Raw genomic sequence first — 57671 nt, forward strand, 5'->3', positions numbered from 1 at the left:
TAAGGACGCCAAGCCTGGTGACAAGGTCACTGTTGTTGTCAAGGACAAGGACGGCAAGGTAATCGATACGGTCACGGTGACTGTTGAGAAGCCTGAGGCTCCTGCGGAACAGCCCGCGCCCGGAGGCAACGACAACGGCACTGCTCAGCCGAAGCCTGGCACTTCGAACGGCAACGGCCCTGTGAAGAGGGTGCCGCTGCCCAGGACTGGTGCTGAGGTTGCAGGTGTAACCGGAGCTGCAGCTGCTCTCATCGCAGCAGGCCTCGGCCTCGTGTTCTCGCGCCGCCGCCGCGAAGGCGAAGAGAACTGATCGCCTAACCGGTCATAGACCGGCATAACTAGTGAGGGTGAGATCGCATCGCGATCTCACCCTCACTAATCATTAACACGAAGAAAACCGACCACCCATAGCCACCGCCGACACACACCGGTTAACCGGAGAGCGCAGCCCAGTCAGGGCCTGAAGCTACGGGCAGCGACCAGGAGCATTCCCTAGGACATCGCCACTACCGGGGCCATTAACGACACGAGGATGCACCCACGAACGCAGCTGAATTGAAGAAAGCGTCGGACCCTCGCGGGGCGATGCGCACCGAGGTGGGCGCCGAGGCCCGGCCCGGCCCCTCGTCGAGACCGAGCGGCACCTCCTAGAATGGTCGTTGACCAGTCAATCTTGCGAGGAGGAAAAGCATGAATGCACCAAGTGTGCTGTTTGTGTGCGTGAAAAATGGCGGCAAAAGCCAAATGGCGGCAGCACTCATGCGTCACCATGCACACGGTGCGATCGAGGTGCATTCAGCGGGCACGAAGCCGGGAACGGCGCTCAATGAAGCTTCTCGCGCGAGCGTGGCAACCGTCGGAGGAAATTTTGACGGGGAATTCCCGAAGCCGATCGACCCACGCATCCTGCGCGCCGCAAACCGCACCATCATTGTGGGTGGAGACGCGCACGTCGAACCGATCGAGGGAATGCGCGGCACGATTGAAAAATGGGATATCGACGAACCATCCCTGCGCGGAATCGAGGGGGAGGAACGCATGGCCCTCATCCGCGACGATATTGATCGACGCGTTCGGGCTCTGCTTGCAGAGCTGACCGCAAGCGCCGAGTAAGCGAAAGGAATAATTGTGCAGGATAGCGCCGCACCCCGACTGTCCATCCTTGACCGCCTTTTGCCGCTTTTCATACTTGCGGCGATGGTCGTGGGAATTGTGCTGAGCGTATGGGTTCCGCAAACCGCGGAAGTGCTCAACCACGTAAAAATTAGCGACATTTCGCTGCCGATCGCTCTCGGCCTCCTCGTCATGATGTACCCGCCTCTTGCGAAGGTGCGGTTTGAAAAAGCGAGACAAATCGTGCGCGACAGGCGGCTCATGATCCTCTCGCTGCTCCTCAACTGGGTGGTGGGCCCACTCGTGATGTTCGCACTAGCGTGGGTGTTCCTACCGAATGAACCAGAGCTTCGAACGGGCCTTGTGATCGTGGGTCTCGCGCGCTGTATTGCAATGGTGCTGGTGTGGAGCGATCTTTCGTGCGCGGACCGTGAAGCTACGGCCGTGCTCGTAGCGATCAATTCCGTGTTCCAGCTCGTCATGTTCTCGGTTCTCGGCTGGTTTTACCTGCAGGTCCTGCCCGGGTGGTTGGGGCTAGATACCGCCAGTGTGCACTTCTCCTTCGCGGCGATCGCGAAAAGCGTGCTCATTTTCCTCGGCATCCCGCTCGCCCTCGGCGTGCTTTCACGCATCCTCGGTGAGCGATACAAAGGCCGGGAATGGTTCGAGCACTCCTTCCTCCCGAAGGTCTCGCCACTCGCAATGATCGGGTTGCTCTACACGATCGTCGTGCTGTTTTGCCTCCAGGGCCGGCAGATCCTGCAGCACCCCTGGAGCGTCGCAAGTGTTGCCCTGCCACTGCTCGCCTATTTCGTGCTCATGTTTGGAATCTCGCTTATTGCCGCCCGCGCATCGGGCATGAACTATGCGCAGAGTGCCTCCACGGCTTTCACCGCCGCCGGAAACAATTTTGAGCTCGCGATCGCCGTGACAATCGGAACCTTCGGCGCGACCTCTTCGCAGGCACTCGCGGGCACGATCGGTCCGATGGTGGAGATTCCCGTGCTGGTCGCGCTCGTGTACGTGATGCGCGCTGTGGGGCCTCGCCTTTTCCCTGGGGATCCGACGCTACCCCCCCGTCTCGCACGTCGGTCGGGCTTGAGTGCTCGGAGGAGCCTGTTGCCGCGGCGCGGTTAGTGGGTGGAGTTGGCCTGGATTTCCCGCAAGCTGTGCATGAGGGAGCGTTGGTCGATCCCGAACGTGTCGTGAATTGCGCGGTAGTGGGTGTAGATCTCGTTGTAGGCCTCGTGGGCGGTGGGGCTCGGCCGGTAAACGGTTGCGATCGCTGACTCGGCTTTGCTGGCGCTGTCCCAGGTCAGTTCACCTGCGGCGATCGCGCCGTGGAGGGCCGCGCCCAGGGCGGAGGTGTTCGCGGAGGAAGACACCTCGACCGGCATTCCGATGACGTCGGCCAGGATCTGCATGAGCAGGGGGCTCTTGGCGGGGATTCCGCCGCACACGATGAAGCGGTTGATCGGAACCTCGGCCTCTTCGAATGCTTCGAGGATGATCCGTTGCCCGAAGGCCGCACCTTCGAGGAGCGCGCGGTAAATGTGGTAGTCGCGCGTGTCGAGGGTGAGTCCGACGATAGCCCCGGAGAGGTTCGAGTCAATGAGCGTGGAGCGGTTGCCGTTCATCCAATCCAGGACGATGAGGCCAGAGCCGCCGGGCTGCAGGGCTTGGGCTTTCGACTCAAGGACTTCGAAGGTGGAGGTCGCTGAAATGGAGGCGAGGTCGGCGATGTCGGCGGAGGTCATGTTGCGGGCGAACCACCCGAAGGTGTCCCCGAAGCCCGCTTGGCCCGCTTCGTAGGCCCAGTGGTTGGGCAGGATGCCGTTTTTGACGACTCCCTGGATTCCGCGTGGGGTGCGGTGTTCTTTGGAAACGACGAGGTTGCACACGCTTGTGCCCATGACGGCGACCATGGTTCCGGGCTGCGCGGCGCCAGCACCGAGGAAGGCGGCATGCGCATCGATGTTGCCGGCGGCGACGGTGACATGAGTGTCGAGCCCGAGCCGCGTGGCCCACTCAGAGGTGAGCGTCCCGGCGCTTTCGCCCGGGGTGAGGAATTCGTGTCCCAGTTTGTCGAGGACGCCCGCGAAGCCGGGTTCGAGCGCATTGAGGAACTCGGGGGAGGGGTAGCCCCCTGCTTCTTCGCGGTAGTTGCCTTTGAAGCCTGCGACGGATGCTCCGCGCACCTCCGTGCCCACGAGCGTCGAGACGATCCAATCCTCTTGCTCGATGATGCGTGAGGTAGCGTCGTACACCTCTCGATCGTCGCGGAGGGTTTGCAGGGCTTTCGGAAGCACCCATTCGGATGAAAGGCGCCCTCCGTATTGCGGCAGGAAGAGGCCGCCTTCGGCTTCGGCGGCGCGGTTGATTTCTTCGGCGTGGCTTTGCGCGGCGTGATGCTTCCACAGCCTCGCGTAGGCCAGCGGGTGTTTCTTCCAGCGTGGGGAGCGCGGGAGCGGAACGAGATCGTCGTCTGTCAGCACGATCGTGCAGGCGGTGGTGTCAACACCGAGACCAACGATCTGCTCAGGATCCACCCCGCTTCGGTCGACAACGGCGCGCACGACCTTCTCGAGGGCGACGAGGTAATCGTCGGGATCCTGCAGTGCGGTGTTGGGGGCGAGCTTTTCCCCCGAGGCGGCGAGCGTTTCGGTCATCACGCCGTGTTCGTAGAGGTGGGTCGCGGTTTCGATTTCCGCGCGATCGGCAAGCCGCACCAAGACTGAGCGGGCGGATTCTGTTCCGAAGTCGACGCCAATCGCGTATGTGCTGCTTTCTGCCATGTCACTCCTCTTCGAGCGGGTGGGTGCGAGGGCCTCGGGCGGGTGGCCCGCTGCCCCAGCGTGACGTATGCTCAAATGAGCGCCCTCGGCTGCTCACATGAGCACATTAGCCTTTGGTGTGACCCATGTCAATCACGGTAAAGTGCGGGGAGCAGGCCAGGCGCCTGACGAGACCAGGACATTTGAGGAGAAAGGCACCGATGGATGCCGAATTGCCCGAGCCGCAATTGATTGCGTCTCTCGCGCGCCGCCACTACCTCGAAGACGTCTCCAAGGTGCAGCTCGCCAAAGAGTTCGGCATCTCGCGGTTTCGCATCGCGCGGCTCCTGGCCAAGGGCCGCGAAGAAGGCATCATTCGCCTTGAAATCATCGACCCGTCCACTGATCTGCCCATGCTCTCCGAGCCCCTCGCGAGCCACCTCGGCCTCCGCTACGTGCGAGTGATCGGCTCCAACGGCACAGACACCGACGTGCGCACGCAGCTCGGATCAATGGGAGCGCAACTGCTCGGCGAACTCGTGAAACCCGGGGATAACCTGGGCCTCGGGTGGGGGCGGACGGTGGCCGAGGTCGCGAAGAACCTCCGACACCTTCCCCCCATCACCGTCATCCAGATCTCTGGCGCCCTAGCGGCCGCACATGCGTCTTCGCCGATCGACAACATACGCGAGGCTGTTCTCAGCGCCAACGGCTACATCCACGACCTCCCGGTCCCCTTCTACGTGCGCTCGCCCGAAATGCGCCGCCAGCTCTTCGAAACCCACTCCTATGTGCGAGGGCAATTCGAACACCTTGACACGGCCCTCGTGTCGATCGGCTCATGGGAACACAAGGAGACGCAGCTCTATCGCGAATTCCCGCCCTCGGTGAGGGCGCGGCTCGATCAGGTCAAGCCCGCCGGCGAACTCGCAGGCATCTGGTTTGACGAGACCGGCAGGGTCCTCGCTCCCGAAGTCACCAGAATGTGCATGACTCTCGAAACTCACCACTTGAGCCAAACCCCCCGCGTCATTGCGGTCGCCGCGGGGGTGAAGAAAGTGTCGGCCATTCTCGGCGCGGCTCGCACCGGACTCATCACGGGCCTTGTCACCGACCGCGACACGGCCGAGGCTCTTCTCGAAGCACATTAGGGCGAGCGTGGCTGCCCGGTAACGTAGATGTAGACACTATCGTTACCGCGCCCTGGAGCTGCCATGCCGAAGCCTCTCGTTCTTTCCGATATCCGCAATCGTGCAGGGGCGTTTGTGGCGGAATGGCGCGATGCGGAGGGTTATGAGAAGGGCGAGGCTCAGGAGTTTGTGCGCGGACTTCTTCGATGCTTCGGTATTAGTGGCCGTACGGCTGCCGTGTACGAGAAGCGCGCGCGGCGCTCATCAACGGGGAAGCACGGGTTTATCGACGCGCTAATTTCGGGCACCGTCGTCATCGAAATGAAAAGTGCGGGTCGAGACCTTGTTGCGGCTGAGCAGCAGGCTCTCGACTACATCGAGTCCCTCACGGAGCATGAACGCCCCGACTACATCCTCACGAGCGACTTCAAGCGCTTTCGCCTCTTGAGCCTTGTCGCGGAAGCGGGGGGGGAGCGACACGCTCGAGTTCCTTCTCGAGGAGCTGCCCGCGCATGTTGAGGACCTTATGTTCCTTGCGGGGTATCGCCGCGCGAAGTTCGGCTCGAAGGAGCAGGAGCAAGCGTCCATTCAGGCGGCGAACCTCATGGCGGGCCTTTATGAACACCTTGAGAAAACGGGGTATGACGAGCACCAAGCGAGCGTGTTCCTCATTCGCACACTGTTCTGCCTTTACGCCGACGATTCTGGACTGTGGGAGCGCGATCTGTTCTCGCGGTATCTCGAGGAGCGCACGAGCGAGGATGGAAGCGATTTGGGCTCCCAGCTCGCGACGCTGTACCAGGCGCTCAACAAGCCCGAGGATAAGCGTTACGCGAAAAACGACGAGCTTTTGCAGGCGTTCCCTTATGTGAACGGGAGCGTGTTCGGGGAGCCGACGGATATCCCGTATTTCGATCGAGAATCTCGCGAATTGCTCATCCAGGCTTCGTACTTCAATTGGTCGAGTATCAGCCCCGCGATTTTCGGCAGTCTCTTCCAGGCGGTGAAAGACAAGAAAGCGCGCCGCGAGCTTGGCGAGCATTACACGACCGAAACGAACATTCTGAAGCTCATTCGCCCGCTGTTTCTTGATGAGCTCGATGAGCGGTTCACGAAGGCGTATAACAAGAAGGGCGAGCTGAATAAACTCCTTGAGCACTTGGGGGAGCTGCAGTTCCTTGATCCGGCGCGCGGCTGTGGAAACTTCCTTATCATCGCCTACCGCGAGCTGCGCGCCCTCGAGCTGAAGATACACGAGCGGCTCCAGGAATTAAACAGTGGCGGCGTTCAGCTGGACCTCATGGCCGAGGACCTTGTGCACGTGCGCCTTCGCCAGTTCCACGGCATCGAGATCGAGGACTGGCCCGCGACAATTGCCCGCACCGCGATGTTCCTCGTGGAGCATCAGGCAAACCAAGCCATGAACCTCACTCTCGGCTATTCGAAGCCGATGCTTCCCCTCCAGGATTCCGCGCAAATCACCGTGGGCAACGCGTTGCGCCTCGACTGGCGCGAGCTCGTGCCCGCGGGCCCGAATACGCTCATCATGGGCAATCCGCCGTTCATTGGGCAATACACGAAGGCGGCAGATCAAACGGAGGATATGAAGCTCGTGTGGGGCGAGCTTTACGACGGTTACCTCGACTACGTGACTGCGTGGTTCAAAAAGGCGAGCGATTTCTTCCGTCCCGTCACCGGCGGCCGCTTCGCGTTCGTGTCCACGAACTCGATTGCGCAAGGACAACCCGTTCCCGCGCTATTCGGCCCCCTTTTCGACGCCGGCTGGCGCCTCCGCTTCGCTCACCAAACCTTCGCGTGGCAGAGCGAAGTACCGGGAAGCGCCGCCGTTCACTGTGTCATTACCGGTTACGACAAGCACGAACGCAGCTCCCCGCAGCTGTTCACGTACAACAATGTCAAAGGCGAACCGCAGCAGCTTCCCGCAAAGCAGATCAATGCGTATCTCGTGGATGGGCCGAATGTGCTTGTGCGGAAGCGTTCGCGAGCCTTGAGCCCTCAGCTTCCTAAAATTGCGTTTGGCACCAAGCCGGCCGACGGCGGCAACCTTATCGTTGAGCTCGCCGAGCACGCCGCAGTCGTGGCAGATCCCACCGCAGCAAAATATCTGCGGGAATTTCGTCAAGGTCGCGAAGTCGTTCGAGGACTTGATCGTTGGTGCCTGTGGATGGCAGATGAAGATTTCGAGCCGAGCGACATCCAACGTTCGCCGATACTGAAGGAACGGGTTGAAGCCTGCCGAGCATGGCGGTCACAGCAATCTACGGGCGGCGACGCCTATAAGCTCCGAGATACGCCCCATTTGTTCCGAGGGAACAAACATCGACCACTCGTCCCGTACGTGGGGATCCCCGCGGTGGTTTCGGAAACCAGAAGCTTTTACACCGTGCAACATCTCCCGGAGACAGTTATAGCCGGGAACCAACTTTTTACTGCCGAGGACCCCGACGGTTTCCTCTTCGGAGTGATCTCCTCCTCGATGTTCATTACCTGGCAGCGTGCAGTAGGTGGCCAGCTTAAATCAGACTTACGGTTCTCGAATACGCTCGTGTGGAACAACCTCCCGCTTCCCACCGTCGATCAGGAGCTGCGCGACAAGGTCATCGAGGCAGGCAAGGGCGTGATCGCGGCGCGCGAGCTGCACCCCGAGCGCTCCCTTGCCGAGCACTACAACCCCCTCGCGATGAGCCCCGAGCTTCTCAGGGCGCACGCCGCGCTCGACCGTGTTGTGGACAAAGCCTTCGGCGCGAAGAAGCCGCTTCACTCGAACGAGGAGCGCCTCGCCCTCCTCTTCGAGCGCTACGCCGAGATGACCGCCGCTGAAAACGAAGGCTCGCGGCGGTAGTGCTTTTGCGGGCGTCAAAGCGCGACTTTGGCGGTCGCGGCGGCTTCTGCCGATCGACCCTGCATGGCTAACATCGACTAAAGGCGATATTATCGATCTATGGCGATGTATATGGGTGAAGAAACCTCCCTCGAAGAACGTGAGAACTGGGTGACTCTCTTTAAGAGTCTCGCCGATAGTCATCGGCTTCAGATCATCCAGCATTTGCTGTTAGGCGAACACCGCGTGACGGACCTCGTCGAGCACGTGGGTCTTGCGCAATCGACAGTGTCAACGCACGTGGCCTCGCTACGAAAAAGTGGGCTCCTCGCAAGCCACAAGCATGGCCGCGCGACGTACTACACCTTGGCGCATCCCGAGGAAACGAAGACGCTTCTCGCGGCGGCAAAGGCCTTCTTCGACGGCACCGAAAAACTGAGGCAAACCTCGCAGCCGGAGAGCACGAGCCATGACTAAACCATCCGTGTCGCGCAGGCGCAAGCACTCTCACGAGGCACACGACCACAGCATCTCTGCCGACGCCGACCGCACGACTCTGTGGGTGGCCTTGATTGTGCTGAGCGTCTTTATGGTCGCCGAAGTCATCGTCAGCCTTCTGACTGGCTCCCTCGCACTGCTGTCGGATGCCGGGCACATGCTGTCGGACGTCGGAGCGATCGGGCTAGCGCTATGGACCATTCGCCTCGCCGCTCGGCCTGCCCAAGGGGCGTGGACCTGGGGCCTCAAACGCGTGGAAACCATCTCCGCCGCGGTCAACGGCATTACGCTCCTGATCGTGGCTGGAGTCATCGCTGTGGAGGCAGTCCGGCGTCTGTTCGAACCGCCCGAGGTCGACGGTGGCCCTGTGCTCATCGTTGCCCTGGTCGGGGTGGTCGTGAACATCGTCGTCGCGTGGTTGGTTGCTCGCGCCAATCGCTCAAGCCTCAATATCGAAGGTGCCTACCAACACATTCTTACCGACCTCTACGGCTTCCTCGGAACCATTGTTGCCGCGCTCATCATCATGGTGACCGGGTGGACTTTTGCCGATGTCATTGCGTCCCTTCTGGTGTGTGCCCTCATGGTGCACGCAGCGTGGAATCTCTTGCGCGCCGTCGGCCGAATTCTGCTCGAAGCAGCCCCGGAAGGAATTGACCTCGAGGCAGTCACCACCCACTTTCTTGAACTTCCCCACGTGCAGCGCGTGCATGACCTGCATGTGTGGAGCGTCGCGAGCGACCTGCCGGCACTATCAGCCCACATTGTTGTCGACGACGAGTGCTTTACCGACGGACATATTCCCGAATTACTCGGCCAAGTGCAGCACTGCGTCGCGGGACATTTCGACGTCGAACACTCCACCTTCCAGTTCGAGCCGCCTCATCACGGGCCAAAAGAACTCTCCGTTCACCCTTGAGCCGGCAAGGAGCACTGCTCCGGCACGCTCCCGAGCAACGGAAGGGGTGCCTGCAAGCAAAGTTCCTCCTTGGCGAATGAGATGAGCGTGAACTTGAGTGCCTGGGCTCTATAGATAATCGCGAAAGTCCGCCAGTTCCTGGCCGACGCGAGAGATGTACGTCGGCAGCGCCATGCCTGTCATTGACGAGTAGTGAGTGATCCGAGCGACCTGAGTGCCATCTCCGCAACACTCCCGAAGTGCACCGAGGGATGCGGGATCATGAAGTGCTCTGAAGGCCTCTGCACCAAGACCAATGATGAGTGGGTCGTGGCTACCGAGGGTTTGGAGTTCCTTGCACAGACCCTCGATCTGCTGGCGCACGAAGCGTGGATCCCGTAGAAGCTTGTTGATGGGCATCGACTTGCTGCTTCGGAACGGCGCGAGCGTACCGTTTCGCATTTTCACGAGATCGGTAATGTACGCGCCCTCGAGTCCATTGCCTTTGCATGCCTCACGTAGACGCTTATCGCTTGTGCGACCACACTCTTCATGAAAACTGGCGAAGCTTAAGCGATCAGTGACGGCGGTGATGCCCGCCGCTCTCTCGGCAAAGTTGAGGGCGACGAGTACAAGATCTGTGCGTAGCGAGGGGAGCTCGGTATCCAAGTGGTGTTGGCTCCGCACGCCTGCGAAAGTTCGAACGACGGAATCGAGTATTAGCTGCGGAGCCCGGATGGGGTCGGGGTGCCAAGTCGATTCATTCCACACGGCCCAACTCCGGCAGAGACCGTAGCGCGTGCGCATTAAGTCGAAGATTTGGTAATCCACTGACGAATCCCTCGAGATTAGTTCTTCAGTTAGTTGGCTCTGAGGGTAGCGTTGGAGAAAACCAGCCCAATTTCGTAAGGACCATCTCTATGGCTACCGATCGCATCCCCACCATTGACGAGTTCCGCCCAGTTGTACTGACCGTTCTTGCTGATGGTGAAGACCGTCGATTCGGTGAGCTCTGCGAACTAGTTGCCGACTTCGTTGGACTGAGCACTCAGGCGCGAAGCGAAAAAGTTGATTCTGGCGATTCTCGATACAAGAACCGCATCGGCTGGGCGTGCTCAGCCATGACTAAGGCCGGGCTTCTCGAACGCCCGAAGCGAGGAACCTATCGCATCACCCCCAACGGGCTGACGGTTGCCAGCCGCAAGCTTGCGACCTACACGGAGAAAGACCTTGCGGAGTGGGAGGCGTGGCGGGAATACCAGGATGAGGTCGCTGCGCGCAGGTCTGTTGATGAATCCTCTGCTGTTCCGGTGTCCGAGATCGAACAGGATGCTGATCCTGTCGAGGCCATCGCTGCGCGCACGCGTGACTTCAATGCGCAAGTCGAAACCGACCTTCGCAAGCGCTTGCAGGAAAACTCGCCAGAGTTCTTCGAAAAAGCCGTCATCGACTTGTTGTGGGCGATGGGCTACGGCGGCGATTATGGCGAGAAGCAGCATGTTGGGCGCTCGGGCGATGGCGGGATTGATGGCATCATCCACCAGGATGCACTCGGCCTCACGAACGTGTATATCCAGGCGAAACGCTATGCCGACACCAACAGGGTGGGAGAACCCGAGATCCGTAACTTCATCGGCTCTCTCGATGCGCAGGGCGCAAACCTCGGTGTATTCATCACGACCTCAACATTTCTAGACCGAGCGAAAGTTACCGCTGCCGGTTACCGTCACGGGCGGATCGTGCTGATCGACGGCTTGCGCCTCACGAAGCTGATGCTCGCCTACGGCGTCGGCGTCGAGAAGGCCCACGAGTTCACGCTCTATTCCGTGGACGAGGACTACTTCGAAGAGGACATGCAGTAAGAAATGGCCCGCAGCGTGCCACACGCCGCGGGCCATTGCGAACTTACGCTCTTACTTGTTGAACGTAATTTGAGTGAACTTCTCCGTCTGCTCGCGGATGCCCGTTTCGGTGGGGAACCGCTCGATGGAGGAAGCGCCGTAGAAGCCGACGATGCCGTCGGTGTTATCGAGAATGTATTGAGCATCCTCGGGATTGGCGATCGGGCCGCCGTGGCAGAGGCACAGGATGTCCGGGTTCACGCTTCGTGCAGCGTCGGCAAGTTCCTGGACCTTTGTCGCTGCCTCTTCGAGGCTGAGCGCGGTCTGCGCCCCGATCGTGCCGGAGGTCGTGAGGCCCATGTGGGGCACGAGAATATCGGCGCCTGCGGCGGCCATTTCTTTCGCCTGTTCGATGTCGAAGACGTAGGGCGAGGTGAGGAGATCAAGCTCATTCGCCATGCGAATCATGTCGATCTCGGGGCCAAAGCCCATGCCGGTTTCCTCGAGATTCGCGCGGAAAACACCGTCGATGAGGCCAACCGTCGGAAAATTCTGTACGCCCGCGAAACCGATCTCTTTGACCTGCTTCAAGAAATGCGGCATTACGCGGAACGGATCCGTGCCGTTCACTCCCGCGAGCACAGGGGTGTGCTTCACAACCGGGAGCACCTCGTTTGCCATCTCCATGACGATGCCGTTCGCGTCGCCATAGGCGAGAAGGCCCGAAAGGGAACCGCGGCCCGCCATGCGGAAACGTCCCGAGTTGTAAATGACGAGAAGATCAATCCCGCCGGCTTCCGCCGACTTCGCTGAAATGCCGGTACCAGCACCGCCGCCGATGATGGGTTTTCCGCTTGAGACTTTCGCGCGCAGCTGCTCAAGAATTTCCTTGCGGGACATGTCAGTTCTCCTTCTTTCCCGATTGGTTGCGGATAAGTTCGTGGAGGCGTTCGGCCATCGCGCGGCCGAAGCCCTCGTCATTGATGGCACAGCCTTGCTCGTGCACGGCAACGGGGCTGCCTTCGAGGCTCTGCTTCACGGCGTCAAAAAGGGCGGCATCTGCCTCGGGGTCATAAAAGGGACCGCCCTCAACATCGATGCCGCTCAAGCCTTTCGTGGGAATAAACAGCTCGCTAGGCCCCGTTGCGGCAGCGAGCTTTGTTCCAATGCGCCGACCGAGCTCTTCCGTTTCACTGCGGGACGTGCGCATAAGAGTCACCGTAGGGTTGTGCACGACGAACGTGCGCCCATCGAACTTACTCGAGACCGTGTCCTTCGGCCCAAAGTTCACCATGTCGAGAGCGCCAAGGCTCACCACCTGAGGCGTGCCCATCCGCCCCGCCATCTCAAGTCGCTCAGGGCCAGCGCTGAGCACCCCGCCCACGAGATCATCGGCAAGCTCTGTTGTCGTCAGGTCACAAACACCGGCAAGCAACCCAGACTCAATAAGCTTCTCCATCGCACGGCCGCCCGCTCCTGTCGCATGGAAGACGAGCACCTCATACCCCAGCTCAGTGAGGGTCTTGCGGGCTTCATCCGCGGCCGGCGTCGTGAGTCCAAACATCGAAAGCCCCACGAGTGGGCGGTGCTCGCCGGAGGTGCTCGTGAGGCGAGCTTCGTAAGCCTTCGCCATTCCTGCGATGCCCGCCGCGGCGTTACCGAGCACCATCGCCGAAATCCGATTCACCCCCGCGACATCCACGACCGAATACATGATGGTCGTGTCAGTTTCGCCGACATACGGAGAAACGTCGCCCGAGGCCATGGTCGACACAAGCAACTTCGGAAAGCCCACCGGCACCGCCTGCATCGCGGGTGCCGCCACAGACGAACCGCCCGAGCCGCCGACAGCAAGAATGCCGTGAATACGCCCCTCTTCCGCGAGCTTCTGCACGATCTTTGCGGCGCCGCGGCCCATGACAGCCATCATTTCGCCGCGGTCGCGGCGCTCCCGAAGTTTCGCGGCATCCTCGCCGGCAGCGTCGATAACCTCGTCGGAAGAAACATCCGCGAAATCGGCCGTGGAAAATGAGCCGACATCGACGGCGAGTACTCCCACCCCAAGTTCCGCAAGGTGCTCCTTCAACCAGGCATAATCCTCGGCCTTCGTGTCGAGCGTTCCTACTAAAGCGATGGTCGTCATCAGGCACTCCTTCGTCTTCGACTCACTCCACGCTACGCCTCGGGCTTGTGTGCAGAGTAAAAAGGGAGTGGCTTCTTTGAACAAGAGGTTTAGCCGTGATCGTAAAGGTTGCCGAAGCGAGGTTGCAGGTGATACCGAAGTGAGAGAAGCGGAAAGCCATCATCACGAGGTTCCGGCCTAGCTCGAACCTTCGCACCGGTTCTGAGAGGCGGCATGCCGCGGCGTCTCTTCATCGACCTCATGCGGCTTCGAAAGACTCCGCATTGCGTCGTGCGGGATCACCAAGAGCTTCTTTCCTGATTAGAAAGTTGACGACCAGGGAGCTTCGCGGGGCGGAGTCGCTACCATCCCCGCTCCTTGCCTCAGGCCGCGAGCAATGGTCGTAAAAGATTCGAAATCTGCTCGTTGATGGGCGTGCTCGAATGGAGATCCAAGCGGTCAATGATGGCCTGACGAACGTCGGGCGCCAGCACTTCCAGGAACGCGCCGGGTCCAAGTCTTTCTGGTCCAAGTTCTTCGGGCGAGAAGCCAGCTTCGGCTTTAGCTTGGAGTTCGGCGATTCCCTCGGGTGTAAATCCGGGTACAGTGTCAACGACTTCGTAGCTCATCGCTTCCTCCTTGGCATGTGCACCTTTCGAACCGGCATTGCGTGAATCACCATCCAGCGGCCTCTTCGATCGCGAATGGCAATGAGTTCGAGCATCCGGGCCGACCGATCGAAACCGAGACAAAGAACCTTACGAGGATCTTCGTCGAGGACCCACTCCCGGGTTCTTGCGGCGAACGCACATGAGACGTCTTCAGGTGTGCATCCATGTTTGAGAGCAGAGGTGTGGATGCGCGGCTCGAACACGGGGCTCCCTTCCCGCTAAGGCCACGTGAACGGCCTCAACTTCAGCTTAGGTTCGAGGGAAGCGACTGGCAACCATCCCCCAGCCGATATCTCAATCATCTTGTGCAGGCAGAGAGGTATCAATGCACAGGTGGAAAATGTGGAAAACGTTGGTGGGAGAATTGCGGGAGAGTCACGTGCATGTCGAGGCATCCGGTTAAGGCCCGGCAAGCGTCGGAAACAAAACTGCGAACGACATGGTTGCCTGCCCACCCAACTGGACCACCATCCAGCGGCCGCGGAAACGCTGTGCGCCCGCGCCGTGACGGAGCACTCAGGTTTGTTATCTGTTCGTGATGTTAACTGGGTCCCGCAAGGGGAGCTCGAACAGCTTGTAGGCCACGAACTTGACGATTCGGGAGAGCTACATGTTTTACGACATCGACGACAAGGCCGTGCGCGGCACGATTTCGAATACCAGGGGAACCGTCCCCGCGATCGAATCATCCAACAGAGATCTCAAGAACGGCGCGTCGGACTTGGGGGGATCGCTGCTGCACAGCAAACAAACGTCGGCTGCGCTTACGGGGGACGTTGCGTCAGCTTTCGAATCGGCGGGTCAGGCGCTCGTGGAAATGGTGAACAACAACATCGATTCCACGGACGATGCAGTGCAGAAGTACACCCAGGGCGATCAGCTCATGTGCACGGCGGCTAATGCTGGTAACCAGCAGGCCCATGTGAGCGATATGCCCGGCATGCAGTGAAAATGATCGACGAGTGAGGAACTGCAATGACTTTTGACGTACCAGAAATCGAAGACCCGTCGATTGTGACCAGTGGTGCCTCGGAGATCCGCACCGCTGGCGAGAATGTCCAACAGAAGATGAGGGACACCTCGAATGCATGGCAGCCCATCAGCGGGCAGTACCACGCTCCGGAGGATGGTCAGGTGCACCGCGCCATGAGGACCCCCGAAGAAATGGCTGACGAAATTATGAAGTCGGCCGGCAAGGTTGCCGACGGTTTGGATACCTACGCGGACAAACTGGGGCCGCTCAGGACGCGAAAGACTGACCTCGAAAACGAGATCAAGGAGTACGAAGCGGCGAAGGCGCTAGCGGACCCCACTGACGCTGCTGCTCAGGCCTCGCTTGCCGCGTGGGAGCTGAGATTGCAGAATAAGTGCACCCAGCTGCGGATTGACCGTGATGCGGCGGATTCGGCGTGCGCGAACTCGATCAGAAACACGACGGAGAGCACCGGCGCCGTGATCGGGAAAAAGCTCCTGGGGGCCATCACCCGCGGGAACAATGTTGAAGGTGCCATGGGGGCGCTGCTCCAGTTCGGTAAGCTCGGCACTGACCTCGTCAAGTACTACAGCACGTACTTTTTCTATACGAACGGCAGCATCAAGATCCGGCAGGGGTGGGCACCCAAGCTTCTGCAAGATATCGCCAAGAAGGGCAAGTTCGGCAAGGGGCTCGTTAAGGGCCTGACCGGCTGGGATGCGGATGCCGTTACCAATGGTGGTCAGTTCCTCGCGAAGAACTCGCCGATGAACCCCCTGGCCAAGCCCAATTCGTTCGGTGGCGCGCTCCAGGCGGTCATTGGCCGCAGCATGCTCAAGCTTGAAGGCAAGCATTCGCGAGTGCCGCACGCTCACAGCCAGGGGCTGACGAAAGCCAAGTGGGGCAAGGTCGCTACGGGCGCGAAATGGGTATCCCGGGCAGGCACAGGAATCTCGGCTGCGACTACCGCGGTGGACTCGTGGCAAACCGACTCAAAGGTTCACCCGAACATGGGCAACGTGGAAAAGGGCGCGCGCGCAGGCGTGTCTGCTGCCGGCGCTACGGCAGGCGGCTGGGCCGGCGGCAAGGCCGGTGCGGCCATGGGCGCTGCGATCGGCTCCTTCGGCGGCCCGGTTGGTACCGTGGTGGGCGGTGTTGCCGGCGGCATCATCGGCGGCGTCGCTGGCGGAGCGGCAGGTGGTTGGCTTGCGAACAAGGTGAAGGATCCCATTGGCAATCTCTTCGACTGACGCGCAAAAAACGCCGAGCTACGGCGGTGTGCATAGTTCGCATACGTCGAAAACGAGGATGTGAGGAGAGGCAATGCCCGATTCGGGTAAAGCAGTACCCGCAGAGATGACGACCTATACGCACCCGGACATGGTCCTCGATGTGTTCGCACCTCGCGGGTGGGAAGAAGACACGTCGGGAGCTGACCGAGGCATCTTCATTTACCTTTCGGATGAAATCTGGAACGAGCAGTTCCGCCCGAACATCGTGCTCATCCAGAGGAAGGCCGAGGCGGGCATCGAGACCCTGGAAGGGCTCGCGGCGATCCAGGACGAGGTCGAGGACTCCTACGCGGATACGCTCGACGAATACCGGCTCATGCATCTTGATGCGGACACCGTCGGCGTTCAGGGGGTGCCGGGACTGCAACGCATTGCGTCGTACACCAACCCCGACGGCATCCCGCTGGTGATGTTCCAGTGGACCGCGGTGCACAACGGCGTCCACGTTGACCTCACCATCACGTACCCCACCGAGCTGCTGGGCGAGAGAGCGCAGCTGATCTTGAACATGGGGCACAGCCTGCTGTGGAAGGAGTCGGCACAGTGACTGAGCAGATCAACACGGGTAGCGACGGCACCGCGGTGGAACTCGGCTTCGAGAGCTTCATGATGCTGCTCGAAAAGGGAATCCCGAACGAGGGCCTTCGAGTCGTGGACGTGAACGACCAGGTCGTGGCAAGTGACGGTCGTGTTGCCGACGGCACCGAGGGCATCTGGCGCACCCTCAAGGACTATCGCTACCAGCTCACGATCACGTCGGTTGCCGGCAACGGAGCGGAAGACAACCGCTTCCTGTGGCTCGGGCCGGACGGCTGCGTGAGCGCCCAGACCGTTCTCACGGGTGAGGTTTCTGCTGCGCCGAGTTTCGTGCTCAAGTCGCATCAGCTCTCGAGCAGGTATGCCGTGCTGTTTGATCTCTCGGATCTCACGCCCGTCGCCGACAAAGACTTCACGTCGAATGACTCGGTGAAGATCGACGCGGAAACGTGGGAGAACCTCGTTCTCGAGCCCGGGGAGGAAGACAAACTCCATAAGGCCCAGCAGGATGTCGCCGCGGCCGTGCGCGACGTGTCACCGGGCGTGGCCGGCGACGTGACCCAGGGCCTTTACGAGCAGGTCGTTGTGGCCTCGGAGAAGCACACCGAGAATGGCCCGAAGCCGATCGCAACCGCGTGGGTGTCGACCCCGCACGGGTACCTGTCCTTCTACTCCGAGGCGCGCAAGATCTTCGGTAGCTCCCACTACCTTCAGCCAACCGATGCGTGGGTGCTGTACATGATGGCCGCCCATCAGCTCCCCTCCCAGCAGCAGATCTCCGCGTGGTGAGGCGTACCGCCGCTCGGCGGTGGCGAAAGAGGAGGATGGACGCATGAAGATTCTTCTGTGGTCCCTCATCTTCGTCGTGACCGCAGCGATCTTTGCGTTCTACATGTTCCACGTTCGGTATCAGAAGAACGCCGAGTGGTACGACGACTACCGCGAGATTCCGAACCTGTGGATCCTGCCCTATTGCACGCCGGTTTTTAGCGTCGGCGCGCTGCTCATTCTCCACGAGGAACTGGGGTTTCCTGGCGGGGCGTTCGTGGCTGAGCCGCTGCGGATCCTCGGGATCATCACCGTGGTCATGATCCCCATAGGCATTCTCGGCGCCGTCGGGGTGCCGCTTCCCTGGCCGTTCGCGCCGCGCTGGGTTGTCGAGCGCCGCAAGAAGGATCGCGCCGCACGAAAGCGCACAACCCCCGGCGCATAGATCCCTCGGGCCGGGCCCCGCGCACGTAGCGCCTTGGTGTTTTGTCCACTCCTGGGCGTCGTTCGGGTGGCGGCGAGGCGCCGGTAGCTGTACTGTAAATGAGAACAGTTACCATTCGAGGAGGGGTTCATGCGGATTCTCCGCTCCACCGGCGCCACGCTCGCGGCTCTCACGCTCGCCCTCGCACCCGCCTTCGCGGGGCCCGACGGCGACCGTACGGTCCAGACGAACGCGCACATCGACGCGCCCAAGGTCTTTTGGGACAAAGACGCCAAGACATTCCAGATCAACTCCCAATCCAACGGGAAAACGCTCCCGCTGGACAAGACCACCAACTGGGTTGGACGTGGCTACCAGGAGGACGGCACGCAAAGCTACATCTTTGACGTGACGAAGGATCCGCGCCTCGCCTTCCTTGGGAAGGAAGGCGACCACCTCTACATGGCGCCCCACAGCCCCGGTCCGGGCAATACCCCGATCTGGTCCGGTTTCGGCGCCGACACGGCAGTGCCCATCGAACAATTCCAGGACGAGAACTTCACCATCGAGCTGACGGGCTTCAACGGCCCCGGCGAGATGAACATGTTCAACTACTCGAGCTACGGCAACCTGCCGGTCACGCACCTGTTCTCCTCGCACGACAAGGTCTCACGTGCCGTGTGGCTCGACCCGGGCACGCACACCCACAACTTCACGACGTTCACCAAGCCCGGCCGGTACGAGCTCACTTACCAGGCGAGCGCACGCAAGTCCGACGGCACCTTCACCGCCTCGAAGCCCACAACGCTCGTGTGGCGCGTGGGCGGCACCAACCCCGCTGACGAAAAGCTCGGCGACGTCAAGACGGCCTACGACAAAGCCGCTGGAGTGACTGGCGAATCCGCTCCGACCTTCACCATCGCTCCGCACACGGGCAAGAAGAAGGACGGCGACGATCGCCTCACCGACCTCACCTTCGATGCCGGCAACGCCGAAGAAGAAGGCACCGTCGTGTTCTACATCGACGGCTACCACCTCGCCGAAGTGCCCGTGAAGGGCGGCAAGGCCACGTGGAGCGAGATGATCGGCTCGCAGAAGTCGACCTTCCAGGCCGTGTTCGTGCCCACGAAGGGCGCTGCTCGCTGGATCAGCGCGCCGCTCACCTCGAGCACTGGCCAAGCAGCCACGTCGACGAAGGACGCGGGCGACTTCCCCACGGAAACCCCCGACTCTGCCGCAACCGGCTTCCCCAAGGGAGAGGTAAAGGTCAGCTCACGCGACGTTTCGGTGAGCGCGAAGGCCGGCGACAAAGACACCCTGATGAAGCTCTCCACGAAACCTGCCGACGACTCCCTCACCTATCACGTCTCGGGCGGGTTCTACGAAAAGGGCTCCCAGTACGCGACGTGTGACGTCGATGCCGTCAGCGGCCCGGGCCGCCGAAGCTTCGATATCGACCGCGAAGCGTGCATGGGCGACAAGTATGACCTCCGCCTGACCCTCGAGCCGCTTCCGCGTGCCGCAATCGGCAACACCGAAGTCGCGGACTTCGGCCCGGTGACCGCCAAAGGTAAGGAAATCTCGACCCAGTTCTCCGAGAACGGCGCAACGGGCACCCCGGACGCGCCGGAAGGCGGGGATGCGTCGGACCCGGGCGCCGGAGATGAAGGGGCCGACGGTTCCCTCCTCAACACCCCCGTGACCATCAACAACGGGCACGTTGACCTGCGCGTCATGGACGGCGACGGAAGCTTCTCCGTCGCCCTCGGCGACGACTCGCGCCAGCACGCGAAGAAGTCCGTGCTTCGCACGATCGACTCGACAACGCTCGAGGTCACGAAGCTCGCGAAGGCCAAGCGTGAAGGTAACGTGCTTGCCGATAAGAGCTACGACGTGCTCGGCCCGAAGGGCAGCGAGCTGTATGTTCTGCCGCAGTCCCAGCAGCAGGGCCGGGTGTGGCCGGGCTTCTCGAGTGAAGAACTCGATCGCGACAAATACCCCGAGGGTGCAACGATGACGCTCACCCCCGTCAGCGCCCCCGAAGGCGGTAAGTGGTTCGCGTACACCGAGAACTTCGGCACCATCAAGCAGATGTACGCCACGAGCGAGAAGGCTTCCGACATCCCGCTTCCGCCCGGCACCCACATGCACACCGCGTGGGCCTTCACGAAGCCGGGTACGTACACGATCGACGTCACGGCGCACGCTAAGCAGGCGAGTAACGGCGAGCGCAGCGCCGGTGACGGCGAGGCTACCGCCAAGACTCAGCGCCTCACCTTCGTTGTGGGCGAGCAGCCGGGCGGCGACCAGGGCGGCGCCGAGGGCCAGGATCCGTCGGGCGAAAACCCGGCCCAGCCGGGCAACCCCGCTGGCGATGCCGGTGACACCGATGGGACCGGAGCCGAAGGCGATCCCGCGGGCGCCGGCGCCTCTGATGCCGGTGGCAGTGCACCCGCAGCTTCCGACGCCGGCGGTGCATCTGATGCAGGCGGCGACGATCTACTGGGCGACCTCCCGCGCACAGGCGCGAGCGTTGGCCTGACCGTTGCTGCCGCGAGCGCGCTCGCGGCCGGCGGTGCGGCGCTCACAAGGCGTCGCAAGAACAGCTAAACGCTCACAGCTACAGAAAGGGCCCGCGCTTCTCCAGGGAGGCGCGGGCCCTTCATGCTGCCTCTTCCCGTCCCACATCATGAAGAAAAGTGGGCTTTGGTGCTGCGCCGAGCCGGGAGTGCCGCCGAATCTTCATAAAGAGTGACGGCTTTTCGGGGAGGCGCGGGCCCTTCATACTGCTTCTTCCCGTCTCACATCGTGCGTACTGCTTCTCCCGGTCCCACATCCTCTCCCCGTCTCACATCATGAAGAAAAGTGGGGTTTGGCGCTGTGCCGGGCCGGGAGTACCGCCGAATCTTCATAAACAGTGACGGCTTTTGGGGGAGTCGAGGAGGTAGCGGTGTTTCGGGGGGGGCGGGCCCTTCATGCGCCTCTTCCCGTCTCAGATCATGAAGAAAAGTGGGGTTTGGCGCTGTGTCGGGCTGGGAGCGCCGGCGAATCTTCATAAAGAGTGACGGTGTTTGGGGGAGTCGAGGAGGGGGCGGTGTTTGGGAGAGTAGAGGGGGCGGTGTTTGGGGGAGTTGGAAGGTGACGGCAGTTGGGGGAGTTGAGGAGGGGCGGTGTTTGGGGGAGTCGAGGAGGGGCGATGTTTCGGGGAAACGAGAAGGTGGCGCCACCTGGAGAAGTCCAGAAGGTGGCGCCACCTGGGGCATCGAGGAGAGGGCCGCCGCTAGACGAGCGTCAGACAAGCGTCCGCTTCGTTAGTCGCAGCTGCACGTCGGCGCATTCCGCGACCCGCTTCGAGTGGGTCACGACGATCACGCACTTACCGGCTTTCGCCGCGCCCCGCAGAATCTCGATCACCTCTTCCGCCGTGTCCTCGTCGAGGTTGCCCGTCGGCTCGTCCGCGAGAACCACCGGCGCCTTCGACACGAGCGCACGCGCGATCGCAACGCGCTGCTGCTGCCCACCCGAAAGGCGAAGCACATTGCGGGTCGCCTGGTCCTTCGTGAGACCGAGGTTCTCGAGGCTTTCGACGCCTGCCTTCTTATCCACGAGACGAAGGTTTTCGAGCGGAGTGAGGTAGTCAATCAGGTTGTAGTTCTGAAACACCAGAGAGATCTGCTCGCGGCGATGCTTCGAATACCCCGTCTGTGCGATATCGGTTCCGTTGAATCGCACCGTGCCTCCGGTGGGTGCTTCAAGGCCCGCAAGGAGGCTCAACAGAGTGGATTTGCCCGCACCGGAGGCGCCGACAATCGCGTAGAGCTTCCCGAGCTCGAAGGTTGTCGAGACGTCCTCGAGAACCCGGCCGCGAGACTGTTCGTAGGTGTAGCTGACGTGATCGAGGTGAAGAATGCTCATGATGTGCTCCTAGCTCATAGAGGCGAGAATTGACTTCGGGCTGCGCCGAAAAACAGGAATAAGAACCGCTGCGACAGCGATGGCGACGATGAGGGCGCCCACGCCAAGCGCAGCCAGGGCCGCGAGTGGACTCGCGGAAGGGGAGAGGGCTTCGAGAACCGGATCGTGAGAACGGGCCAGGAGAGCCTCGCTCACGACGTTCGTCGCGAGGAACCCCAGCCCGAGTGCGAGCACCGCCGCGACGGCTACGAGCGCGCAAATCTCCGTGAGGAACTGACGAAGGATGCTCCCCTTCGACCTGCCAAGGGAGAGCAGAATCCCGATCTCGTGAAGGCGGCCGCGCGCCCAAAACGCGAGCACGAGCACGAGCACCGCAATGCTCACTGCGCTCAGTCCAAGAACGAGCCATGTGAGAAGGCGTTCCACGCCTGCGATCGAGGCAAGAACGGTACGAAACTGCGCCGAATTATCCTCGAGGCTCAGGTCAGGGCGAGCCTTATGCGCCTTCGCGAGCACGGCAGGAAGCGCCTCAGCGCTCGCGGTGCTGTATCGCGCGAGGGTCAACGACGCCGGATCGGTTAGGGGCGACATGTCTTCGGCCGCGGCGAAAATACGGTTCTCGGCCGCGCCCGCAGGGAGGCCGGACGGATTCTCCGCGCGCCCGCTAAAGATGCCGGTCACGACGAGTCGCACGAGCTTGCCGTCACGCACGAGCGTGATCGCGCTTCCCACCGACAGGTGGTTCTTCGCGGCAAAGTCCTTGTGCACGAGGGCGCCGTGCGACGAAGACGTCAGGTGCTCGCCCTGCTCAAGCGTGAAAAGCTTGCCTTGAAACAGCGGATTCAACTGCGAATTAGTCGTCGCCGTTGCCGTCATGTCATTCGCGAACTCCGGGTCAAGCTGCACCGCCCCGGCCGCCGTGACGGGACGGTGACCTTTTGGTTTCACGAGAAGATCCGTCTCGTACGTACTTGAGGTCACGCCGGGAAGCTTCGCGAGAGCGTCGGCATCGGTGCGGGCGAGGCTGGCGTCGGAATTCTGCGCCGTGAAACCAGCCCCGACGTTCCGATCGATCGCGCCGCTAATATCGCCCATCGTGGCACGCACACCCGATTGCGCCACGAGCCCCGTGAAAATCAAGGTCATGAGCAGGAGAAGAATGATGCTGCGTGCGGGGCGCCTGCGCAGTGAAAGCACGGCGAGGCGCGCCGAAGAAAGGCCTCTCATTTGAGTGCCACCAGAAGCTTCTTCGGGGCCGTGCGAAGCATCGGGAGTGCGGCGAGCAGCACGCACACGATAATGACGACGGCCGCCGCGATCGCGACGTATGCAACATCCTGATTGCCGAGGCTTACGTGCAATGAATCGAGAGTTTTAAGCGCGCTCGACGATTCGAGATCGGCGCCGGCCTGCTGCCCGGGAGCAAAACCATTCTTCGCAGAAGAATTGACGCTTCCCAGCACCGAAGAGCCAATAGATTGCGCGATAAACGTGCTCACGAGATACGAGATCGCAATCGCTGGAATGGCGATGAGCCCAAGCTCCATCCAGTACTGGCGCAGCATTCCACCCTTGGTGGTGCCCACCGAAAGGAGCACACCCGTTTCCTTCTTGCGTTCACCGAGCCACAGGAACAGCATGAGGCTCAAAAGCGCGATGGCCAGGACGAACGTTGCGATTTTCGCGCCGTTCATGATCGAGCGAACGCCATCAACCGCACCGGTGATGCCCGCGAGATACTGCGTCGACGGGGCAAGCTGATAGTTGCGCCAGTCGATGCCGAGACGGCTCGCTTCCTCCGCGACCGCCTTGAGCTCAGCGCCCTTCTTCACGAAGAAATTAGCGTCCTGATAAATCTCGGTCTTCGCCGTCCATCCATAGAGCTCGCGCGTCGTGTCAAGATCCGTGAATAGCGTATTGGCGAAAAGCTCGCTGCGCTGGGCAACGGGCCTCGGGTTATCTCCCGAAAAAAGGCCGACGATTTCCGTTTTGACCTCGGTCGTTGACTTGTTCTGGTTATCCACATCGAATTGGTTGCCCTTCACGGTGATCTCATCGCCCACCTTGAGGCCATTTGCTTTCGCGAGATCCTCGTGAATGAGGGCCTTGTGCGAGTCCCCACTTTGCAGGTGGCGGCCTTGCGTGAGGGTGAGCGCCCCACCGCGGAAGCTATTTTCCAGCTCAGAGCCGTTCACGCCCCACACGTTGGCGGCGTTGCCGAACTGCTTTTCCTTTTGCTCGTCGTACTCGTTGTGGTCGAGCTTCTTGACGTTTGCGCCCACAAGATCCGCCGTGACGTTCTGGCGCGCGACGTAGCTGTCGACGTTCTTGAGCTTCGCGATCTTCTCGATATCCGCACCCTTCACGGTGCCTGCGCCGCGGGGTGTTCCCTGATTGAACTGCGGGTTGTTTTGCAGAACGAAGCCCGCGCCCGTGCGCCGATCAACCTGTGCTCCCGCCGCATCGGCAGCGCGCGTCACCGAACCGGTCACCATGAGCGCCGACATCATCGCCGCGAAAATTCCCAAAATAATGAACGACTTGACGCGTTGACGTGAAACGTAGCGCCAGGCCCGGCCGAAAGACGACACGGAACGATCCTTTCCAGAAGGCAACATTAGGTGTTTGAGCCGCCGCATAACAGCGTGCGGCAACGACGAAAGAACCTAACGAAGCAGTCTGGAATGGTTCCCAGCTTGGGGTGGGAAACCCCGGTGAAAGTGGCATCCCCTCGGGGAAAACTCCGGGATTGAAACGGGTAAAAAGTCCCGAAATCTGCCCTTTTTCTGCGAGAACTCGGGCGATCCCGGATCAATCCCCTAAAACGCCGCGGGAGAGTGAGGTGTGACTAGTCGAGGAAGCCGCGAAGAAGCGCCTCGGTTCCCGCGAGATGTTCCTCCATCTCGACCGAGGCCACATCCGGCCGTCCGCGAAGAATGGCCTGGACGATCCTTTGATGCTGCTCGCACGAATGCTCAATATTGGGCTGGAGCAGGGGGATCTGGTCAAGAAGCTCGTTGACCCGCATGCGGATATCGGCGAGAACCGGAACGAGGGAGGGAGCGTCAACGAGTTCCCCCATGAGCAGGTGCAGGCGCGTGTCGTACTTGCGGTAGTCAGCCAGGTCGGCACCCTGGCATTCCTCGTGGGCGCGCCACAGCCGTTCGCGGCTTTCGCGTGAAAGCTCTTGGCGGGCGAGCCTGCGCACGATCCCTACTTCGACAACCGCCCGAAGGGCGAGAGTGTCGATGATGGATGCGACTCTGCTCGAGGTTTCCGAAAGCGCACTCGAGGTGGGAAGCGGATTCTTTGCGAACGTCCCGCCGTAGCGGCCCCGTTTCGCTTCGAGGTAACCCGCCTCAACGAGAGCCGAGATGGCCTCGCGAACGGTGTCGCGCGAAACCCCGAGCATCGAGGCGAGCTCGCGCTCCGGAGGAAGCTTTTCCCCCGGAGCAACGAGCCCAAGTTTGAGCGATTGAACAAGCCTGTGCACGGTCCCCTCGAAAGCGTTCGAGGCCGCTCCTGGCTTCAACAGAACCCAGGAGTTCAGCACGGGGGCGGGATCAGGCAGCTCAGTCATCGCTCAACATCTTGTCACAAGCGTCGCGACTCAGAGCGGCGTGACGTAGGCGGCGCTGAGGCCACCGTCGACGAGGAACGTGGACGCCGTGATGAAGGAAGCGTCGTCACTCGCCAGGAACGCGACGGCGGCCGCAAGCTCCTTCGCGTCACCGAATCGCCCAACCGGAACGTGCACGAGTCGACGCTGCGCACGCTCCGGATCCTTGGCGAAAAGCTCCTGAAGAAGAGGAGTGGCCACGGGCCCCGGGCACAGGGCGTTGACGCGAATGCCCTGACGGGCGAACTGCACGCCGAGCTCGCGCGTCATCGCGAGCACCCCACCCTTGGAGGCCGTGTAGGAAATCTGCGAGGTCGCCGAGCCCATCACCGCCACGAAGCTAGCCGTGTTGATGATCGAACCGGACTGCTGCTTCGTCATGTGGCGAAGCGCTGCGCGCGAGCACAGGTAAACCGATTTCAGGTTGACGTCCTGCACCTTCTCCCACGCGGGAAGCTCGGTTGTTTCAATCGAATCGTCATCCGCGGGCGAAATCCCGGCGTTGTTGAAGGCAATATCGACCGAGCCGTACACGCGAGCTGCTTCGTCGAACAGGTGGTTGACCTGCTCTTCGCTCGTGACGTTCGTTTCGACGAAGAGGCCGCCGACCTCCTTGGCAGCCGCCTCGCCGTTTGTCGCATCGAGATCGCCGATGACGACCGTGGCGCCTTCGGCCGCGAATCGGCGGGCGGTCGCAAGCCCGATGCCGGAGCTGCCGCCCGTAATCACGGCAACCTTGCCCTTCAGTCGTTGGGTGAGATCAATCTTGTCGATAGTCGTCTCTGACATGTCAAAACCTTTCTACAAGGGGTGGATGGTGGCTAGTCCTGCGCGAAAAAGACATTCTTGGTTTCGGTGAAGGCCAGGGGGGCGTCGGGCCCCTGTTCCCTGCCTAGACCGGACTGCTTGAACCCGCCGAACGGCGTGGAGTACCGCACCGACGAGTGGGAGTTGACGGAGAGGTTTCCCGCCTCGACCCCGCGCGACACGCGAAGCGCGCGGCCGATGTCGCGAGTCCAGATCGACCCCGAAAGCCCGTACTCGGTGTCGTTTGCGAGGGCGAGCGCATCGGCCTCGTCCTCGAACGGCAGCACGGTGACGACGGGGCCGAAAATCTCCTCGTGAACCGTCCGGTGCGTGCGCTCGGGCGTGAGCACGGTGGGCGGGAACCAGAAGCCGGGGCCCGACGGTGCACTCCCTCTAAAGGCGACAAGCGATTCGTCGTCCACGTATCCGGTGACCTTGTCGAGGTGGGCTTTCGCCACGAGCGGCCCCATTTCGGTGTCGTCCTTCGCGGGGTCACCAACCCGGAACTCCTTGACGGCGGGCTCGAAGAGCTCCATGAACTTCTCGTACACGGACTTTTCGACGAGGATCCGTGAGCGCGAGCAGCAATCCTGCCCGGCGTTGTCGAAAACCCCCGCGGGAGCTGCGGCGGCTGCCTTCTCGAGATCGGAATCGGCAAACACGATGTTCGCGTTCTTTCCGCCGAGTTCGAGCGTGAGGGTCTTGACCTGTTCGGCGCAGCCACGCATGATCGTCTTTCCCGTTGCCGTTGAGCCGGTGAACACGACTTTTCGCACGTCGGGATGCGTGACGAACCGGTTGCCGACGACCGATCCTTTGCCGGGAAGAACCGTGAGAAGGTCCTCGGGGAGGCCGGCCTCGAGGGCGAGCTCGGCAATGCGGATCGCCGTGAGCGGTGTCCATTCGGCGGGCTTGAGAACCACGGCGCAGCCAGCCGCGAGCGCAGGTGCGAAGCCCCACGCGGCGATTGGCATGGGGAAGTTCCACGGGGTGATGATGCCGACGACGCCTACCGCCTCATGGAAGGTCACGTTCACGCCGCCCTCGACGGGAATCTGCTCGCCGATGAGCCTCTCGGGAGCTGCCGCGTAATACTCGAGGACATTCGCAACGTTTTGCGCTTCCCACCGAGCTTGCCCAATGGGGTGGCCGGCATTGGCAACCTCGATCTGGGCGAGCTCCTCGTTGTGCTCGGCGACGATGTGGGCAAAACTCCGCAGAACCTGCGCTCGCGAGGCTGGAGCGGTGGCCGCCCAGCGCTTTTGTGCAACGACGGCCTTGGCGATGGCGTCGTCAGTCGCCTCGACGTCGACGAGCTCGATGCTGCGAATGAACTCCTCGGTCGCGGGGTTGATGATGTCGAACGTAGTCATGGGCGCTCCTTAGAGGTATGGGGCGTGGCATTGACGAGGGCTTCGAAGAGTCTGCGGTCGTCGCTTTGCTGTTCGGGATGCCATTGGACGGCAAGGAAGAAGCCCCGTGCTGAAGGGGACTCGAGGGCCTGGATGGTGCCGTCGGACGTGCGGGCGGTGACCGTGAGATCGCTGCCAACCTTCGCGACCGCCTGATGGTGGTACACGGGGATGTCGTGCGCGCTGCTGCCGAGGATGCTCGCGAGCGTCGAGCCATCGGCGATCTCGATGTCCACCGAGCCGAACACGCCCGGGGCGGGCTGATATTGATCCGAGCCCACGACGTCGGGTAGGTGCTGGATTAGCGTGCCCGAGTGGACGGTGTTGACGATCTGCATGCCTCGACAGATCGCGAGCACGGGCAGCCCGGCGCTGCGTGCCGCCTCGTACAGAGCGATTTCCCACTCGTCGCGATCATCGCGCGGCGCCCCGGTCCTCTCGTGCGGCTGCTCGCCATACCGGGCCGGGTTGACGTCGGCCCCGCCCGCGAGGATGAGCCCGTCTAGGCGGGCGAGGACCTGGGCAGCGCGTTCATGTTCCGACGGTTGCGGGGGCAACAGGACGGGCACGCCTCCAGCATCGAGGACCGCCTGAAGGTAGGCCTCGTGCAGGAAGGATGCGCGCGTATCCCATACCCCGCACGTGGCAGATTCGAGGTATGTCGAGATACCGATGATGGGTGCGCTAGCCACGTTCGAAGCCCCTCACGCGCTCCCAATCCGTGACGGCGGCATCGAACGCCTCGAGTTCGACCCGGGCAGCCCGCGTGTAGTGCTCGACGACGTCTTCGCCGAAGGCGGCATGGGCAATCTCGGAGTTTTCGAACAGGTCGGCGGCTTCGCGGAGCGTCGTCGGCACCCTCGGCTTGTCACTTTCGTAGCCGTTGCCCACGAGCTCCTCCTCGAGGGAGAGCTCGTTGTCGATGCCGTGGAGACCCGCGGCGATCATCGCGGCCATTGCGAGATATTGATTGACGTCGCCGCCGGGAATGCGGTTCTCGAAGCGCAGCGATTTGCCGTGGCCCACGACTCGGAAGGCGCACGAGCGGTTGTCGAGGCCCCACGCGAGTGTGGTTGGTGCGAATGTGCCGGGCTGATAGCGCTTATAGGAGTTGATGTTGGGGGCGAACATGAGGGCAAGTTCGCGCGCTGCGGCGATCTGCCCCGCGAGGAACTGATCCATAATGACGCTGCGCCCGCCTTCGCGGGATTCATCGGCGAACACGGGGTTGTCGTCCTTGTCGCGCAGGCTCATGTGAATGTGGCACGAGTTGCCTTCGCGCTGGTTGAACTTCGCCATGAAGGTGATGGACTTGCCGTGCCTTTCGGCGATTTCCTTGGCGCCCGTGCGGTAGAGGCTGTGGTTGTCGCACGTGGTAAGCACGTCGTCGTAAAGGAAAGCGATCTCTTGCTGGCCGGGGTTGCATTCGCCTTTGACGCCCTCGCAGTACATGCCGGCGGCATCCATGGAGTTGCGGATGTCGCGAAGAAGCGGTTCGAGGCGCGTGGAGGCCTGGATGTCGTAGTCGGTGTTGTAGTCGCTTGCGGGGGTGAGGTCGTTGTAGCCCTTGGCCCACGCTTCACGGTAGGTGTCGTCGAAAATCAGGAATTCGAGTTCCGTCGCGCCCATGCATGTCCAGCCGCGCTCCTCGAGGCGAGCGCGCTGTTTCTTGAGGACACTGCGCGGGGCGGGGGCGACTTCCTCGCCCGAGGTCGTGAGGAGGTCCGCGGTGACCTGTGCGGAGCCCTCGATCCACGGGACCTGGCGCAGCGTGGCCAAGTCTGGCTTCATGACCATGTCGCCGTAGCCGCTCTTCCAGCTGGAGATCTTGTAGCCGTCCACCGTGTTGTTGTCGATGTCGACGGCGAGGAGGTAGTTGCAGCACTCGGCTCCGTGTTCGGCGACGGAGTCGAGAAAGAGGCGAGCGGAGATGCGCTTGCCTACGAGTCGGCCTTGCATGTCCGTGAATCCGAGAATCACGGTGTCGATATCGCCGGCGTGGATGCGGTTGGTGAGTTCTGAGAACGTCAGCATTCCTTCGTTGCCTGACATGGAAGCTCCTCATTGTGCTTCGGTGTGGCCTGGCGGGGCCCTTACGTGGCGATGCAAGCCATTGACTAAACATCGGTCTGGCAACCATTAGACCACATGATGTGAGCTATGCAACCCGAAAGTCTGGCAAAGTGCTGGGTGTTCTGGGTTGATTGTCTACAACTCACGCCAATAAATTTCTACAAAAGCGTGGAAATCCAACCATTAGCCGGGTAGTGTGGGGCAGCACACACGAGTCAACGTGGTCTCGTCACTACGGAAGGTATGCAATGGCTGATCAAAGCGATCGTCAATCTCCTCAACGCACGGCAGCATCACCCGCCTCACCCTCCACGCAATCGGGGGAAGTCACCAAGGTCGGTGGCGTCACCTATCGAACGGCGGATACCGAATACTTTGAAAAACGTCAGCTCAAGCGCGCGGCCGGCATTTTCGGGCTCTGGGGCCTCGCGGTCGGCGCGGTCGTGTCCGGCAACTTTTCCGGCTGGAACTTCGGCGTGGATTTCGCGGGCTTCGGCGGGATGCTCATCGCCTACGCGATTCTCATCGTCATGTACTACGGCCTCATCTTCTCGATCAACGAAATGGCCGCCGCCATGCCCCACACCGGAGGTGCGTACTCGTTCGCGAGAGCGGCGATGGGGCCCTACGCGGGCTTCGTGACGGGCCTTGCCGAAACAATCGAGTACGTCGCAACAACCGCCGTGATCGTCTACTTCTCCTCGGGCTACGCCGACGCGGTCGTATCGCAACTCCTCGGTGTTGACCTGCCAAAACCCGTGTGGTGGCTCATCCTTTACACGATCTTCGTGGCGCTGAACTCCTCGGGCGCAGCGGTATCGTTCAGGTTCGCCATCCTGGTGTCGATCATTTCGATCGTGATCCTGCTCGTCTTTAGTGCGATGGCGCTGTTCTCCGGCGCTTTCTCATGGGATTCACTCTTCAACATCGTTCCCGACGCAGGCGCTTCAGCCTTCTTGCCTCACGGTTTCCTCCCGATCCTGTTCGCGCTGCCCTTTGCCATGTGGTTCTTCCTCGGCATCGAGGAGCTGCCGCTCGCAGCCGAAGAGGCCCACAACCCCGTCCGCGACATTCCCAAGGCGGCACTGTGGGCGCGCTTCACACTCGTCGTTACCGGTCTTCTCGTGCTCGTTCTGAACACCGGCGTGCTCGGCGCGGAAACGACCGCCGGGGCAAGCGAGCCACTCCTCGACGGCTTCCGCGCGATCGTCGGCGACGGCCTCGCTGCCGTCCTCGCACTCTTCGCTCTCGTGGGCCTGCTTGCCTCACTTCAAGGCATCATGTTCGCCTACGGGCGCAACATGTATTCGCTCTCGCGAGCGGGCTACTACCCGAAGTTCCTCTCGCTCACGGGGCGCACGCAGACGCCGTGGGTTGCCCTTATCGCCGGTGCCGCCATCGGTTTTTGCGCCCTTGTGGGCGTCGATCTTGCCGGTGGTGAGGGCGGAATCGCCGGAGCAGTTGTCCTCAACATCGCTGCCTGGGGTGCCGTCGTCGCCTACCTCATGCAAATGGTGTCGTTCCTCGTGCTGCGCAAGCGATTCCCGAACGCGAAGCGTCCCTACAAATCGCCGTGGGGAAACTTTGGAGCGATCATCGCCGCCGTCATCTCCGCGCTCATCTTCCTGGGCTTCCTCCTCAACCCCGACTACCTGCCCGCGATCATCGCGATCATCGTGATCTACGCGGTCATGCTCATCACCTTCTGGCTGTGGGGCCGCCACCGGCTCATTATGAGTCCCGAAGAGGAGTACGCGCTCTCGGGAGGCCTCGACGTCGTGAACCTCGACGACCTCGTGGATGACGGTGAACGTGACGACCGGCCCGGTGAGAGCGAGGTAGCACCCGCTCGAGAGTAGGCCTCAACGGGCGTTCCTCATTCTTGCCTCACGGCCGTCTCTCATTCTTTGCTCATACGAAACGGTCCGGGGAAGCCCTGCGGCTTCCCCGGACCATCCACGAGGTTCACGCGCGGTTAGAACCCGGTGCGCGTGACCTTCGGGTAGTACTTCCGGAACTTCTGCACCTGGCGGAGACCCGAAGCGAGAGCGAAGCCCTTCATCCACGCACCCTCCGGGGCGTAGCGGTAGGGATTGTCCACGCCGTGGGCACGAACGGCGGAATCGAGCTGAGCGCGCAGTTCGGGTTCGGTGACGTAGTGCTTCACGAGGCGCGTGGGGAGGATCGAGTAGAGGTGCTGCTCCTCGGCGCGCACACGCTCAAGGGGGGCGCCGTCGATGAGGTCCGCGACAATGTGCTCGGGGTAGGAGCCGCCTGCCGCGGTGACGTAGTGGTTGTTGCGTCCGAGCCGCGGATTGAGTTCGAGGAAGTAGGCCGTTCCGTTACGCGGGTCGGCCTTGAGATCAACGTTGGCGAAGCCGACGTAGTCCACGTGGTCGAGGAGTTTTTCGAACTGTGCGACGATCGCCCGGTGAGGACCGGTGAGCATCGCTGCGGGGCGCCCGAGCGCATCGGGTGTGTGCTCGCCTAGCAGCACCTGCGCAGCGCATGTGAGCGTCACTTCGCCCGAGCGCGAGCGGTAGCCGGTGATGGAGTATTCGGACGTGTCGTCACCCTCGATGAGCTCCTGGAAAAGGAACCGCCCTGTGAAGCCAGCGTCCCCGAGCTTTGCCACGAGTTCCTTGTATTCGGCCTGCGACTTGAGCACGAATACTTTGCGCTTGCCGGTGAACTTGACGCGCGAATAATCGGCGGTGTTCGCGGGTTTGCCGATGATCGGGTAGGCCCACGGAAGCTGCTCGGGCGCGTCAAAATCGGCCCCGCCGTACCGGGAGAAGTCCACGACGGCCGTGGGAATCGTCGGAATGTCGAGCTCGTTGCACGCTTCTTGGAAGTGAGCCTTGTCGGCCAGCTTCGCGAGGGAAGCGGAATCAATTTGCGCGAGAAGGTAGTGCACCTCGAGCTCGGCCCGGTACGTATCGATGAAGGAAATGAACGAATCGGCATTCGCGAGCAAGAGCGTCGGTCGCTTGACGGGTTTGTCTTTCGCAAGCTGAACGAGCGCGTCCTTGAGGTCGCGTTCGCTTGCCTCAGCACCGAGAGCGACGTGAGCGCTTGTGACAGTGCGTTCGTTCATCGCGATGGGGGTGCGCATCACGGTGAGTGAACGCATGCCGTAGGCCTTGTGAAAGGCAATCGAGACGTTGAGCGAGTTGAGACCCGCGCCGAGGATCACGACATCGAACTCCGTGCCGCCTTTGCTGATCCCCGTTGTGGGGCCGGGCTGGGAGACAGTGAGGTTCGAGATGGCCACGTGAAACGCCTTTCGCTGGGAAACATCCGGCGCTTGAGTTTATCGAACAGCAGTTTTGGCGCTCTCTGTTTGCTCGCACAAAGTGTTCGTAAAATTATTCAACGCTAAAAAAGTGGCGCCCTCGCGGGGCGCCCCTCTCCTAAGGAGTACCAATGAACGACAGCAGCCCCCTCGACAAAGTTAAGGACGCCGCGCAGTCCCTCGCGGACACGGCGAAAGACAAGATTCCCGCGGGCGTTGATGCTGCGGCCGACGCCGTGGTTGACCTCGCCGCGAAGGCCGAGGAGAAGTTCCCGCAGGCCAAGGGCGTTGCCGACAAGGTCGTTGATGTCGCGGGTGCTGCCCAAGACAAGGCCCACGAACTCGGCGATGGAGGCGATGAGGATTCGGCGGCGGCGCAACACTGAGGCGGTGCCGTCCGGTTCGCAGCACTGAGGTGCTGCTGTTCCGGTTCGCAGCTCTGGGGTGCTGCCGTTCCGGTTTATGAAGAAACTGGGCTGCTGGCCGGCTGTTGAGCCGGGGGCGGTCCAGTTTTTTCATGAAGTGTGACGGTGGCTGGGGGAGCCGGGTTGCTGGGGGCCGGTCTACTGGGGGAGCTGGGCAGCTGGCCAGATGGAGGCAGATCGGGGCAGCTGAGCAGCTGGGGTGCAGTGAGGCGTGCTGTTCCGGTTTATGAAGAAACTGGGCTGTTGGCTGGTTGCGGGGCCGGGGGTGGCTCAGTTTTTTCATGAAGTGCGACGGTGACTGGGGGAGCCGGGAGCTGGTGGAGCTGGGCAGCAGTGAGGCGTGCTGTTCCGGTTTATGAAGAAATTGGGCTGTTGGCTGGTTGCGGGGCCGGGGGTGGCCCGGTTTTTTCATGAAGTGCGACGGTGCCTGGGGGAGTCGGGCCGCATGAAGAGTTGCTGCCCGCAAACGCGAGCCGCGCCACTAGAAGCCACGAATCGCACCCGAGGGCGCGGGATGGGTGCTAGCCTTCCAACGGTTGTGCACGGACATGGACAGAGAGCCATGCGAGCACTTCATGTGATCCGGGTACAGCCATGCCTTTGTCCCGTTTTCACGTGAGGAATGTGCATGAGCACCACAGCGCCTGAGCGCCCCGCAACCACCCCCATTATTGCCAGCCCCTCAATCGACGAGACCGCAGTGACGGCCTCGGGGCCGGCCCCGACCGAAGCAAGCGGCCACGACGCCGACTTCAGTTTCACCCCAGTTCCCGCATCCGCGCGCCACGGTTTTTGGGCCGTGGGCTTCGTGATGCTCGGATTTACCTTCTTCTCCGCCTCCATGAGCGTCGGCGCGAAGATCGGCAACGGTCTCGATCTTGGCGGCTTCGTCTGGGCCACGACGCTCGGTGGGCTCGTGCTCGCGATCTACACCGGTGGCCTCGCCTACCTTGGCGCGAAGACCGGCATGGGGCTTGACCTCCTCGCCCGCCGCGCCTTCGGCCGTCGCGGCTCGCTCTTGGCTTCCGCCCTCGTGGGCCTCACCCAGATGGGATGGTTCGGCGTGGGCGTGGCGATGCTCGGCATCCCCGTCGCCGACCTCCTCCACATCAGCCCCTGGTGGATCGTGATCGCGGCCGGCGCCGCCATGACTGCTTCCGCCTACTTCGGGATGAAAGCGATCGAGGTCGTCTCCTTCATTTCCGTTCCTCTTATCGCGATCCTCGGCACGTACTCGATGGTCACGGCAACCAGCAAGGCCGGCGGTCTCGTCGAGGTGTTCGGTGACGGCTCGATGCCTATCGTGACCGGCATCGGCATGGTCGTGGGTTCCTTCATTTCGGGCGGCACGGCGACCCCGAACTTCACGCGCTTTGCTCGCTCGGCGAAGGTTGCCGTCATCACGACGGTGATCGCGTTCTTCCTTGGCAACACCCTCATGTTCAGCTTCGGTGCGGTGGGTGGCGCGTTCACCGGCAAGGACGACATCTTCTACGTCATGATCGCCCAGGGGCTCGCGATTCCTGCGATTCTCGTGCTCGGCGCGAATATTTGGACGACCAACAACAACGCCCTGTACACCTCCGGCCTGGGCTTTTCGAACATCACGCGCGTGCGCACCCGCCCCATGACTCTCATCGCGGGCATTTTCGGCACGGTCAGTGCGCTGTGGCTGTACGACAACTTCGTGGGCTGGCTGAGCTTCCTCAACGCGGCACTTCCGCCGATCGGTGCGATCCTCATCGCTGACTTCCTGGTGCGCAAGCACGCGTACGTGGACTCGAGCGAAGCGGAGCAGACCGTAGCGTGGCACGCGGTTCTCGGCGTCATCGCCGGTGGCCTCGTGGGTTACTTCGTGCCGTGGGGCATCTCGGCCCTCAACGCGGTCGCCGTCGCGGTCGCTATTCACCTCGTGGGCGTAGCGTTGACGAAGCGCCGCTAACACCTTCTGCGGGCGGCGCGGCCCGCATCGTCGAGGGTCGCGCCGCCACCGTCCAGGGTGGCGTTGCCCGCCCGTCCCACTCCATTTCAATAGAAAGGCAGCCCCGTGCTCATCCAGAACGTCACGCTACCGGGCCGGGAGGGCTCGGTTGACCTGCGCATTTTCGACGCTTGCTTCACCCACATCGAACCGAATCTCACCGCGGAGCCGGGCGAAGAGACATGGGACGCCGAGGGGCGCCTCGCGCTCCCGCCGTTTGTGGAGAGCCACATTCACCTCGACTCGGTTCTCACGGCGGGCGAGCCGAAGTGGAATATGAGCGGCACGCTTTTTGAGGGGATCGAGCGCTGGAGCGAGCGGAAGAAGACTCTGAGCGTTGAGGATGTCAAAACTCGCGTGCGCCGCGTCGCGCGTGACCAGGCGAGCTTCGGTGTGCAGTACGTGCGCACCCACGTCGATGTGACCGATCCTGAGCTCACGGCGCTTCGTGCGTTGCTTGAGCTGCGTGACGAGCTTGCCGACCTCATTACGCTCCAGATTGTGGCGTTCCCGCAGGAGGGTATCGATTCCTTCCCGAATGGCCGCGATCTCATGGTCAAGGCCGCTGATATGGGCGTCGATGCGATTGGCGCGATTCCTCACTTCGAGTTCACGCGCGAGTATTCGGTGGATTCCCTCAATTTCGCGTGCGAGCTTGCGCGTGATCGTGGCCTGCTCATGGATGTGCACTGCGATGAGATCGACGATGAGGCTTCGCGCGGCCTCGAGACTCTCGCGACGCGCGCCCTCGAGTTCGGCATGGGGGAGAAGGTCACCGCTTCGCACACCACCGCGATGCATTCCTATAACAACGCGTACTTCGTGCGTCTGCTTCGCCTGCTCACGATGAGCGGCATCAACTTCGTGTCCAACCCCATGGTGAACACTCACTTGCAGGGCCGCATGGATACCTACCCGAAGCGCCGCGGCGTGACGCGCGTCAAGGAGCTCACGGAGGCGGGTATCAACGTGAGTTTCGGGACCGACGATATCCGCGACCCGTGGAACCCGCTCGGCACGGGGAATCTTCGCGACGTTGTGCTGAACGGCCTGTATGTCACGCAGATGATGGGTTACCCGCAGATCGCGGAGTCTTACAATTTTGTGACCCATAATGCGGCGCGCACGCTGCACCTCGACAAGTACGGCATCGAGGTGGGCAACCCCGCGCGGTTTATCGTGCTCGATGCGCCGAACTGGGTTGAGGCGCTCAACTTCAACGCGCCCGTCGTTCGCTCCTACAGGGACGGCAAGCTTGTGGCGAAGACGGAGCCGGCGACCCGCGAGGTGTATTGGGGCTAGACATCCCCTCGGCTGTATGTAGCCAGCCTCTGAGAAGTGCATTCGCGCGCGGTGCGCGCCTCATCGCGACAAGGGAGGGCCCGGGCAGTTGCCCGGGCCCTCCCTTGTGCGTCGTGCTGTTTAGTTCTTGCGCATGCGCACGACGGCGAAGATGCCGCCGCCGATCAGCGCGAGAGCGAGAACTGCCGTCGCGGCGATCTCGGCGCCCGTGCGGGGCATGAAGCCGCGGGTGCCGCTCGCCTGCCCCGCGGGCTTAGAGGACTTCGAGGGCTTCGCGGGGGCCTGCTTCGACGAATCGGCTTTGCCCGTGTCAGCGTTGCCGGGCGAAACCTTGTCCGGTGAAGGCTTGTTCGGCGAGACCTCGTTCGGCGAAGGCTTGTTCGGTGCTTCCTGGTCGTTCTCGCCGGGCTTAGGGGCAGCGGGAGTCGGTTCGGGGGCCGGTGCGGGAGCCGGTGCGGAATCGGTCGGCTTCTTCTCTGGGGTTTCGTCGGAAGGCTCTTCGGGAGCGGCGTCCTTAAAGCTCACGCCCTCCATTTTCCACTCTTCCTTCGTGATCGTGAGCGGCTGGACGATCGCTTGGGGTGCGGGCTGAGGAATGCCGTTGTCGATCTTCACGCATTCGATCTGGAGGTTTGCCTTGCCCTCGGCGGCGACGTCCACGAAGCTCGCGTCGATCGGGTTGACGACCGTGCCGTCTTTTTCGAGAGAGTCGATACCCGACATGACCACGCGGGTAGCCTTCTCGCTTTCACCCTGGACGAAGACGGTGCGGGCGCCGTCAACGTAGGGCTCTTCGCACTTCACGCGAGATTTCACGGTGTAGGTGAAAGGGTCTGCATCGAGTGCGCCGTGTGCCTGGACGCCCTCGGCATTCTCGATCGTGGCCGTCACGGAATCGTCGAGGGTGACCTCGGTTGCCGCTGCGGCAACCTGGGGGAGGGCGAGGAGCGCTGCGGCGCCGGCGAGGGCAGCCGAGCGGCGGAGCGAGAGGGAGAGCTGCATGGTTCTACACGTTCCTTGGGGCGCGGGGAGTGGGTTAGCGAGGACAACTGTGACAGGCCTTAGTGAACGAGGGGTAACTAGATGGTGTCAGAATTCGCCCCCAAGTCGTTACTCGCCATTCACTTCCTCCCTCTAGCGTTCTGATTGGTCTTCCCGACGCCCTGAGAGAAAGATTCCCCATGACCGAGCTTCGCTCCCCCCAAGCCTCCTCGCTCGCCCCGAGCCGACGCACCGTGCTCCGCGGCAGCGTTGCCGCCGGTGCCCTCGGTGCCGCCGCGGCCGCAACCACCGGCTCCGCTATCGCCGAAGAAACCCCCGTGACCACCACCGACGCGGCCGAAGGCACGGACCTCGCGCCTGCCGAGACCGGTCTTGAATGGCTCGTCGTTGACCACCACGTGCACTCGCTCTACAGCCACGACGCGAAGTACACGATGGAAATGATCATGGACAAGGCCGAAGAGTTCGGCGTGGACGTCATCGCCTTCACCGAGCACTCGAACTGGGGCCATGCCAACGAAGGTGGCGTGTGGGAGGCGAACCGCCTCATCCGCAAGGCGCGCGATGAACGTAAGCTCATGGTCCTTCAGGGCATCGAGTGGTACATCCCCGCGGCTGAGCACTGCACCGTTCTCGTCGCCCCCGGCATCAACGAAGCGCGCGTCCTGCGCACGTTCGAGCTCGCGTTCGACGGCAAGCTCAACAAGTGGGAAAAGCCGGCGCTCAATTCGCCCGAAGAGAAATTCCAGCAGGAAAAGGCTGTTGAGGCGATCGCGTGGCTCGGCGAGCAGAAGAGGGAAGGCTTCATCGATGATGCGATCGTGATCGCGAACCACCCGAGCCGCTACTGCATCGATTCGCCGCTCGAGCTTCGCGCGTGGCACGACGCGGACCGCGACATCTACCTCGGCATGGAAGGTGCCCCCGGTGCCCAGGGCTCGGCTTTCGGCCTCAATCGTGACCCGAAGTTCCAGCGCGGCGAATACGAGAACAGCCGCCGCAAGGACTCGTCCCCGCACTACCCCGACGAAGCCTTCCGCACGCGCGGCGGCTTCGACTACCTCACCTCGGTCGTGGGTGGCATGTGGGACTCGCTGCTCTCTGAGGGCCGCCGCTACTGGATCACCTCGAATTCGGACTTCCACCTCAAGACCCACGACACCTACCGCGTGGGCGACTACCCGAAGGGTGACGGCTGGGAGGAAGGCGCGAGCCTCGGCAACTTCAACCGTGCGGGTCGCCGTCCCGTGCCCGTCAACACGAACGAAGCTCAGGGCGGTAGCGACTACTGGCCCGGCCAGTTCTCCCGCACGCACGTGGGTGCCGCTAGCCGCTCCTACGAAGCGGTCATGGAGGCCATGCGCGCCGGTCGCATCTGGATCGAGCACGGCCACCTCATTTCCGGTCTCGAGGTCGTCCTTTTCGCGAAGGATGACAGCGCCGAGCCTGTGACTCTCGGTGGCACCCTCAAGGTCAAGGCCGGCACCGAGCTTGGCCTGCGCGTGACCGTCACACCCACGACCAAGGAAAACTCCGCTGGGATCCTCCCGGAGCTCGCGCACATCGACCTCATCCGCGGGCTCATCACGGGCGAGGTTGAGGATGTCAACACGACGACGGCCCCTCACACCAAGGTCGTTGACCGCAAGGAAACCGCAGGCCACGGCCTTGAGGAGTTCACGGTTGAGTTTGACCTCGGCGCCGTCGAGGAAAACGGCTACATTCGCCTGCGCGGAAGCGACGGCAAGCGTTCGGGCGTCGGCCCGATGGGTGCCGACGTTGACCCGGCCGGCCCGATTCCCCACGGTGGCGAGAACGGCGCAGGAAGCCCGTGGATCGACACGTGGATGTACACCAACCCGATCTTCTTCGAGGTCGAGTGATCACGGTTTCGTGAACACAAGTGGGCTCGGTTTCGCGGGGGTTATGCCCCGCGGAATCGAGCCCCTTTCCCATCGCCCGCCCAGGACACACACCGCATGAAAGGACACCCCGCATGGCCCTCAACCGTCGGACCTTCCTGACCGCAGCCGCCGCGACCGCCGCGAGTGCCGCAACCCTCGCGCCCGCGAGCGCGTCACCGCTTTTTGAGCGCGACGAGAACGACACCCCGCGCCTTCTCGACGACCCCTTCGATGCGCGCCTGAAGAATCCCGCGCCCGAGGGATGGGCGCCGAAGAGCCCGCTCGCTCGCGCTCACGCCCACAACGACTACCTGCACACGCACCCGCTGTGGGATGCCCTTGCGCAGGGCTTTTGCTCGGTTGAGGCGGACGTGTGGTTCGAAGGCGGCGCGATCCTGCTTGGCCACACCCGCCTCGGCACGGCAAGCGGCCGCTCCCTCGAGGAGTTCTACGTGAAGCCGCTCGCGGCGCTCGTGCGCTCCAACGGCGGTCACGTGTTCCCAGGCTACGACGGTCCGTTCCAGCTCCTCATCGACATTAAGGACCAGGGGGAGAAGCAGCTTCCCGCGATCGAGACCATGCTCGCGCCCTACAGCGACGTGTTCTGGCACGTGGATCGCTGCGGCACCGTCGTCGAGAATCCCGTGCGCGTCGTCTACACGGGAGGTCGCCCGTACGATCTCATCAAGGACAACCCGGTGCGGTTCGGCTCGGCCGACGGCCACAAGGGTGACCTCGGCGGTGAGATCAGCTCGCTCGACATGCCACTCATCTCGGAGGATTGGGAGACGTGGGGCTGGCAGGGCTTCGGTGAGCGCCCGGAGGATCAGTTCCGTTCACTCAAGGAGTTTTCCGACGGTGCCCACGCGATCGGCGCGCGCTCGCGCCTGTGGGGTGTTCCCGAGCTTCTGCCCAAGCGTCGCGAGATCCTGTGGCAGATGCAGCTCGATGCGGGCATCGACGTCGTGGGCGCCGATGACCTCGCTGAGCTGCGCGCGTTCCTGCTCGAGCGCGGCGCCGCCTAAGGAATAACCTCGAAGGCCTACCGCGCGCGCTCGGCGAGTAGCTCGAGTACGTGGCGGTAGGTCTTTCCCGTCGCGCGGGTCATGCCGATTTCGCACGTGCGGTTGAGGGAGGCGTGGTGGTCGGCGCCGAGGGCTTTCACTTCGGCTGCTTCGGCTGCCGTTGCCGAGGCTGTGAGCTCGGGGTGGAGCATGCCGCGATCGCCCGCGAAGGCGCAGCATCCCCACGCGTCGGGCACGGTGACCTTCGCGTATGCCGCTTCGGCAACCTGCAGGAGTGCGGGGTTGAGCCCCATCTGGGTCGAGGAGCACGTGGGGTGGAGAATCACGTGTTCGCTTGATCGGTCGATGTCGAGGCGCTCAAGAAGATGATCGGCGGTGAACTGCACGGCATCGATGACTTTGGCGCCGTCGCGTTCAAGGATCGCCGCGAAGCCCTCGGTGCAGCTGACGGCGTCGCTCACAATTGGCAGGTCGAGCTCTCGCACGGCGTCCACCACCTTTCGGGTCTTCGCCGAGATGACCTCGTGTCCCTTGGCTTTGCCTTTCGACGTCCACGGGGTGCCGCAGCACGTTGAGTCGATGCCCTTCGGGATGAGAAGCGCAAGGCCCGCCTTCTCAAGGAGTTTTTCGAACGCGGAGACGACGTTCCCACCCGGCGCGGCCCCACCGAACATCGTGTTGACGCACGCGGGAACATAGATACCCGCGACCTCGCCATCGGGCGCGCCGAACAGGCGGCCGGGCAGGTTCGAGCCGACAGCCCGATGCTCTGCGCGCTCGCCGAGGGTACCGCGAGCCCTCCCGCCGGCCGGCAGGTCCTTCGTGTATTTCGGCACGGTGTCCTCGCCCAGCAAGCGTCGGCCAACGCTCGTTGCCGCCCCCACGGCAGGTGCCGGAACTTTATCCGCAACCGAGAGCCCAACCGCGGCGCCGCGCGTGATCGCACCCCACGACGCTGCCGCGGCCTTCCACGCGCCGGATTCGACAGCGTTCGTGTTCTCGCGGCGCAGTCGCTTGACGAGAAGCCCCGTATTGATCCCCACGGGGCACGCCGTGACGCACATGCCGTCCACGGCGCACGTGTCGATGCCTTCGTAGTCGTAGTCCTTGGCGAGCTCATCCGCCGTGGCCGCATCGCCCGCGTTGCGGGCACGCTCCTCGGCGCGGCGCACCACGATGCGCTGGCGCGGCGTGAGCGTGAGGTCCTTGCTCGGGCATACCGGCTCGCAATAGCCGCACTCGACGCAGCGATCGGCCTCGACCTCGATCGTGGGGTTGAGCTTGAAGTTCTCGAGGTGGGCCTTCGGGTTGTTCTCGATCAGCACGCCCGGGTTGAGGATCCCCGCGGGATCCACGAGGTGCTTGATGCTCGTCATGACCTCGTAGAGTTCGTCGCCGTATTGGCGGTGTACGAACGGCGCCATCGCGCGGCCCGTGCCGTGCTCGGCCTTGAGGTTGCCGCCGCGAGCGAGCACCACGTCCACCATCGACTCGGTGAAAGCGCCAAGACGCTCGCGGGCGGCGTCGCTCTCGAAGCGGTCGGTGAGCATGAAGTGGATGTTGCCGTCCTTCGCATGGCCGAAGATCACGGAGTTCTCATAGCCGTGCTCGTCGAAGAGCTCGTGCAGGTCACCGCATGTGTCGGCGAGGTTCGCGGGCGGGACCACGACGTCCTCGAGGAGCGCGGTTGTGCCACTTTCGCGCGCGCCCGCGACGGAGGCGTACAGGCCTTTGCGCAGGGCCCATGCGGTCGCGCGCATGCGAGGATCCTCGGAGAAAACGGCGGGGGAGCGCAGCTCGTGGGCGCGCAGGATCTCCTCGCCGGCGCGCTGAGCCGCGGCGAGTTTTTCGTGCTCATCGTCGCGGTACTCGATGAGCAGCGCCGCTTCCGTGCTCGGCGCGAAGCCCTGGATTTGCTCGGGCACGCGGGCGAGCCTCTGGCCCACCGCGATCGAGGTCGAGTCCATGACCTCGAGCGTCGCCGCCCCCGAGTCCACGAGCTCGGGCAGGATTCGGGTAGCTGCATCGAGCGTGGGGAACACGGCGAGCGCACTCGTCGTGAGCGCCGGGATCGGGACCGTGCGGAACGTCGCCTCGGCGATGAACGCAAGCGTCCCCTCGCTTCCGATCACGAGCTTTTCGAGGATGTCGATGGGGCGCTCGGCATCGAGGAACGCGTTGATGCCGTAGCCCATCGTGTTCTTGAGCGCGAAGCGTTCGCGAATGATGCGCACACTCTCGGGGTTCGACACGATCCGTTCACGCAAGCGTAAGAGCCCCTCGTGAATCTCGGGCGCGTTGGTGCGCAGGCGAGCGTCGGCCCCGTCCCGATCGCTCGTGTCAAGGGTGAGGCCCGACGGTAGCACCATGACCATCGATTCGAGGGTTTTGTAGGTGTTGTACTCCGTGCCGCAGGCCATGCCGCTCGAGTTGTTCGAGACGACGCCGCCGACCGTGCACGCGGCCTCGCTTGCGGGGTCGGGGCCGAGGCGGCGCTTGAAGCGGCGAAGGCGCGCGTTGACCTGCGCGATCGTGGCGCCCGATCCGGCTCGCACGCGCGCGCCCTCGTCGAGGACTTCGATGTGGCGGAAGTTTTGGCGCACGTCGATCTGGACGTGCGGGCTTGCGGATTGGCCGGAGAGGCTCGTGCCGCCCGAGCGGAAGGCGACGGGGCTTTTGGCGGCGTTTGCGCCCTTGAGGATCGCGGCGACTTCGCGTGCCGTATCGGCGAGCACGACCGCTTCGGGGGTGAAGAGATAGTGGGAGGCGTCGCTTGCTGCGGCCACCCTGTCGATCAGTCGAGTCTGGATGCGGCTTTCGTCGCGCACGGCAGCGGTAACGAATGCGGGGGCGGTGTTCACGAGATCCTCCATAGGCGCGCCCGGCGGGCGTAGACAACGTTTTAACCCTAGCCCGGGTGGGGCGGGATCGTGCGGTGGGGTGGCTCCACAGGGGATTCCGCAACGCTCGGTAGTTATGAAATGACATACAAATTGGGTCGAAAGGCTAGCGCCTCGCACGGCGTGCACGTCAAGATAGGTGAGCTGGCGCCGGCGAAGTCGCACCCCCACCCACATCTGTCGTACACACCAAGGAGACCCACGCCAGTGAGCGCCACTGACACGGCCTCGATGCCGGCCGTCCCGGCGTCGGACCACGCCCACGTCCTCGAAGCGACCCCCGAGACCCTCCCCGCTGACTCGCGCCCCCTGCCGAATCTTCCCGCGGGTGCCTGGTGGCCGGTCGCCGCGTCGATTTTCGCGATCGCGTGGGGTGGCAACGAATTCACGCCGCTTCTCGTCATGTACCGCGAGGTCTCGCAATTCTCCGACCTCGTCGTCGACGGTCTCCTCGGCGCCTACGTCCTCGGCATCGTCCCCGCCCTCATGATCGGCGGCCCCCTCTCCGACGTCTACGGCCGCCGCCCCGTGCTTCTTCCCGCCGCACCGCTCAGCTTCCTCGGAAGCCTCTTGCTGATGCTTGGCCCCGGCTCCCCCCTCATGATCGGCATTGGTCGCATCCTCTGCGGGCTCGCGCTCGGCCTCGTCATGGCGATCGGCACCGCGTGGATCAAGGAAATTTCCGACGCTTCCGGGGCCAGCCCCGCCGCGGGCGCCCGCAGGGCGTCGCTCGCCCTCACCACGGGCTTCCTTGCCGGTGCCCTCGTCGCCGCGATCCTCGCGCAGTGGGGGCCGTGGCCGACCCGCACCTCGTACGCGCTGCACATGCTCATCACGGTCGTGACCGGCCTGTGGCTCTTCACCGCGCCCGAGACGCGCAAACCCGGTCACCTTCCGGCCGAGAATGAGCCCGTCTCGGGGGCCGAGACGCTCATGTCGAAGCTCCTCGTGCCGAAGGCTGCACACAAGCGCTTCCTGCGCGTCGTCCTTCCCGTCGCGCCGTGGGTTTTTGGCGCCTGCGGCACCGCCTACGCCGTCCTTCCCGCACTCCTCAAGGACCGCGCCGGTGACTACCCGATCGCGTTCGCGGGCATCATGACCGCCGTGACCCTCGGCTTCGGCGTGGGCATTCAGACGGTCGGCAAGAAGATCGACACGCATCGAAGCGCGCGTGCCTCCGTGATCGCGATGGCGATCGTGGCGACCGGCGCAGTGTTCGCCGCCGGCGCTGCTTCCACGACGAGCCTCACGATCGGCCTGATCGCCGCCGCGACCCTCGGCTGCGGCTACGGCCTCGCGCTCGTGGCCGGCCTCAGCGAAGTTCAGCGCCTCGCCGGCCCCGACGACCTCGCCGGCCTCACCGCCGTGTTCTACTCAATCGCCTACCTCGGCTTCTTCGTGCCGATGCTCCTCGCGGCGCTCAGCACGATCTTCAGCTACACGACGATGCTGATCGGCGGCGCCGTGATTGCGATCCTCACGCTCGTGGAGGTCGCGCTCGCCTGGCAGGCACACCTGCCCGGCGCGCACGAGTAAGCGACACTTCGCCCGGCGGGCTACGCCTCCCGGCCGATGGGCTCAACCTCGGCCGGGCTCGAATGCCTGAGCGAGAGCAGGCCGCCGACGGCGAGCGTCACGAGCACGCCGAGCAGCGGGTACCACTGCCACGCGATCCACACCTCGCCCACGACGTACTTTTCCATCACGAAGAAGAACGCGTTGGTTGCGATTGCGCATAGGAACGCGATGTTCGCATCGAGTGTGCGTGCCCGCTTGTTGACGATGCCGAGCACAAACGCGCCGAGCAGCCCGCCGTAGGTAATGCCCGCGATGCCAAGAGCGAGCACCACGATGCTGCCCTCGTCGCTGCGGAAGAACGTTGCGGGCAGAATGAACAAAAGGCCCCATACGATCGTCGCGATGCGCCCCGTTTTGAGCTCGTCGTCCTTCGTCATGGGCGTGCGACGCAGCTTCGCGACGACATCCGTGACGGTCGAGGAGCTGAGCGCCGACAGCGATGACGACAGGGTCGACATCGCCGCCGCAAGAATGCCCGCAAGGAGCAGGCCCGAAACACCCGCAGGCAGGCCCTCGATGATGAACTTCGGGAAGATCTCGTCGTCGCGCGTGAGGCCGAGCGCAGCCGGCGTCGCGTGGTCATACCAGCCCCACAGCGCGAGCCCCACCACGAGGAAGATCGCGAACTGCACGACCACCACGAAGCCCGACGCGATGAGCGCCTTTTGCGCCTCCGCCTTCGTGCGGCACGCGAGCAGGCGCTGCACGATCAGCTGATCCGAACCGTGCGAAGCCATCGCGAAAACGGTGCCACCGAGCAAGGAAGGAATGAGACCCGACGCGCCACTGATGGGGTTCTCGCCAAGGATGAACAGGTTCGTTTTTCCGGCCTCGACCGCATCGGTGAACCACGAGAGCCCAAGCGAGGAGCTCACGACGATGATCGCGAGCAGGCCACCCGCGACATAGAGGCACATTTGCACCACGTCGACCCACACGACCGCGCGAATACCGCCAATAAACGTATAGAGGATCGTGACGACCGCAAGCACGACGATGATGACGAAGTAGTTCGTGTGCACCCCGAGGCCGTCGAGAATGATCTTGAGAGGAATGGCCGCAGCGAGAACGCGGACACCGTCGGCAAGAAGGCGCGTGAACAGGAACGTGACGCCCGCCGTGGTTTGGGTGGCCGAACCGAAGCGCTTGCCGAGGTACGCGTAGGCCGTGACCATTTCGCCGTCGTAATACCGGGGGAGAAGAAGGTAGGCCACGATCACGCGGCCCACGATGTAGCCAAAGCCGAGCTGCAAGTAGCTGATGTCGCCCACGAAACTCATGACCGGGATGCCAATGACCGTGAGCGCACTCGTTTCCGTTGCGACAACGCTCAAGCACACCGCCCACCACGGGATGTCCCGACCGCCGAGGAAGTAGTCCTTGGCGTCCGATTGTTTTCCGCTGAGCTTCAAACCGAGCCAGGCGGTCGCGATGAGGTACGCGATCACCACCACGATGTCGATGACCTGCATAAAAACTCCTAGGGCGTGCATAGTCGTGGTCAAGAGAAACAGCTGTGCGCCGCTCACCAGGAGGTGCGCAACGCTGCGCGTGAAACCATCGTACGGGCAAACCCTAAAATTTGGAAGAAAATTTTACGCTCGGATCTATCGGTCTCTGAGCCCGAGGCAGTTTCTCAACAACCAGGAGATAGGACTCCGTCACGAGTTCACGCACAAGGTTCTCGTTGAGGCTCGGCCCCGCCGTCAACGAAATCCAGTGCCGTTTATTCATGTGGTAGCCAGGGGATATATCGGGGTACATTTCCCGCAGAGCAAAACCATCACTCGGGTCCGCCTTGAGTGTTACCATCGCGACGCCCGTCACCTCGGTTTGCAACATGAAAACCTTGCCGCGCACCTTCCACACGTCCCAATTAGGGCCGAACGGAATCCCTACACTCGTAGCAGGCAGTTCGCCGGCCCGCGCCGCGGCAGCTTCGAAAAGGGCCTCGCCGTCCATCAATCAACCTCCCTCTGTTTTATGGACGTAATTCTGTGTTTAGAACTGAAAGGATTGCAAGCCGATTTTATTACGAAGCGTCAATGACCAAAATGCGAAAATTAAATTCGCACATGTTTCAATCTCTCTCCCGAGAACCCCTGTAGACTTTCGCGGTCGAGACGGTGTTCAAGCAGCACGGTTTCAATCTCTCTCCCGAGAACCCCTGTAGACTTTGCTCGCCTCGCTCGTCATGATCAATAGGGTTTCAATCTCTCTCCCGGGAACCCCTGTAGACTTTCACTGATCTCGTTCCTCACCCCCGCTATGTTTCAATCTCTCTCCCGAGAACCCCTGTAGACTTTCTACGGTCCCGGTTGTGTTGTCGAAGTGGTTTCAATCTCTCTCCCGAGAACCCCTGTAGACTTTTTGTGGGTTAGCGCCCATTGCGCCCCGGGTTTCAATCTCTCTCCCGAGAACCCCTGTAGAGTTTGACTGCCTCGGCGATTTGCTTCGAGACGGTTTCAATCTCTCTCCCGAGAACCCCTGTAGACTTTAGTCATCGCGTGGGACGCCAACGAAACCGTTTCAATCTCTCTCCCGAGAACCCCTGTAGACTTTGGACATGGCGACGAAGCGCGCGAACCACGTTTCAATCTCTCTCCCGAGAACCCCTGTAGACTTTCTGGCAGAACGCGCTCGTCCCTGCCTGGGTTTCAATCTCTCTCCCGAGAACCCCTGTAGACTTTCCGCTTTGCAACCTCTGTGAGGTTCTCGGTTTCAATCTCTCTCCCGAGAACCCCTGTAGACTTTCACGACTCAGCCACCGAGTTGATAACCAGTTTCAATCTCTCTCCCGAGAACCCCTGTAGACTTTCGCACAGCTCACCGACAACACTCTCAAGGTTTCAATCTCTCTCCCGAGAACCCCTGTAGACTTTCTCCAAGACCGCCTCGGCGTGAAGGTGGGTTTCAATCTCTCTCCCGAGAACCCCTGTAGACTTTGTGACGCAATGCTTTTCGGCGACGTGACGTTTCAATCTCTCTCCCGAGAACCCCTGTAGACTTTTCTCGCGCGCCCGGTCGTGGATTGGTTCGTTTCAATCTCTCTCCCGAGAACCCCTGTAGACTTTACGTCCAGTGATGAGGCCCCACGACCACGTTTCAATCTCTCTCCCGAGAACCCCTGTAGACTTTTGGGGCACGGACGGCGACTCTGTACGCAGTTTCAATCTCTCTCCCGAGAACCCCTGTAGACTTTTGTGCTGGCTTTCATGGCTGCCTCCTTGGTTTCAATCTCTCTCCCGAGAACCCCTGTAGACTTTCCCTCGCGCCTAACGTCCTTGGCTCAATGTTTCAATCTCTCTCCCGAGAACCCCTGTAGACTTTAAACCATCCGCGAAAAATGGGGCCGACAGTTTCAATCTCTCTCCCGAGAACCCCTGTAGACTTTTCCCAATACAACAGCAAGAAGCACAATTGTTTCAATCTCTCTCCCGAGAACCCCTGTAGACTTTTTCATTACTGCCCACCCCCGAAGCGCGTGTTTCAATCTCTCTCCCGAGAACCCCTGTAGACTTTAAAAACCGGCAAACTCCAAGCCACCCCAGTTTCAATCTCTCTCCCGAGAACCCCTGTAGACTTTCCGGCCCGCGAGGGCTGAGTGGGGGCTTGTTTCAATCTCTCTCCCGAGAACCCCTGTAGACTTTAAATGAAGGAGAACCAGGTTATGGAGATGTTTCAATCTCTCTCCCGAGAACCCCTGTAGACTTTTCCTCGTGTCGGAGGCGCTTAGGACAGCGTTTCAATCTCTCTCCCGAGAACCCCTGTAGACTTTAACCCCGGCCTCATCATCCACTTCACTAGTTTCAATCTCTCTCCCGAGAACCCCTGTAGACTTTTCAATAATTTTCCGTTCACATCCACACAGTTTCAATCTCTCTCCCGAGAACCCCTGTAGACTTTTGGAAGGAGCTCCAGGACGCGGCGGGCGGTTTCAATCTCTCTCCCGAGAACCCCTGTAGACTTTCAGGTCGCAGGAACCTGCACCTCGACGTGTTTCAATCTCTCTCCCGAGAACCCCTGTAGACTTTCTACCTGCGCCCCGACCTCCTCGAGCAAGTTTCAATCTCTCTCCCGAGAACCCCTGTAGACTTTAACCGCGACACCGACGGCATCCCCACCTGTTTCAATCTCTCTCCCGAGAACCCCTGTAGACTTTAACCACGTGCTCCAAGCGCGTAGACGCTGTTTCAATCTCTCTCCCGAGAACCCCTGTAGACTTTTCACGCTCGATGGGCAAGCGTTCACGGGGTTTCAATCTCTCTCCCGAGAACCCCTGTAGACTTTCTCAACCGGCGAAACCGCTGGTCAGGGTTGGAAAACAAGGGTGGCGAAACTTGCTCAGATGTGGTGCTTGGAAGGTCGGTTTGGCCTTTCATGCACCATTCGCGAAGGTACTGTGCTCAGAAGAATAGTGAGAGCTGCTCCGGAACAGGTTCTGGAGCCTTCTTCTCAGCACCCTCATAGTAAAGAGTGTTGGCCCACTGCGAGTCGGCCACCTGGAGGATCCGAACATTACCGCCAGGCTGGATGTTGGCGGATAAAACCTTCACGTCGAATTCCGACGAAGTCCGGTTGAGGTAGTACTTGACGTATACGCTCCACTGCACCCGCTCGAACCCATGATCCTTAAGAAGGTTCCGATACGTATTGGCCTGCCGACGCTCACTCTTCGTGTTCGTCGGCAAATCAAACATCACGAGCATCCACACAGGATCAGCCATCCCTCAGCTCCCGGACCAGACCGGAACTCGCAGGGACGAGCTTTCACGTTCTACGAACTTACCGTAGGCCTGGCAAAGATCAGTTATTTGCGTGCGAAGCCGAGACCCGTTGCCACCGGACTGGAGTTCTAGAACTCCCGCAAGTGTTTTCTTTGAATCGCGATTGAGCGCGTCGACTCCGGTTTTCACAAGCCCCACAACGGCGCTATCCACCGCTGGCCTAAACGGTTCGATGAGATCGTCGGCCAACGGAAATGGGTTGACAGCACTGCCGTGATGGATCCCGAGCCCCGGCAAAAGACCCGCCGCGCAAATCGAACTCAGAACGCAGCCGCGCAGAATGGTGTACCCATAGTTCAAGGCAGCATTGGCGAAGTCGCTGGACTCTTGGCGGCGAGAAAATCCTGGAAGCACCCGCGACCAGTAATACATGGCTGCGGCTCCCTCAATGTTTGTGCTGTCGCCCGGCTGCACGAGAGTAGAGAGCTCCTTGAGGTGCCGGGAATCGTGAATGTTGCCCACTTCCGAAAGCATGGCTGATTGCCCTAGCACCTTCGCTCGCACGATCCGGCGCCAGGCCGCGTCTTTCGTGCGCTGCTTCAAAGCGGCTTGTGCTCGCTGTCGTGCACCCACGCGTGAAGCATGCGAGAAATGCTGAAGGATCCCGACGGGAAGGTTCCGCCAATCGCACACGATCACCTGGACGTCGAAGCGCTCGGCAGCTGCAACGAGACCGTAGCCCCACGATGCCTTTTGGCCTAAAAGTACTGTTGCGACTGCGTCAAGCGGGACCGGCGTGTCGCCAACAAGGAGCGCGCCACGTTCATACCCCACGAAACCCTTGAACTCGAGGAGGTCTAAAACCCGCCACTTTGACGACATGCCAGAATTCCCAACTTCAGTCCCGTGCGGACTGCTGAGTCATGCGAGCATGAACGTTGAAGCTTTCGGGTAGATGCGCTGGTCCAGAATCCCAACGTGGTCGGCCGAGACCTGTGCGGCGGATAATTCCTGTCCCAGGTGCGGTAAAGAGCGTAGAGTTGCTAAGTTCTATTCCATTCTCGACAATTTTTGCAGCATGTGGACTAATCGCTGCTGTCACTCCCTCTTGGCTAAGAAGAAGCGGTCGTATCACGATCGTGTTGCTCTTTTTTAGTCCTGCGATAGACCAGCTACGTTCTGGGAACTCGCGGAGGAAATTTCCGAAGGCGTTAGCTTCACCTACGAAATCGGCGGGATCAATCTCAAGCTCGTCGCCCTGAGTGATCCAGCCAATTTGTCTGGTAAGGCCTTGTTCCACAGCTGCGCGGACCTTGGGTTGCAGGTCGCGGTGCGACATGGTGTGGAAGGGGATAGGCGCTTCGAAAAGATCGTTGCTGCTCGCGTCTTTGAGAATCTCACCGAACTCGGCTGCGAACACGCGCTGAATGCCGAGCTGAGGGCCCTTCTTGGGATCGTCCCATGTCAGGAGTCGGGCATGGTGCGTTCCTGCTCCGATACGAAGAATGCCACGTGGTGACATCACTGACGGTGCGTCAGCATCGAAGAGCTGCACGGTCTGATTCGCGAGGTAGCGTTCCGGCAATCCTTGCGAGGTAGCGTCAACGTCGATCTTTTTGCTCTTCGTTGAGGTAAAGAGCTTGCGGAGCGCGAGATGAAGTTCGGGGTCTACGAGGCGGTCGATCGCTTGTGCATCCCACTCGCCCCACAGATCGCGTTCAAGAGCTTTCATGACGGTCGCATCGTGAACCGCACCGCGAGACTTGCGCAACCGTATTGGTCGAGTAACCGGGACGCGATTGTTCTCGATCTCCTGTCGCATGAGTTCCGCGAGGGTGGCAATGTTCTTTTGCCACCGGCGGTAGAGCACCTTTTCGGCTTGGTCCGCGCCCTCATAGTCACGCCACTCCGGAGCTTCGCCGGTCACTTCGTGTTCATGCTTGAGGTTCACGCGCGTGAGAAGCACTCGATAGATTGCCGGTGATTGCAGGGTGAGAACCGCGGCGTCGATCGCGTGGTGGCGCGTGTCCAAACGAGATTTGTCGAGCGAACCGCGCAGACGAATGATGTGATCGACCCGCCCGGCGCGGCGAGCTTCACGAGTACCCGAGCCGCCGAAGGCAACAACCGGAACTTCGTCGTGGAAATGGCCGAGAATGCGGCGCGTAATCTCGGTGGCAGCATAGGAAGTTGAGGCCAAGTCTCGCTCATCGATCGGAGGATCGGTGCGCTTTTGCTGGAGGCGTCTCGTGACCTCACGCTTCATTGAGGCCGAGGCGTTGAGCCAGTGCCGCACGCGCTTGGCAGCCTCCTTAACGGATACGCCCTCGCGTTGAGAATCCTCTGCCCACTCGGCGAAGATGCGGTGCGCCTTTGAAGCGTTACATTCGCGACACACTGCCACGAGGTTGCTGCCTTGCGAGGAGCCGCCGCCACGACGGGGAACGATATGGTCGAGCTCGGACGTCGTGGTGGTAATTGGAGTGCCACAGTAGAGGCAGGTGCAATTTTGCCGTTGAACTTGGCGATGGCGGCGAACGTCTAGACGCGAAGGTTCGCTTAGCCCGTCTGCCTGGAGCTCCGCGCGGATACGGTCGCTATCTCGCCGGTTGCGGTTGTTTTCGGCAATGATACTGGAGCGCTGCTCAGCGCCCATCAAACCCGTGCGAACATGCTCAACTGTGACGGATTCTGGTTTTCCGTACTTGCGTTCACAACCGCCGACGAAGCGACGAACGATAGTGAGAACGCGATCCACGGTCGGTTGGCCGGTCTGGTCGTCCCAATCAGGTCGGGGGAGGCGAGACGGATCGATGTTGAACTCTGCCTGGATCGACTCGAATAGATCGGTGCCGTCGTTTTCCATGCGCGCGTTCAAGCGCAGGAGCGTGTCGGTGGAGTACGCCGCACGGCCGCTTTGCAGATCGAGCTCCATCAGGTCGGCCACGGTGTCCTCATCCCATTGGAGAAGAACGTCAGAGAGCCCCGATGCATCTGCCTGTTCTTGAGTGTCAGGTGTCGCGTCTGCAATGAGCTGTGCGAGGAGACTGCGTTCGGCGTAACTCGCGCTTTGCCACCACTCGCGGGCTCCAGCATCGATCTTCTTACCTTTGAAGAACGTGCCGAGGGTTGTCAGCGTGCGGTTCGTTGGGGCGAAGGCCAGCCTCTGGTTCGTTTCGGTGGTGGGAGCGGCCAATGCATGGGCCGAGAAGCCAAGCTCTTCAGCGACATCGGCCCAGGAAAGTGGTTCTTTTTCTCTCCAGCCTGACATGAACTGAAAGGCCGTGAAGCGTTCATCCTTCGTGAGGCGACGGCCACCCTCCGTGCGCACACGCAAGTTAGCTATAGCAGCCAGGATGCGGAAATCCTGGAACTCCAATGCGGCGATGGGAGCACGGTAGAGCTTCGGTTGAAGAGCATCGCGACCAACTCGTTCGCTCGGCACGTGCGGCTTCGTTTGGGCAAACAGAAGCGTGAGGATTTGTGGGAGTTCCTCAGATGGGAGTCCCTGGCGTTCCCAAATGCGTTCGACCTCGTTGATCTGGTCTTCTTGACGCACCTGCCACCCCAGAATGGGAGCAGTGGGGTGTCCAGCAGCGAGAGCCTCTTCGCTACTTCGCTCCAGATCATTGACATTCTTTTTCTGGTTGACGCCTTTGGTGACGGTGATGTTGCGAGGGCGCAGCAGGTAATCACGAGATGCGGCGAGCGCGCCGATCTGTCCGACCGTGGTCGAATCATTGACCTCGTCTCCGAAGTGTTCGCGTGCACGCGCCTGGTTCGCGAGCAGAGTTTCCGAGGGGACGGGCAATTTCCTTGTGGAGGCGAGAGTCTTCCAGGGATTGCGCCAGCCGCGGTGTCGCGCGATGTGCCGAAGGGCAAGAGCGAGATCGTTCTTGAGCTGGGCCGGATCATCAACTTTCGTGCTCACGAGGCGAGCCCGGGCATGCCACGCATCGTATGGCGTGATCTGTGGCTGCACATCCGGGTAGCCGTGTTCGGCAAGGTAGCGGTCGAGGGCCTTCAGGCGCTGGCGCTTCCGTTTGCGCATACGGCGCGTGCGGCGTGCAACGCCCGCTGTTGCCTTGCGGGATTGAGGGGTTTTGCCCGTATCTGGATCGAGACCGCCATCATGGCGAACGACGAGCTTCTCGAGAAAACGCAGAGGAACGCCATTTTCATCGAACTCTACGGCGACGAGGCCGACGGACCGATCACCAACGTCAATACCAACTCGATAAATACATTCAGCCACGATGGCCCCTTTGCGTTTTGCACGACAGTGTGATCTAAGAATATCAACGCAGGTGAGGGACGAAAGCAAAAACGAAGCCCCCCGGTAAACCGAGGGGCTGGAGAATTCACGGTACGAAACCGCTTATTTCAATGTCTCTCCCAAGACATGGCTCGAGCATAACAGGTGAACTCTCGAAGACTCTGCATCATCATTGTGTCGTGCTGCTCGCGTGCCACTTTTGTCGTGAGGTTCGATTAGCCGCGCGGCAAGCGTCGGCCCCGCCCGAGAAGCCTGCCCCCGATCCGGCCGCGCGGGCGCTTGTGGCCCGTGGCCCGGAAAAGCCACAGGAATGGCGCGGGGATTGCGCGCGCGATCGGGGCGCTGAGTGCCCAGCGCCACGGGGCGTTCGAGTCCTTGTTGGGGCGGTGTTCGAGGGCGTGGACGGCGGCTTCGGCAACCTCGTCGGGGGTCATCGTGCCCACGAGCAGCTCGACTTTAGGCACGCGTTTTTCGGAATTGGGGTTGGCTTTGAAGTAGTCGGAGTGGACGCGCGTGGGGGTCAGCGAGCCGACGTTGATTCCGGTGCCGTGAAGGTCCTGGCGCAGAGCCTCGGTGAAGCCGCGAACGGCGTAGCGGGCGGCGGCATATCCCACGGCGCCGGGCCACGCGATCTGGGCGACGGGGGAGTTGATCTGGAAAATCGTGCCGCTGCCGCGGGCGAGCATCGGTTCGATGAGGCCGCGCGTCATGTCGAATGCCGCGAAATAGGGCAGCGCCATCTGTTCGCGCGCTTCCTTGGGGCTCGTCTCCTCGATGCTGATGAAGCGGCCCGATCCGGCGTTGTTGATGAGGATGTCGGGCGTGCCGTGCTCGGCGAGGATCCTCTCGCACACCTCTGCGACGGCGTCGGCATCCGAAAGGTCAACGGGGTAGTACGTCGCGCCGGTCTCCTTCGCGAGCGGCTTGAGCTTCTCCTCGCGCCGGGCGAGCAGGATCAGGCGGCATTCGCTATCGCTGAGCCGTCGAGCGAGAGCCGCGCCAATGCCGGCGGAGGCGCCCGTGATGACGATCAGTTCCGAGGTGAGGGGGCTCGGGGTGCTTTGCGTGCTGTCCATGCGCTTTGTAGCCATGCTTCGAGTCTAGCGAGCGGAAACGTCGCCCACGCCGAGGATCCACTGGATCGCGGCGGTCGCCGCGCCGCGCGCCCAGAAGGCGAAATCGTGCTCGCGAAGCTGAATGTCGAGGCCGCTCGCGCTCACGTGCCTCACTTCGGCGATGCCCGCGTCGAGTTCCTCCTCGTTGCCGGCGAGGAACCGCGCGCCCTCGCCGGAAATCACGACGGCCTGCGGCATCGTGAACGCGGCGGCCGTACCCACGAGTCTCCCTACCTTGCGGGCCGCACGCGCCGACTCCTCGGCGGTGAGGGGGCGGGCGCCGCTCAAATCGGGCCAGTCGGCGCCCCGGATGGCCTCGGTAATCGTGCCGAAACCCGTGTTCTCGTCCGTGATCACCCGCCCGTCCATCACGAGGGCAAACCCCGTGCCAATTCCGACGGTCACCACGATGAACCTCGAGGCCTCAAGGCCCGCGCCGAACCAGTTTTCGGCTTCGGCAAGGGAGGTGAGGTCGTGCACGATGAGGACGGGAAGGCCCGTGAGTTCTTCGAGCTGATCGGCGGCGTGCACGTTTGTCCACTCGAGGAACGGGGCTTCGCGGACGATGCGGCCGCCGTCGATTTGCGCGCCGATATTCACGCCGATGGCGGCGACGGGCAGCGCGGGGTGGGAGGCGGCCAGCGATTCGCGCAGCTGAGCGATGAGGGTGCCTGCTTCGCGGAGAACGGTGTTCGGTCGCAGGTCGGTGAGGCTGAGTGTGCGCGAGTCGAGCACGGTTGCCCGCGCGTCCGTTGCGATTGCCACGAGGGTTTCGTGGGTGATCGACAGCCCGATGAGCGCGAAGCTCGTGAGGTTCACCGAGAGGGGGATTGCGGGCCGGCCAACTTCGCTTGGAACGGGGGCGCCCTGGAGCATGAGCTCCGCTTCAACGAGCGGGGTCGTGACGCGCGTGAGGGAGGCAGCGCTCAGCCCGAGGCGCTCGGCGAGCTGCGTGCGCGGAAGCGGCCCGTAGCGGAGCAGCTCGAGATACACGCGCCTTGCCGACGGCGGGAGCGTGTCGAGCGTGAGGCGCTCGGGAACGGAAGGGGTGTTCACGGTACTCAACTTTGCCAGATGCGGGGGTGGGGCGGGGTGCGGAATCGGGCCGTTAATGGGCTCCATTGATCCGCGCTGGGACGCGCGCGAGGGGGTGTTGGTGTGATCGCCTCGATTCGGTCTGTGCTTGACGCGAGTTTATTTTATAACGAAAATAATAGGGTCATTGAAGACGCACCTCAAGGAGAAACCATGGCGACCACCACCCGTCGCGGCTTCCTCGCGGGAATGGCGGGTCTCGGGACCCTCGGCGCGCTCGCGGGATGCGGCGGCTCGAACTCGGGCGGCACCTCGCTCGAATACTTCCAGTTCAAATCCGAGGCGATCGACCTGTTCAACTCGATTTGCGAGGAGTACAACGCGCAAGCGAAGAACGTCCGCGTGCGACAAAACTTCCAGGCCGACAACGTGACGGCGCTGCGCGTGCGGCTCGTGAAGAACAGCATGCCGGACATCGTCTCGATCAACGGCGACTACAACTTCGGCTCCATCGCCCGCTCGGGCGTGTTCTACGACTTCGCGAAAACCGACCTTCTCGACAAGGTGCAAGAGGGCGTCGGCGCAATCCTCCCGAGCCTCGGCGCGGGTGCCGACGGCGAAGTCAACGGTCTGCCGCTTTCCACCAACGGCTCGGGAATGATCTACAACAAAGACATTTTCGACGACTTCGGCATCGAGCCGCCGAAGACGTGGGACGACCTCATCGCCGCGGCCGAAGAGTTCGCCGCGGGCGGCGTCGACCCGTTCTACTGGGGCTTCCGCGACAACTGGACCGGCGCCCCCATGTTCTCGTCGATCTCCGGCAACTTCCTGCCGGACGTCGCCGAGTGGTACCAGAAGCGCCTCGAGGGCGACACGACCTTCGAGGACCTCCGCCCCGTGCTCGAGAAGATGAACCAGATTGCCAAGATGGGCAATAAGAACAAGTACGAGGTCGACTACAACGGCGGCAACCAGGGCTTTGCCCAAGGTAAAGCCGCGATCTACGTGCACGGCACCTACGCGATCCCCGCGATCCGCTCCTACAACCCCGACATCAACCTCGGCACCTTCGCGACGCCCGCCGACGACCCCGCTGACACGCGCGTGGTTTCCGGCGTGGACGTGGCCCTCACGATGGGCGTTGAGCCCGAGCACGAAGAAGAAGCCCTCGACTTCATGCGCTACCTCATGAAGGAAGAAAACGTGCTCGCCTACTGCAAGGAGCAGGTCGCCTTCCCAACCCTCAAGGACACCGAGACCGACGACCCGGCCCTCCAGGGCCTCCAGGAGTACTTCGCGAACGACCTCATCGCGACCTACTCCGACCACAACTTCCCGCAGGGAGTGAACCTCAACAACTACATGCAGCAGTTCCTGATCGACCACAACATCGA

46 protein-coding genes and 1 CRISPR repeat array (1 of these 47 running past the window's edge) are annotated in these 57671 nt (G+C 62.0%); of the genes, 23 read left to right on the top strand and 23 right to left on the bottom strand.

What is annotated here, in order from left to right; genetic code table 11:
- The 3 genes from DEHOM01_RS07870 to arsB all read left to right on the top strand — a co-directional run.
- On the top strand, nt 1-310 hold a 310-nt coding region (locus DEHOM01_RS07870; RefSeq protein WP_156468332.1), incomplete at its 5' end, for an LAVTG motif-containing sortase-dependent surface protein.
- 380 nt (nt 311-690) lie between these two features.
- Complete coding sequence (locus DEHOM01_RS07875; protein ID WP_061212264.1) at nt 691-1113, top strand: arsenate-mycothiol transferase ArsC; 423 nt, start codon at nt 691-693, stop codon at nt 1111-1113.
- Nucleotides 1114-1128: 15 nt separating this feature from the next.
- The gene (gene arsB / locus DEHOM01_RS07880) at nt 1129-2250 is read left to right on the top strand and encodes an ACR3 family arsenite efflux transporter (protein WP_061212265.1); all 1122 of its coding nucleotides are present in this window, start codon (nt 1129-1131) and stop codon (nt 2248-2250) included.
- Here arsB and DEHOM01_RS07885 read toward each other — a convergent pair.
- On the bottom strand, nt 2247-3908 hold the full coding sequence (locus tag DEHOM01_RS07885; protein WP_061212266.1) for a ribulokinase: 1662 nt from the start codon (nt 3906-3908) through the stop codon (nt 2247-2249). The genes arsB and DEHOM01_RS07885 overlap by 4 nt on opposite strands.
- A 200-nt stretch (nt 3909-4108) precedes the next feature.
- Here DEHOM01_RS07885 and DEHOM01_RS07890 point away from each other — a divergent pair, with 200 nt between their 5' ends.
- The 5 genes from DEHOM01_RS07890 (at nt 4109) to DEHOM01_RS07910 (ending at nt 9276) form a co-directional block, all read left to right on the top strand.
- Nucleotides 4109-5038, top strand: a complete 930-nt coding sequence (locus tag DEHOM01_RS07890) for a sugar-binding transcriptional regulator (protein ID WP_061212267.1) — start codon at nt 4109-4111, stop codon at nt 5036-5038.
- Nucleotides 5039-5101: 63 nt separating this feature from the next.
- Nucleotides 5102-5536, top strand: coding sequence for a type IIL restriction-modification enzyme MmeI (locus tag DEHOM01_RS07895; RefSeq protein WP_061212268.1), 435 nt, complete (start codon nt 5102-5104; stop codon nt 5534-5536).
- A complete protein-coding gene (locus DEHOM01_RS10245; RefSeq protein ID WP_245630690.1) occupies nt 5469-7880 on the top strand; it encodes a DNA methyltransferase in 2412 nt (803 codons plus the stop codon). Before DEHOM01_RS07895 ends, DEHOM01_RS10245 begins: the two co-directional genes overlap by 68 nt.
- A 99-nt stretch (nt 7881-7979) precedes the next feature.
- A complete protein-coding gene (locus DEHOM01_RS07905; protein ID WP_245630691.1) occupies nt 7980-8336 on the top strand; it encodes an ArsR/SmtB family transcription factor in 357 nt (118 codons plus the stop codon).
- Nucleotides 8329-9276 carry a cation diffusion facilitator family transporter gene (locus DEHOM01_RS07910; RefSeq protein WP_061212270.1) on the top strand — a complete coding sequence of 316 codons (948 nt, stop codon included), beginning with the start codon at nt 8329-8331 and terminating at the stop codon, nt 9274-9276. Before DEHOM01_RS07905 ends, DEHOM01_RS07910 begins: the two co-directional genes overlap by 8 nt.
- A 108-nt stretch (nt 9277-9384) precedes the next feature.
- Here the strand turns inward: DEHOM01_RS07910 and DEHOM01_RS07915 are convergent, their stop codons facing one another.
- Nucleotides 9385-9942: a hypothetical protein gene (locus DEHOM01_RS07915; protein WP_167346665.1), complete on the bottom strand. Its 558-nt coding sequence runs from the start codon at nt 9940-9942 to the stop codon at nt 9385-9387.
- Nucleotides 9943-10175: 233 nt separating this feature from the next.
- Here DEHOM01_RS07915 and DEHOM01_RS07920 point away from each other — a divergent pair, with 233 nt between their 5' ends.
- Entirely contained in the window at nt 10176-11117 is a 942-nt protein-coding gene (locus tag DEHOM01_RS07920) for a restriction endonuclease (RefSeq protein WP_061212272.1), read from the top strand.
- Between the two features lie 51 nt (nt 11118-11168).
- Here the strand turns inward: DEHOM01_RS07920 and DEHOM01_RS07925 are convergent, their stop codons facing one another.
- The 3 genes from DEHOM01_RS07925 to DEHOM01_RS09815 all read right to left on the bottom strand — a co-directional run bounded on the left by DEHOM01_RS07925 (nt 11169) and on the right by DEHOM01_RS09815 (nt 13847).
- A complete protein-coding gene (locus tag DEHOM01_RS07925; RefSeq protein ID WP_061212273.1) occupies nt 11169-11996 on the bottom strand; it encodes a phosphoenolpyruvate hydrolase family protein in 828 nt (275 codons plus the stop codon).
- Between the two features lies 1 nt (nt 11997).
- Nucleotides 11998-13239, bottom strand: coding sequence for a Tm-1-like ATP-binding domain-containing protein (locus DEHOM01_RS07930; protein ID WP_061212274.1), 1242 nt, complete (start codon nt 13237-13239; stop codon nt 11998-12000).
- A gap of 362 nt (nt 13240-13601) precedes the next feature.
- Nucleotides 13602-13847, bottom strand: coding sequence for a hypothetical protein (locus DEHOM01_RS09815; RefSeq protein WP_082738795.1), 246 nt, complete (start codon nt 13845-13847; stop codon nt 13602-13604).
- A gap of 631 nt (nt 13848-14478) precedes the next feature.
- Between DEHOM01_RS09815 and DEHOM01_RS07940 the strand changes: the two genes are divergently transcribed.
- From DEHOM01_RS07940 to DEHOM01_RS07965, 6 genes are all read left to right on the top strand, one after another.
- Nucleotides 14479-14838: a hypothetical protein gene (locus tag DEHOM01_RS07940; RefSeq protein ID WP_156468333.1), complete on the top strand. Its 360-nt coding sequence runs from the start codon at nt 14479-14481 to the stop codon at nt 14836-14838.
- A 26-nt stretch (nt 14839-14864) separates the two neighbouring features.
- Nucleotides 14865-16112 carry a hypothetical protein gene (locus DEHOM01_RS09995; RefSeq protein ID WP_061212277.1) on the top strand — a complete coding sequence of 416 codons (1248 nt, stop codon included), beginning with the start codon at nt 14865-14867 and terminating at the stop codon, nt 16110-16112.
- A gap of 73 nt (nt 16113-16185) precedes the next feature.
- Entirely contained in the window at nt 16186-16701 is a 516-nt protein-coding gene (locus DEHOM01_RS07950) for a hypothetical protein (protein ID WP_061212278.1), read from the top strand.
- Nucleotides 16698-17480 (top strand): hypothetical protein, encoded by a 783-nt coding sequence (locus DEHOM01_RS07955; protein ID WP_061212279.1) that lies wholly within the window; start codon nt 16698-16700, stop codon nt 17478-17480. The genes DEHOM01_RS07950 and DEHOM01_RS07955 overlap by 4 nt, the downstream gene beginning before the upstream one ends.
- 43 nt (nt 17481-17523) lie before the next feature.
- The gene (locus DEHOM01_RS07960; RefSeq protein WP_061212280.1) at nt 17524-17904 is read left to right on the top strand and encodes a hypothetical protein; all 381 of its coding nucleotides are present in this window, start codon (nt 17524-17526) and stop codon (nt 17902-17904) included.
- 129 nt (nt 17905-18033) lie between these two features.
- Nucleotides 18034-20493: a choice-of-anchor M domain-containing protein gene (locus tag DEHOM01_RS07965; protein WP_061212281.1), complete on the top strand. Its 2460-nt coding sequence runs from the start codon at nt 18034-18036 to the stop codon at nt 20491-20493.
- 681 nt (nt 20494-21174) lie between these two features.
- On the opposite strand, the gene DEHOM01_RS07970 is transcribed toward DEHOM01_RS07965, so the two are convergent.
- From DEHOM01_RS07970 to DEHOM01_RS08005, 8 genes are all read right to left on the bottom strand, one after another.
- Nucleotides 21175-21798 carry an ABC transporter ATP-binding protein gene (locus DEHOM01_RS07970; RefSeq protein ID WP_061212282.1) on the bottom strand — a complete coding sequence of 208 codons (624 nt, stop codon included), beginning with the start codon at nt 21796-21798 and terminating at the stop codon, nt 21175-21177.
- 9 nt (nt 21799-21807) lie between these two features.
- The gene (locus DEHOM01_RS07975; protein ID WP_061212283.1) at nt 21808-23025 is read right to left on the bottom strand and encodes an ABC transporter permease; all 1218 of its coding nucleotides are present in this window, start codon (nt 23023-23025) and stop codon (nt 21808-21810) included.
- On the bottom strand, nt 23022-24389 hold the full coding sequence (locus DEHOM01_RS07980; RefSeq protein ID WP_174519437.1) for an ABC transporter permease: 1368 nt from the start codon (nt 24387-24389) through the stop codon (nt 23022-23024). Before DEHOM01_RS07980 ends, DEHOM01_RS07975 begins: the two co-directional genes overlap by 4 nt.
- Before the next feature lie 257 nt (nt 24390-24646).
- Entirely contained in the window at nt 24647-25378 is a 732-nt protein-coding gene (locus DEHOM01_RS07985; protein WP_016663592.1) for a FadR/GntR family transcriptional regulator, read from the bottom strand.
- A gap of 30 nt (nt 25379-25408) precedes the next feature.
- A complete protein-coding gene (locus tag DEHOM01_RS07990; RefSeq protein ID WP_034371421.1) occupies nt 25409-26206 on the bottom strand; it encodes a 3-oxoacyl-ACP reductase in 798 nt (265 codons plus the stop codon).
- A gap of 32 nt (nt 26207-26238) precedes the next feature.
- Nucleotides 26239-27597, bottom strand: a complete 1359-nt coding sequence (locus tag DEHOM01_RS07995) for an aldehyde dehydrogenase family protein (protein WP_061212285.1) — start codon at nt 27595-27597, stop codon at nt 26239-26241.
- Nucleotides 27594-28328, bottom strand: coding sequence for a gamma-glutamyl-gamma-aminobutyrate hydrolase family protein (locus DEHOM01_RS08000; RefSeq protein ID WP_061212286.1), 735 nt, complete (start codon nt 28326-28328; stop codon nt 27594-27596). Before DEHOM01_RS08000 ends, DEHOM01_RS07995 begins: the two co-directional genes overlap by 4 nt.
- Nucleotides 28321-29688, bottom strand: a complete 1368-nt coding sequence (locus DEHOM01_RS08005; RefSeq protein ID WP_061212287.1) for a glutamine synthetase family protein — start codon at nt 29686-29688, stop codon at nt 28321-28323. The genes DEHOM01_RS08000 and DEHOM01_RS08005 overlap by 8 nt, the downstream gene beginning before the upstream one ends.
- Nucleotides 29689-29957: 269 nt before the next feature.
- Here DEHOM01_RS08005 and DEHOM01_RS08010 point away from each other — a divergent pair, with 269 nt between their 5' ends.
- Nucleotides 29958-31568 carry an amino acid permease gene (locus tag DEHOM01_RS08010; protein WP_061212288.1) on the top strand — a complete coding sequence of 537 codons (1611 nt, stop codon included), beginning with the start codon at nt 29958-29960 and terminating at the stop codon, nt 31566-31568.
- A gap of 116 nt (nt 31569-31684) precedes the next feature.
- Here DEHOM01_RS08010 and DEHOM01_RS08015 read toward each other — a convergent pair whose 3' ends face one another.
- A complete protein-coding gene (locus DEHOM01_RS08015) occupies nt 31685-32983 on the bottom strand; it encodes a carboxylate--amine ligase (protein ID WP_082738798.1) in 1299 nt (432 codons plus the stop codon).
- A gap of 152 nt (nt 32984-33135) precedes the next feature.
- Between DEHOM01_RS08015 and DEHOM01_RS08020 the strand changes: the two genes are divergently transcribed.
- The 3 genes from DEHOM01_RS08020 (at nt 33136) to codA (ending at nt 36712) form a co-directional block, all read left to right on the top strand.
- Complete coding sequence (locus tag DEHOM01_RS08020) at nt 33136-33390, top strand: hypothetical protein (RefSeq protein ID WP_061212289.1); 255 nt, start codon at nt 33136-33138, stop codon at nt 33388-33390.
- 667 nt (nt 33391-34057) lie between these two features.
- Nucleotides 34058-35371, top strand: a complete 1314-nt coding sequence (gene codB, locus DEHOM01_RS08025) for a cytosine permease (RefSeq protein ID WP_082738799.1) — start codon at nt 34058-34060, stop codon at nt 35369-35371.
- Between the two features lie 105 nt (nt 35372-35476).
- Nucleotides 35477-36712 carry a cytosine deaminase gene (codA, locus tag DEHOM01_RS08030; protein WP_016663601.1) on the top strand — a complete coding sequence of 412 codons (1236 nt, stop codon included), beginning with the start codon at nt 35477-35479 and terminating at the stop codon, nt 36710-36712.
- Between the two features lie 120 nt (nt 36713-36832).
- Here codA and DEHOM01_RS08035 read toward each other — a convergent pair whose 3' ends face one another.
- A complete protein-coding gene (locus tag DEHOM01_RS08035; protein ID WP_061212290.1) occupies nt 36833-37714 on the bottom strand; it encodes a hypothetical protein in 882 nt (293 codons plus the stop codon).
- Between the two features lie 179 nt (nt 37715-37893).
- Between DEHOM01_RS08035 and DEHOM01_RS08040 the strand changes: the two genes are divergently transcribed.
- Nucleotides 37894-39597 carry a PHP domain-containing protein gene (locus tag DEHOM01_RS08040; protein WP_061212291.1) on the top strand — a complete coding sequence of 568 codons (1704 nt, stop codon included), beginning with the start codon at nt 37894-37896 and terminating at the stop codon, nt 39595-39597.
- A gap of 113 nt (nt 39598-39710) precedes the next feature.
- Nucleotides 39711-40643, top strand: coding sequence for a PI-PLC domain-containing protein (locus DEHOM01_RS08045; protein WP_061212292.1), 933 nt, complete (start codon nt 39711-39713; stop codon nt 40641-40643).
- 17 nt (nt 40644-40660) lie between these two features.
- On the opposite strand, the gene DEHOM01_RS08050 is transcribed toward DEHOM01_RS08045, so the two are convergent.
- Nucleotides 40661-43516 carry an FAD-binding and (Fe-S)-binding domain-containing protein gene (locus DEHOM01_RS08050; RefSeq protein ID WP_061212293.1) on the bottom strand — a complete coding sequence of 952 codons (2856 nt, stop codon included), beginning with the start codon at nt 43514-43516 and terminating at the stop codon, nt 40661-40663.
- 234 nt (nt 43517-43750) lie between these two features.
- Here DEHOM01_RS08050 and DEHOM01_RS08055 point away from each other — a divergent pair, with 234 nt between their 5' ends.
- Nucleotides 43751-45079, top strand: coding sequence for an MFS transporter (locus DEHOM01_RS08055; RefSeq protein ID WP_217998004.1), 1329 nt, complete (start codon nt 43751-43753; stop codon nt 45077-45079).
- Between the two features lie 20 nt (nt 45080-45099).
- On the opposite strand, the gene DEHOM01_RS08060 is transcribed toward DEHOM01_RS08055, so the two are convergent.
- The 7 genes from DEHOM01_RS08060 to DEHOM01_RS08090 form a co-directional block, all read right to left on the bottom strand.
- Nucleotides 45100-46593: a sodium:solute symporter gene (locus DEHOM01_RS08060; protein WP_061212294.1), complete on the bottom strand. Its 1494-nt coding sequence runs from the start codon at nt 46591-46593 to the stop codon at nt 45100-45102.
- 103 nt (nt 46594-46696) lie between these two features.
- Entirely contained in the window at nt 46697-47083 is a 387-nt protein-coding gene (locus DEHOM01_RS08065) for an MmcQ/YjbR family DNA-binding protein (RefSeq protein ID WP_061212295.1), read from the bottom strand.
- A gap of 115 nt (nt 47084-47198) precedes the next feature.
- Nucleotides 47199-49411: direct repeats of the CRISPR family, unit length 36 nt; unit sequence GTTTCAATCTCTCTCCCGAGAACCCCTGTAGACTTT.
- 116 nt (nt 49412-49527) lie between these two features.
- Nucleotides 49528-49848: a CRISPR-associated endonuclease Cas2 gene (cas2, locus tag DEHOM01_RS08070; protein WP_082738800.1), complete on the bottom strand. Its 321-nt coding sequence runs from the start codon at nt 49846-49848 to the stop codon at nt 49528-49530.
- Nucleotides 49849-49851: 3 nt separating this feature from the next.
- A complete protein-coding gene (gene cas1 / locus DEHOM01_RS08075) occupies nt 49852-50730 on the bottom strand; it encodes a type II CRISPR-associated endonuclease Cas1 (RefSeq protein ID WP_061212297.1) in 879 nt (292 codons plus the stop codon).
- Between the two features lie 16 nt (nt 50731-50746).
- Nucleotides 50747-54103 (bottom strand): type II CRISPR RNA-guided endonuclease Cas9, encoded by a 3357-nt coding sequence (gene cas9 / locus DEHOM01_RS08080; RefSeq protein ID WP_061212298.1) that lies wholly within the window; start codon nt 54101-54103, stop codon nt 50747-50749.
- Nucleotides 54104-54339: 236 nt separating this feature from the next.
- On the bottom strand, nt 54340-55215 hold the full coding sequence (locus DEHOM01_RS08085) for an SDR family NAD(P)-dependent oxidoreductase (RefSeq protein ID WP_061212299.1): 876 nt from the start codon (nt 55213-55215) through the stop codon (nt 54340-54342).
- 9 nt (nt 55216-55224) lie between these two features.
- Nucleotides 55225-56295, bottom strand: a complete 1071-nt coding sequence (locus DEHOM01_RS08090) for an ROK family transcriptional regulator (protein ID WP_061212300.1) — start codon at nt 56293-56295, stop codon at nt 55225-55227.
- A 192-nt stretch (nt 56296-56487) separates the two neighbouring features.
- On the opposite strand from DEHOM01_RS08090, the gene DEHOM01_RS08095 reads away from it, so the two are divergent.
- Nucleotides 56488-57671, top strand: the 5' portion of a protein-coding gene (locus tag DEHOM01_RS08095; RefSeq protein WP_061212301.1) for an ABC transporter substrate-binding protein. 67 nt of this gene lie beyond the right edge of the window; the window shows 1184 of its 1251 coding nt (coding positions 1-1184); it begins with the start codon at nt 56488-56490; its stop codon lies off the right edge, out of view.

Origin of the sequence: Dermabacter hominis NBRC 106157, assembly GCF_001570785.1 — a bacterium.
GTDB classification, from domain to species: Bacteria; Actinomycetota; Actinomycetes; order Actinomycetales; family Dermabacteraceae; genus Dermabacter; species Dermabacter hominis.

Bases quoted from the DNA above. Each gene is read 5' to 3' on its own strand.
- DEHOM01_RS07875 (WP_061212264.1), top strand. From the start codon at position 691: ATGAATGCACCAAGTGTGCTGTTTGTGTGCGTGAAAAATGGCGGCAAA.
- DEHOM01_RS07885 (WP_061212266.1), bottom strand. From the start codon at position 3,908: ATGGCAGAAAGCAGCACATACGCGATTGGCGTCGACTTCGGAACAGAA.
- DEHOM01_RS07890 (WP_061212267.1), top strand. From the start codon at position 4,109: ATGGATGCCGAATTGCCCGAGCCGCAATTGATTGCGTCTCTCGCGCGC.
- DEHOM01_RS07895 (WP_061212268.1), top strand. From the start codon at position 5,102: ATGCCGAAGCCTCTCGTTCTTTCCGATATCCGCAATCGTGCAGGGGCG.
- DEHOM01_RS07905 (WP_245630691.1), top strand. From the start codon at position 7,980: ATGGCGATGTATATGGGTGAAGAAACCTCCCTCGAAGAACGTGAGAAC.
- DEHOM01_RS07910 (WP_061212270.1), top strand. From the start codon at position 8,329: ATGACTAAACCATCCGTGTCGCGCAGGCGCAAGCACTCTCACGAGGCA.
- DEHOM01_RS07920 (WP_061212272.1), top strand. From the start codon at position 10,176: ATGGCTACCGATCGCATCCCCACCATTGACGAGTTCCGCCCAGTTGTA.
- DEHOM01_RS07925 (WP_061212273.1), bottom strand. From the start codon at position 11,996: ATGTCCCGCAAGGAAATTCTTGAGCAGCTGCGCGCGAAAGTCTCAAGC.
- DEHOM01_RS07930 (WP_061212274.1), bottom strand. From the start codon at position 13,239: ATGACGACCATCGCTTTAGTAGGAACGCTCGACACGAAGGCCGAGGAT.
- DEHOM01_RS09815 (WP_082738795.1), bottom strand. From the start codon at position 13,847: ATGAGCTACGAAGTCGTTGACACTGTACCCGGATTTACACCCGAGGGA.
- DEHOM01_RS09995 (WP_061212277.1), top strand. From the start codon at position 14,865: ATGACTTTTGACGTACCAGAAATCGAAGACCCGTCGATTGTGACCAGT.
- DEHOM01_RS07950 (WP_061212278.1), top strand. From the start codon at position 16,186: ATGCCCGATTCGGGTAAAGCAGTACCCGCAGAGATGACGACCTATACG.
- DEHOM01_RS07960 (WP_061212280.1), top strand. From the start codon at position 17,524: ATGAAGATTCTTCTGTGGTCCCTCATCTTCGTCGTGACCGCAGCGATC.
- DEHOM01_RS07965 (WP_061212281.1), top strand. From the start codon at position 18,034: ATGCGGATTCTCCGCTCCACCGGCGCCACGCTCGCGGCTCTCACGCTC.
- DEHOM01_RS07970 (WP_061212282.1), bottom strand. From the start codon at position 21,798: ATGAGCATTCTTCACCTCGATCACGTCAGCTACACCTACGAACAGTCT.
- DEHOM01_RS07975 (WP_061212283.1), bottom strand. From the start codon at position 23,025: ATGAGAGGCCTTTCTTCGGCGCGCCTCGCCGTGCTTTCACTGCGCAGG.
- DEHOM01_RS07985 (WP_016663592.1), bottom strand. From the start codon at position 25,378: ATGACTGAGCTGCCTGATCCCGCCCCCGTGCTGAACTCCTGGGTTCTG.
- DEHOM01_RS07990 (WP_034371421.1), bottom strand. From the start codon at position 26,206: ATGTCAGAGACGACTATCGACAAGATTGATCTCACCCAACGACTGAAG.
- DEHOM01_RS07995 (WP_061212285.1), bottom strand. From the start codon at position 27,597: ATGACTACGTTCGACATCATCAACCCCGCGACCGAGGAGTTCATTCGC.
- DEHOM01_RS08005 (WP_061212287.1), bottom strand. From the start codon at position 29,688: ATGTCAGGCAACGAAGGAATGCTGACGTTCTCAGAACTCACCAACCGC.
- DEHOM01_RS08010 (WP_061212288.1), top strand. From the start codon at position 29,958: ATGGCTGATCAAAGCGATCGTCAATCTCCTCAACGCACGGCAGCATCA.
- DEHOM01_RS08020 (WP_061212289.1), top strand. From the start codon at position 33,136: ATGAACGACAGCAGCCCCCTCGACAAAGTTAAGGACGCCGCGCAGTCC.
- codB (WP_082738799.1), top strand. From the start codon at position 34,058: ATGAGCACCACAGCGCCTGAGCGCCCCGCAACCACCCCCATTATTGCC.
- DEHOM01_RS08035 (WP_061212290.1), bottom strand. From the start codon at position 37,714: ATGCAGCTCTCCCTCTCGCTCCGCCGCTCGGCTGCCCTCGCCGGCGCC.
- DEHOM01_RS08040 (WP_061212291.1), top strand. From the start codon at position 37,894: ATGACCGAGCTTCGCTCCCCCCAAGCCTCCTCGCTCGCCCCGAGCCGA.
- DEHOM01_RS08045 (WP_061212292.1), top strand. From the start codon at position 39,711: ATGGCCCTCAACCGTCGGACCTTCCTGACCGCAGCCGCCGCGACCGCC.
- DEHOM01_RS08050 (WP_061212293.1), bottom strand. From the start codon at position 43,516: ATGGAGGATCTCGTGAACACCGCCCCCGCATTCGTTACCGCTGCCGTG.
- DEHOM01_RS08060 (WP_061212294.1), bottom strand. From the start codon at position 46,593: ATGCAGGTCATCGACATCGTGGTGGTGATCGCGTACCTCATCGCGACC.
- DEHOM01_RS08065 (WP_061212295.1), bottom strand. From the start codon at position 47,083: ATGGACGGCGAGGCCCTTTTCGAAGCTGCCGCGGCGCGGGCCGGCGAA.
- cas2 (WP_082738800.1), bottom strand. From the start codon at position 49,848: ATGGCTGATCCTGTGTGGATGCTCGTGATGTTTGATTTGCCGACGAAC.
- cas1 (WP_061212297.1), bottom strand. From the start codon at position 50,730: ATGTCGTCAAAGTGGCGGGTTTTAGACCTCCTCGAGTTCAAGGGTTTC.
- DEHOM01_RS08085 (WP_061212299.1), bottom strand. From the start codon at position 55,215: ATGGCTACAAAGCGCATGGACAGCACGCAAAGCACCCCGAGCCCCCTC.